Source organism: Flammeovirga sp. AWQ4_249 (genome assembly GCF_056161045.1).
In genome coordinates, this window is the sequence record NZ_JBSWYJ010000011.1 from 115,344 (window position 1) to 158,553 (window position 43,210).

The window sequence follows — 43,210 nt, forward strand, 5'->3', positions numbered from 1 at the left end:
ATTAAAGTGAATTAATATTAATCAGAATAAATATTCATTTAAAAGACTAAAAATTATAGGTATAATACCATGATTTTTAGTCTTTTTTTGTCGGTCTAGTCTTTTTTTTACCTTGAAATGATTACTTTCGCAGCATAATCATTAAATCAAAGATTATCAAATAACTATGAAAAAGGTCGAGTCAGCACTCATTTCGGTTTTTTACAAAGACAATCTAGCGCCAATTGTAAAACTGTTACAAGAAAATGGTGTCACTATCTACTCAACAGGTGGTACACAGAGTTTTATAGAAGAACTAGGAGCCGAAGTAACGGCTGTTGAAGACTTAACTTCGTATCCTTCTATCCTTGGAGGACGTGTTAAAACTCTACATCCCAAAATCTTTGGAGGTATCCTAAACAGAGGAGACAATGAAACAGATCAAGCTCAAATTGCGGAATATGAAATCCCTAATATTGACTTGGTAATTGTCGATTTATATCCTTTTGAGGAAACTGTAGCGTCAGGTGCAGAACATCAAGCAATCGTGGAAAAGGTAGATATCGGTGGTATCTCTTTAATTCGTGCAGCTGCTAAAAACTATAAAGATACTTTAATTGTATCTTCTAGAGAGCAGTATAATGAAGTAGCAGAAATTCTTTCTGAAAAGAAGGGATCAACTGATCTAAAAGATCGTTTACGTTTTGCTGCTAAAGCATTTGACATCTCGTCTCACTATGATGCTAAAATCTTCGAATACTTCAACAGTGTTGTTGCTGAGGAAGAAGAAGAAATTCCAAGCCTTAAAGTATCAGAGCGTTCAGCTAAAACACTTCGTTATGGCGAAAACCCTCATCAAAAAGGTACTTTCTATGGTGATTTATCAGAAATGTTTGATCAGTTGAACGGTAAGGAGCTTTCTTACAACAACTTGGTTGACGTAGATGCCGCTGTTGCATTGATTGATGAGTTTCCTGCGGAAGAAGGAGCTGCATTTGCAATCTTAAAGCATACAAATGCTTGTGGTGTAGCTTTAGGAAGTGATGTAAAAGACGCTTACTTGAAAGCTTTAGAATGTGATAACGTTTCTGCTTTCGGTGGTGTATTGATCAGTAACAAAGAAATTGATTTAGCAGCAGCTGAAGAAATTCACAAATTGTTCTGTGAAGTAGTTATCGCTCCAGGTTTCTCTGAAGAGGCATTAGCACTTTTAAAAGGAAAGAAAAACAGAATCATCCTTAACAGAAAAGAAGTTACTTTAGGTAAAGTTCAATATAAGTCATTATTAAATGGTGTATTGGCTCAGGATAAAGATCTTCAAACTGAAACTTGGGAAGATTTAAAAACGGTTACTGAAAAGTCACCTACAGATGCTCAAACTGCAGCTTTATTGTTTGCAAATAAAATCTGTAAGCATACAAAATCAAATGCTATCGTTTTAGCAAAGAATGGTCAATTGTTTGCGAGTGGTGTAGGACAAACTTCAAGAGTAGATGCATTAAATCAAGCCATCCTTAAAGCAAAAAGCTTTGGATTTGATTTATCAGAAGCTGTAATGGCATCAGATGCATTCTTCCCATTCCCTGATTGTGTGGAAATCGCACAAAAAGAAGGAATTGAAGCAGTAATCCAGCCAGGTGGATCTATTAAAGATCAAGATTCAGTAGATTTCTGTAATCAAAATGGTGTGGCAATGGTGATGACAGGAGTTCGTCATTTCAAACACTAGAATATAAATTAAGCTTTGCTTATTAAGAAACCGATACCTTAGGTGGTGTCGGTTTTTTTTATTCCCGATTTTAAATTTGTATTATTACATCAATAAACTTCAATTTACATTTGCAATAATTTATCAAAAACTAATAAAATGGAAAATACTCAATCTATTCAAGATAAACGTTCTATATCAATGATTAGAGCAAAGAGAATATTAGTGATTTCACAATTGATTTATCTTATTATTCTCCCAGCAAATTATTTTCACTTTTTTGAAGGAGAAAACTTTATTACTATCAATGCTTGCGTTTTTGGGTTAGTAACGGGAGCTTTATTTATCATTACATTCTATAATATTGATCAGAATATAATGTCAATTTTTAAAAGTAAAGTATTGAATTTATTATTCTACACTCTTCTTTTAGGATCTTTTATTTACAGCTTTAATATTATTTTAAACTAATGGCTTGGGAAGAAAAAAATAATCAACTTCAAAAAACTTTTACCTTTAAAGACTTCTCTGAAGCTTTCGCTTTTATGACTAGAGTTGCCTTTCTTGCCGAACAGCAAGAGCATCATCCTAATTGGTCAAATGTTTGGAATACAGTAGAAATACACCTTACAACACATGATGCAGGAAATACTGTAACAGAAAAAGATAGGAAATTAGCAGCTGCAATTGATCAATTATTGGACTAACGAATATTGAATAGTCCTTCAATCTGAGCAGTGTCCATTAAAACGATTGTTTTCTTGCCATCAGGCGTGTAATTCGGTGATGTACAAGAGAACAATTGTTCTATCATAGATTTCATTTCTTGTAATTCAAGAACTTGACCTGCCTTTATACATGCTCTCTTTGCTAAAGCACGTGCAATATTCTCATTAGCTGTAAGACGTAATTCTTGATTATGCTTTACTTGCTCTAATAACTCTTCAAGAATTTCTTGTTCGTCACCGCCTTGAATGATAGCGGGGATACCTTTGATTAGGATTGTATTATCCTCTTCCATTGTAAAACTGAAACCTAAAGCTGTAATCTCAGGTGAAAATTCAGTAAACAATGCAAAGTCAGCAGGACTTAATTGTACTTTTTTAGAGAAAAGTAATTGTTGAGATACCCCAGAAGAATTGTCAATTTGAAGTAAGAATTTCTCATAAAGAATTCTTTCATGAGCAGCTTCTTGATTCATCAACATCACGCCAGATTTTACCTGATACATGATAAACTTCTGATGTAACTGTGTTGGGATAACACTGTCAGAAGGAAATCCTTCATTATCTGAAAGTTCTTCTTCAGAATGTTGAATATCATTTGCTCTACTACTGTAAGTAATAGGTTCATCTGGAGTTTCAGGAGTAGAAAAATTGTTCGAAGAAATCTGTTCTTCTTCTTGATTCCAAGGGGTGAAATCAGGCATATCATTTGAGCCTTTATCACTCCATGAATTTAAACGAGAAGAAACTTTGACAAAATCTTCACCATTATTTTCTTGATCAAAAGGAACATTTAATACAAAATCATCTAATGGAGTAGAGGTACTTACATTATCATTAAATGAGTTTGAGTTTACTTCAGATGGAGAAGGAAGATCAGGAATATTTGAGGTAAGATCAATATCCATTGGAGATGGACTCATTGGTAATGGGGATGTCTTATCTTCGTCTTTTGCAAAATTGACATCAATTCCAAAATCAATAGAAGGAGCAACTCCATAACTTGCTAATGCTTGCTTTACAGCTGCACTAACAATGGCATAAGTTGTTCTTTCATCAGCAAATTTCACCTCAGTTTTTGTAGGATGTACATTGACATCCACATTTGCAGGATCTAATTCAATGAAAAGAAGGTAAAAAGGAAAATGATTTTCAGGAAGAATATTTTCATAAGCAGTCATAATAGCATGATTTAATGCAGAATGCTTAATGTATCTTCCATTTACAAAGAAAAATTGTTCACCACGTGTTTTCTTTGCATTCTCTGGTTTTCCGATATATCCTTTTACTTTGATAACACCTAAATCCTCTTGACAAGGATATAATTGTTCTTGATAAGATTTACCAAACATAGAAACAATACGTTTTGCAATGTTTCCTGCTCTTAAGTTGTAAATTTCTTTATCATCAGAAATCATCGTCATTGAAATTTCAGGATGAGCAAGTGCTACACGTTGAAATTCATCAATGATATGTTTTAATTCAACAGGATTTGATTTTAAAAACTTTCGTCTTGCTGGAACATTAAAGAATAAGTTTTTGACAGAAAAAGCAGTTCCTTGTGGCGTATTAATTGGTTCTTGATTTTTCACTTCAGAACCTTCAATTTCCAATAGAACACCTAATTCATCTTCTTCTCTACTTGTTTTTACACTGACTTGAGCAACAGCAGCAATAGAAGCAAGAGCTTCACCTCTAAAACCGAAAGTATTGATATTAAATAAATCGTCAGAAGTATTAATTTTAGACGTAGCGTGACGCTCGAAACTCATGCGAACATCTGTTTCAGACATTCCACATCCATTATCGATTACTTGGATTAATGTTTTCCCAGCATCTTTTACTTTTAATACGATGGAGTCACTGCCAGCATCGATGGCATTTTCTACCAATTCCTTCACTACAGAAGCAGGTCTTTGCACTACTTCTCCAGCTGCAATTTGATTGGCTAATGACTCAGGTAATAATCGTATAACGTCTTGCATATTCTAGTTTTGACGAGTTATCTAAGAATAGTAATATCTCAAATTAATGTTGAAAAAATTCAATAAAAAAGAATCTTACCACAAATACAAAAATAACCTCTTTTAGGTTTAAAAAAAATGCTTCTTGACCCATATATTAAGGAAAAGAAGCATCTTTTAGAAAAGTTATGACAAAAATCTATTTCATCAATTTTTTATATTTCAATCTCTTCGGAGTTGTATTACCTACTTCCTCACGTCTTTTCGCTTCATATTCAGAGAAGTTACCTTCAAAGTAACGAACTTTTGAGTCTCCTTCGAAAACTAATAGGTGAGTAGCTAATCTATCCAAGAACCAACGGTCGTGAGAAATAATTACTGCACATCCTGCAAAATTTTCTAATGCTTCCTCTAAAGAACGCATTGTATTTACATCCAAATCGTTGGTAGGCTCATCAAGTAAAAGTAAGTTAGAACCCTCTTTAAGCGTCATAGCCAACTGTACTCTGTTTCTCATACCTCCAGAAAGATCACCAACTTTTTTTGATTGATCATTTCCGGCAAAATTAAACTTACTTACATAAGAACGAGAGTTGACTTGTTTACCGCCAATCTCCATAAGTTCATTTCCTCCAGAAATTGTTTCCCAAACTGTTTTATTAGGGTCCATCAGTGTATGTTCTTGATCGATATAACCAATTTCAACAGTTTCACCAACATCAAAAGTACCACTAAGTGGCTTTAACTGACCTGTAATTAACTTAAATAAAGTAGTTTTACCAGCACCGTTGGGTCCAACAATACCTACAATACCACCTTGAGGTAAAGTGAAGTTTAGGTCTTCATATAATACTTTATCATCGAAAGCCATAGAAACACCTTTCGCTTCTATTACTTTACTACCTAATCGAGCTCCTGCAGGAATATAGATTTCTAATTGTTGTTCTTTTTCAGCCGCTTCCTCATTTAATAAGTTTTCATAAGAAGATAAACGGGCTTTTTGTTTCGCATGTCTACCTTTTGGCGTCATACGAATCCAATCTAATTCTCGCTCTAAAGTCTTTTGACGTTTAGTTTCTTTCTTTTCTTCTTGCGCTAAACGTTTCTGTTTTTGATCCAACCATGAAGAATAGTTTCCTTTCCATGGAATACCTTCACCACGATCAAGTTCAAGAATCCAACCAGCTACATTATCAAGGAAGTAACGGTCGTGAGTTACTGCAATGACAGTTCCTTTGTATTGTTGTAAATGTTGCTCTAACCAGAATACTGATTCAGCATCCAAGTGGTTGGTAGGTTCATCCAAAAGAAGCACATCAGGAGATTGAAGTAGCAATCTACATAATGCAACTCTACGTTTTTCACCACCCGATAAGACACCTATTTTTTGGTCTTCAGGAGGACAACGTAGAGCATCCATTGCTCTTTCTAATTTACTATCCAACTCCCATGCATCAATATTATCTAATTTCTCTTGAACTTCACCTTGACGTTCGATCAATTTATTCATTGCATCTGGATCTTCTAAGATCTCAGGTTCTGCAAATTTTAAATTGATTTCTTCGAATTCTTGTAATAAGTCAACAGTCTCTTGAACTCCTTCTTGGACAATTTCTTTGACTGTTTTTTCAGGATCTAATTCTGGTTCTTGTTCTAGATAACCGATACTGTATCCTTGTGAAAAAACAACCTCTCCACGATACTCTTTATCTACTCCTGCTATGATTCTCAAAAGAGATGATTTACCTGATCCATTTAGACCTAAAACACCAATCTTTGCACCATAGAAAAAGGACAAATAAATATTTTTAAGAACTTGTTTATTAGGAGGGTAAACCTTTGATACCCCTGCCATTGAGAAAATGACAGTTTCATTATTGTTGCTCATATTTTTTCGTTTATTGAACTAAAAATCCTTTTTTTCCGTAAATGTAGAAGAATACTGTAATTAATCACTAATAAAAGTGAGTATATCATGGTAAAATTTGCAAATGAAAAAGGAAGGTAGCAAATTGCATGTTATATTATAAGACGTATGATAATTGTGACCAATTTAATTAGTATGGCACAATTCTTATAAATAAATTATATATCTCATTAGGAAAATATAGTTTGACTAAAAAGAAATTTAAAATAGATATACAAAAAATACATTTTAATTTAAAAATTATCATAATTCGGTTTGTAAGAGACTATCATAAACTATTGATCATTTCAATTTAATAAGTTGATCAAAAACATTTTAATACTAGGTTTATGACTATGTATTAATTGATATTATCTTCACCAATTTATATTATTAATATTTTAATCAACAGCTTTTATTATCATTAAAAGACCAAACAGGCGAAAATAGCGATGTCAGATTCCCAAATTATCGAGCACAAGAACATTACAGAGTACGGCTATGTAAAAGATGGTAAAGTATACCTAAGAGGATACTACCACTTTAATGACAGAGAAATCGGAGTTGTTAGAGAAAGTGAAGAAGAAAGTTTACAATACTTTGTAGACCGTTTCACTATGGTTACTAACAAAGTTTTAGCTGTAAAAGAAGCAGTACACACTGCTGAAAACAAAGGATCTTTCTTAATGAAATTGATCCACATGCGTACTTACTTAGCATCATTCAATGGATTAGGTGACTTTACTGAGTTATACGAAATCATTAATGTACTTGAGGATGAAATCAACGAGTATATTGCAGTAAACAGAACGAAAAACCTAGAAATTAAAACTGCTTTACTAAAAGAAGCAGAAGAATGGAAAGGAAGTACTGATTGGAAAGAGGCTTCTCTTCGTTTCAAAGAAATCAAAATGAACTGGATCAAGACAGGTTCTGCCGTTAAGGAAGAAGAAGAAGAATTGTCTGAAAAGTTCAATGCATATATGGATGAGTTCTACCAAGCTAGAACTGATTTTTATGAAAAACAAAATGCACTTCACGAAGAAAGCATTGATCAATATGAAGCATTATTGATCAAAGTTAGAAGAATCAACCGTATGGGTGGTGGTGAAGATCATGCTCAAGAAGTTAAAGATTTGCAAAATCAATGGAGAGAAGTTCCAGTGGTTCCTAAAAAGAAAATGGGATTCTTGTTTCAAGACTTCAAACGTGAAACTGCAAAATTCTTTGGTTCTATAAATGGTGGAGGTTACCAACAAGGTGGCGGATATCAACAACGCGGCGGCGGATATCAACAACGCGGCGGCGGATACCAACAACGCGGCGGCGGATACCAACAACGCGGTGGCGGAGGTTACCAACAACGCGGTGGTGGCGGAGGTTACCAACAACGCGGCGGTGGCGGAGGTTACCAACAACGCGGCGGTTACCAACAACGTGGTGGTGGCGGAGGCTACCAACAACGTGATAATGGCGGTTACCAACAACGCGGCGGTTACCAACAACGTGATAATGGCGGCTACCAACAGCGTGGTGGTGGCGGAGGCTACCAACAACGTGATAATGGCGGTTACCAACAACGCGGCGGTTACCAACAACGTGATAATGGCGGTTACCAACAACGCGGCGGTTACCAACAACGTGATAATAGCGGTTACCAACAACGCGGCGGTTACCAACAACGTGATAATGGCGGTTACCAACAAAGAGAGAACTACGGTGGTGGCGGAGACAGACCAGCATATAGCACAAGAGATATGGGTGGAATGTCAAACAAAGCACCATTAGAGTCTAAAAAAGATTTACTAGATACTGCAGAAAAGTACCTAAGTGATGGAGCACCATTCAACATTGCTAACATCAAGCAATTACAAAATGGTTGGAAATCTCTTGGTAAAGAGCCATCTCAAGAAGATAAAGAGATGAACTTACGTTTCCGTATTGTTTGTAATGAAATCTTTGAAAGTCACTTCTTAGAGCGTACAGCTAAGAACGAGGAGCCAGACTTATATAGCTTATCTGATTTTGAACAATTAAAAATCAAATTAGATATCTTAAGAGAGTCTATCCGTAAAGACGAGCAAGAATTATTTGAATTCAATGCTAAATATTCTTCAATTCTATCTTCAGCAAATGCTGAGCAAAACACAGAAAATTATGCTTTATACCAAGAGCGTAATAACTATGTGAATAAATTGAAGACTAAACAACGTATCCTGAAGAAATTAGAAGATAAGTTGTTAGCTATGTAATTCAAATTGGAAATATTTGAATCTAAAAGTACCTCAAGTGAAAATTTGAGGTACTTTTTTTTGTATTAATTATTCCCTCTATTTTGATGTATCACAATAGTTAAAACTTTCTGCTAACTTGCACGAAACTTCATAAAACTTCGATCTTGACTTTAATTTTAAATGAAAAAACTACATACTACTTTATTAATAAACACACTAGTTTTATTTTTTGGAGGACAAATATTTGCTCAAAGTATTAATGATCTTTCATTTGGGTCAAATACAACTTTTGACATAATCACATGGAATATTGAAAGATTTCCCAAACGAGGTTCTTCGTCAGTAGATTCTGTCGAAAAATTAATAAAAATATTAGATGCCGATTTGATTGGTTTACAAGAAGTAGGTGACTCTACAGTTTGTAGACAAATGATTGATAGAATTGCTGGTTATGAACTTTTTATGGATAATGATTGGTTTGGTGGGCTAGCTTATGTCTATAAAACAAGTACTGTTGAGGTACAATCAATCTATAAAATTTATGATACATCTCCATATTGGAAAATATTCCCTAGGTCTCCTTTAGTAATCGAATTTATTTATGGTGGTGATAAAATGATTGCCATCAATAATCATTATAAATGCTGTGGAGATGGTGTATTAGTAATAGGAGATACATCAGATGAAGAGTTTAGACGATATGAAGCAAATGAGTTATTAAAAGAATATATTGATGAAAACTTTCCCTCAGAAAAGGTAATAGTATTAGGGGATTTAAACGATATTTTAACGGATAGAAATCCTAATAATGTATTTGAAATGTTTATCAACGACTCTGATAATTATCTCTTTGTTGATCAAAATATTGCAGAAGGAAACTCAGAAGATTGGTCTTATCCTAATTGGCCATCTCATTTAGATCATATTTTGATAACAAACGAATTATTTGAGGCATATGGACGTTTGGAATCAAAAGTAAGTACCATTAGAATTGATGACTTTATATCAGGAGGATTTAGAAATTACGATTATCATATCTCTGATCATAGACCAGTTGGGTTAAATATTGAATTGAACCCAGAAATACCTACTAGCTTATTTAAGAAGGACTTTCCAAACTTTAAAATTGTACCTAATCCATCAGAAAGTTCAACAAAAATTAATCTAACGGATTTCCAAGGAGAGGTAATTATAAGTATTAGTGACCTTAATGGAAGAGTAGTTGACACAAAAAAATATCAAGGAAATCAAGTTCTGAATTTAAACTATAATGGTCCAGCTGGAATTTATTTGGTTAATGTTGAAAGTAGTAAAGGTAAATCGACGCTTAAATGGATTAAACAATAAATACTTTGTAGCTATTCTTAATATAAGTTTATGATAGATTAGTTTAGGCACTTTTTCCTATTTCTTTTAGTTATGATATAAAATACCTTTATAAATAGTAATGGTCTTACACCAATTACGATTTATTTTAGAAAACCTGTTTAATTTGTAGTATAACCTAATGGGCTATAATGTGGCATGATATTTTTATTATATCTAAATACGTTATAGAAATAATCCATATTATCATTATGCAAAAGAAATTAATCATATATATATTATCCGCTTTTTTGTTCTTAGTACAACATAATACTCAAGCACAAATGGCAGATACTTTATCTAATCCACACTCCATGATGAACATTCAAAATTATGAAGTGATGTGGAAAAAGTCTCTTTGGTTTAGAGTAAACTTACAGACTAAGGTAAATTATGGTTTCTTCTCTAAGAATAAAGAATTAACTAAGATTATCATTGATGCTGTTAAGAATGATAGAATCGTTCCTTACAGAAGTGATACTTTAGATACACGATTATCGAAAGAAGAATTCTTATCAAGACTGATAATTCCTCAAACTACAGGAAACGGTGATACTTTAGATGATGATGACGCAGCATGGGGAGATATTGATGGTACATCTTTTAAAGATGATAGCGGACAAAAACCTGGTGAAGAATATACAGCTGATCGTCTTTGGGTAATCGAAATGAAAGTAGATAGAATTTTCGATAAAAGAAGATCGAAAATGTATAATGATATTGTAGCAATCAACCTGATTATTCCTGCTTCAGAGAATCCTAAAGGTATAGATATTGAATTGGGTTCATTTTCTTATAGAGAATTAAATGAACTTGTATTCCATATGAGAGGTGATGATGGAAAACTTATAGAAGATCCTAACGCTATTTGGTATAATGCAGCTAATACTGCTCAAAATAGAAATTTAGGAGACGCATTTGCTCTTGAACTATATGATGGTAGATTGATCAAGTTTGAGAACCCTCAGGATAATTCTATTATCATGATGTATGGAAATAATAAACGTTCGTTATATCAATCACAAGAAGCTGTGTATAAATTAATGGAATACGAAGCTTTATTGTGGGAATATTAAAAACATTATTGTAATATATATTAAAGTCATATCATCGATATGACTTTTTTTGTACATTTATTTTTAGGTGAAGTTAGACTCTATTTTTTTACTATTACTTAATATATTTTGTTTACGTTATGCAAAAACTACAAACTTACTTAAGTGTCATGCTATTGCTAATTTTAGCTTTTTCTTGTTCCACTGATAAAGATGAAGTAGCTAAAATTATTTATAAAAACTTCGAGGGAGAAATTGCTCAACAGCAAAATCTATCCATCACATTTAGCGAAAACATTAAGGAAGAAAAAATCAATGATTGGTTCAATGGAACCTATTTTACTATCACACCTGAAGTGAAAGGTAAATACAAGTGGACTGCAAAAAATACATTAGTGTTTTCTCCAGAAACTGCATTTCAACCAAATACTTCCTATACTTTAAAATTATCACCTAAAGCTTTTGGAGAAGAAGGTCTGAAGTTAGGAGATGTAAAAATGAGTTATGATTTTCATACTCCTTATCTTACTATCTTAAAGTCTAACATATCATGGGCTTTAGGAAAAAATAAAAATGCTGAACCACACCTAACATTAAATTTTAATTACCCTGTAGATGGACAACAGCTTTTAGAGAAGTTATCTTTGAAAGAAGGTAAAACATCCATTGAGAAAGATTTAATTTCTAAAGGAAAGAACAAACAAATTATATTTTCATTAAAGAATAAAGCTCAAAATAAAGAAGTTGTAGTTGATGGTAAAATCGCAGATGGATTATCGATTGAAAATTCAGCTAAAAATGGAGGTAAACTACAATTTCAAGTTTCAATTCCTAAAAAAGAAAAATTCTCTATTTCTTCTGTTAATGCACATATTGGACCGACAGAAAATACCATTAAAATTATAGCAAATCAAGGTATCTACAATGACAGATTAAAAAATAAGATAAAAGTATCACCAAAAGTTTCGTTTGAGATTGAAAAAGTTGAAAGTGGTATTCAATTGATTGGTAATTTTAAATCAGGTTATACTTATACAGTCACTATAGCTTCTGATATTGAAGGTGTTTTTAGAACTAAACTAGGGAAAAAATATAGTAAAAAAGTAGTTTTTGGAAAAGTAGAACCAAGTATCTCTTTCAGAGATAAAAAATCAATTTATATGTCTAATAAAAGTGACAAAAAGATTGATTTGAATATTGTAAATGTACCTAAAGTTGATATTAAAGTATATAAAATCTATAAGAATAACCTCTATCAGTTTTTTGATGATAATAATAACTATCAAGAAAGTAGTTATTACTATGGAGGTCCGCAATATTATAAGTTGGGTAGTGAGGTATTTTCTCAAAAAAATGTATCAGTGGATGAATTACCTGATAATGATCAATATAAATCTTTCTCTTTAGATTTTCTGGATGAAGATAGATTTAAAGGAGTATATGTAGTTGAAATAAGAAGTGCCAAACAGAGATATATTGCGGCAAGAAAACTAATCAGTATTTCTGATATAGGTTTATTAGTGAAAGAAGGAAAAAACAATGTCTTGGTCTATGCCAATTCAATTGCTGATGCAAGTCCACTTTCTGGTGTAAAAGTCACTTTAGTCAGTAGAAATAACCAAGAAATAGTTTCTGTTGAAACCAATGAAAAAGGGATAGCAGAATTTAATGATATTGAGGAGTCTACTGCAAATTATCAGATCAATATGATCTATGCTGAAAGAAACAACGACTTTAATTATTTAAATTATTATCAAAGTAGAATCAGTACTGGACGATTTGAAGTTGGTGGTTTATTTATCAATAGTGCAGGATTACTTACTTATATCTATGGAGATAGAAATCTATATAGACCAGGTGAAACAATTTATTATAAAACAATAATAAGAGATAAGAATTGGAACCCAGTTAAGCATCAACCTATCAAAGTAAAGGTTTATTTACCTGATGGAAATATTCTGAAAACAGAAAGAGGGACACTAAATGAGGAAGGAACTTTTGAATCTAGTGTTAAACTTTTAGATGCGAGTGCTACAGGTTATTATTCTATTGAAGTCAGTACAGCAAATGATGTCATTCTATCTTCTCAGAAAATCAATGTAGAAGATTTTATGCCAGATAGGATAAAAGTGACTACAGATGTAAAAATAGACAAGGGGCCTGAAGTGACCAATATTCTTTTAGAAGGAGATGCAATGAATTTATTTGGTACTCCTGCTTCTCAACGAAATTATGAAGTAGCCATTGAATTAGGTCGCAAATCAATTTTCCCAAAAGGATTAGAAGATTATAATTTTTATTTAAAAGGAAATATTTCTCTATCCTACGATGAAGGTTTAAGAGAAGGTGTAACAGATAGCGAAGGAAAATTCAATACTGATTTTACAATCTCTGATTACTTTAAAAATTCAGGCTTATTGGAAGGTAAAATATTTACTACAGTATTTGATGAGTCAGGAAGACCTGTTCGAAGATTAAATAAAGTAAATATCCCAACACAAAATTATTTCCTAGGAGTAAATGACGAAGATTGGTTTATTAAAACGAGAAAAGAAGTAAAACTACCGATCATTGCTGTAGATGAGAATGATAAAATTTATAATTCTGCAAAAGCACATATTGAGTTAGTACGTTATGAGTGGCAATCTGTAATGGAAAGCACTTATAATGGTAGATACAGATACGTTTCTAGGAAAAAAGAGATAGCCTTAGAAAGTGAAGTTATTAATGTAAAAGGAAAATCAACTTACTTTAGTTTCCTTCCTGATGCATCTGGAGAATATGAAGTAAGAGTAAGAGTACCAGGAGCAGATACTTATGTTTCAAAAAGGTATTATGCATATGGATGGGGTGTAACTTCAAATAGTGCTTTTGAAGTTGATAAAGAAGGTAAGGTGACTATCGAAGCAGAAAAAGATAAGTATCAAGTCGGAGATGAAGCAAAGATTTTATTCAAAACACCTTTCAAAGGAAAATTATTTGTGACGGTAGAACAAGATAATATCTTAAAGCATTATGAATTAGAAACGGATCACCAATCTGCATCTCTTGATTTACCGATTACAGAAGAATTTTTACCAAACGTATTCATTACTGCTACATTAATAAAAGGAGCAAAAGAAAATGAATTGCCTCTTACGGTAGCACATGGATTTAAATCTTTAAAGGTTGATTCTCCAAAAAGGAAGATTGACATTAAAATTAATGCTCCAGAAAAAAGCCGATCGAACAGATCTCAGGAAATTGAGATTGAAACAGAAGAAGAAGATGTAGAGGTAACGATAGCTGTAGTAGATGAAGGTATTCTACAAATTAAAAACTTTAAGACTCCTAATCCTTATAATTACTTCTACCAAAAAAGAGCATTAAGAGTGAAAACTTATGATGTATATCCTTTGGTAATGCAATTTAAACAGCAAGCGAATAGCTTCGGTTCTGATATGGCCAATTTGGGATCAAGAGCAAATCCAATGGTCAACAATAGAGTAAATTTAGTTGCTTTCTGGAGTGGGACAATCAAAACTGATGATGATGGAAAAGCAAGATTTAAAATTGATATTCCAGAGTTTTCGGGTGAATTGAGAATCATGACTGTTGCGAATAAAGGCAATGCATTTGGTACTGCAGAGAAAAGAATGAAAGTAAAAGATCCTTTGATTTTGAGTACAGCTTTACCTCGTTTCTTGAGCCCTTCAGATGTTGATCAAGCAAGTATCATGATGACCAATACTACTGATAATTCTATGTCAGTAAAAACTAAAGTTGAAGTTAAAGGTGCATTATCTATCGAAAATAGTTCTTTAGGTGAGGTAACAATTCCAGCAAATACAGAAAAGAGAGTTCCTTTTAAATTGACTGCAAATAATGAAATTGGAGAAGGTAAAGTGATAGTTGTAGCCAATGCTAATGGGGAAGATTTTATTTCAACAACTAATCTAAATGTTCGTCCTTCTACATCTTTACTAAAATCTACTGTATCTGGAGTAGTTAAAGCAGGGCAAGAAAAAGAAGTAGACCTTAAGAGAGATTATATTACAACTTCAGTTGAAGGTAAATTGTGGTTGAGTAAGTCACCAATGATGCAATTTGCTAAAGATTTAAATTACTTAGTGAGGTATCCTTATGGTTGTGTAGAACAAACAACTTCAGCAGTTTTCCCTCAATTATATTTAGCTGATCTTTCTTCTAAATTGACAAAAGATATTGGTAATGGGAATATTGATTACAATATAAATGAAGCGATAAGAAAGCTACAAAGCATGCAATTATATGGAGGTGGATTGTCCTATTGGCAAGGTGGTTCATATGTAAGTTTCTGGGGATCTGCATATGCGGCTCATTTCTTATTAGAAGCAAAGAAAAAAGGATATGAAGTAAATCAAGGAGTATTAAAGAAATTACTTTCTTACTTATCTGTTGAAGTAAAAAAGAAAAAGAAAGTAACATATACCTACTATAGAGATGGAAATAGAGTTTATGAAAGCGTAGCTAGTAAAACAATATTTTATGCTCTTTATATTTTAGCAGAAGCCGGACAAGCTGATGTTGCTACCATGAATTATTATAAGCAGAATAAGAACCTTATTCCTAGAAATTCAGAATACATCTTAGCTGCAACTTATTTAAGAGTAGGAGACCAAAAAACATATCGTCTACTATTACCTAATAACTTAAATAAAGATAAGGCAGAAAGAGAATTGGCCGGTAGTTTCTCTTCATATATCAGAGATCAGGCTCTAGTATTAAATGTATTGTTGAATACAGATCCTAAGAATGCTCAAATTGGTACTATTTCTAGACATCTTACTGAAAGTATGAAATCAGAATCATGGATGTCTACTCAAGAAAGAGCTTTCAGTATTTTAGCTTTAGGTAAATTGGCAAACAAAGCTAACAATCAAGATATGAAGGCTGATATAGTTGTAGAAGGACAAAAAATTGCTTCGTTTGATAATGCTGATTTAACGCTAACAGATAAAGTACTTGGAAAAGAAGTAGAAATTAAAACTTCTGGAAATGGTGAACTTTATTATTTCGGAGAACTTGAAGGAATTAATGCTTCAGGAGAATTTATAGAAGAAGACAAAAATCTAAAAGTAAGAAGAACCTATTATGATAGAAAAGGGAATATAATTACTTCTGATAACTTTAAGCAGAATGAATTAATAGTTGTTGGAGTATCTTTAAGTTCGACTTCTAAAACGATAGAAAATGTTGTAGTTACAGATATGCTACCTGCTGGATTTGAAGTTGAAAACCCAAGGTTAGGAGCGGTTCCAGGTTTGGATTGGACAAAAAATAAATCTTCTTATCCACAGCATATTGATTTTAGAGATGACAGAGTCAATTTCTTTGTGACGGCAACTGTTGCTCAAAAGAACTATTATTATGTTGTCAGAGCAGTAAGTAAAGGAACATTTAATGTAGGACCAATTAGTGCAGACGCCATGTATAATGGAGAATATCGATCTTATCATGGAGCAAAGAAAATAGTAGTGGAGTAGTTATTATCGAGAAAAATTAAGTTAATTGTCAAAGATTGATTTAATTTATTCAAGATTGACAAAACATTAAGACTATTGCATAAAGGTTTAAAACATATAATAGAGAAGAGTAGAGTATTTCTTATAAGTACTCTACTTTTCCTTTTTATACAGCAATTAAATGCACAAACTCCTAGTTTTAGAGTCTCTTATACTATTATTGATCAATCAATATCTTTTCCTCAAACTACATTTAATACTCTCGAAGAATGTAAAACAGCTTCTGAACTTCAACTGCAACAATGGCGAAATGAAGGCTATTTTTTAGCTTCTATAGATTCAGCTTTTTTGAATCAAAACAACTACACTAACCAAGTTTTTTTAGGACCTAAATCAGAAGAGATCATTCTTAATACTTCACATATCAATAATAATATTCTAAAAGGAAGGTATTGGAGAGGAAATAGTAATGAAAAATCAGTTGCTTTAAAAGACCTACCAAAAGCGAAAGAACAACTTCTAGACTATTATCAAAATCAAGGTTATCCTTTTACAGAAGTAAAAATTGATTCAATATCTTTTGATGGAAAAAATCTCCATGGACAAATAAAAGTTCAATTAGGAGAGGAAGTAATTTTAGATACTTTAATTGTAAAAAGAGAGAAACCAATTGGAGTTCATAAAAAATTCTTTGAAGCTTATTTGGGACTAAAAAAAGGTGAAATTTTTAGACAAAGAAATGTGGATAGAGCAGCTATTCTTCTTGAGGAAACGCCCTATTTAAAATTGAAAAAGCAACCTGATGTTGTTTTTGAATATGGTAAGGCAATGGTTGAAATACCCTTAGAGAAAAGGAGAGCAAGTAGAGCGGATGGTATGATAGGATTTGCACCTAATGGTCAACAAGAAGGAGAATTGTTATTGACAGGACAAGTAATGCTAGACCTTTGGAACCCCTTTGGAACAGGTAAACGATTTTATATTGATTGGAAAAAACCAGATAATGACTCTCAATGGTTTAATGCGAGTTACTACCATCCAAGGTTTTTAAAAACTTCTTTTGATATTGGTTATGATATTAACCTTCAGCAACAAGATACAACCTTTTTAAAAGTTGAAAATGGAGTAAATATTAGAAGGAGAGTTTCAACAAGAGCAAATTTAGCATTTGGTGTAACTTGGAATACAAGTAGAATTTTAAGAGAACTTACAGAAACTGATATTGATACACTCAATGATACTAAATCTACGACCTATTCAATGTCTTATGATTGGCAAAATTTAGATGATCCCTTGGCACCAAGGAGGGGTTTAAGGTATTCTTTTCTGATAATGGGTGGACAAAGAACAATTATTTATAACCCTTCTCTACCTCAAGAAGTGTATGATGGAATTCCTGAAAAATCAATCCTTTTACATTGGAACTTTGAAGCAGAATATTATTTCGGTTTATCAAAATGGCTTGAAGGTTACTTAAAATTAAATGCTGCTCAAATGTTAGGAGATCATTTATATAAGAATGAACTTTTAAGAATAGGTGGATTTCGTTCGATAAGAGGATTTAACGAAGGAGAATTGTTTGTGGACCGATATACATATTTAACGTTTGAACCGAGGATTAATATTGGTGATCAATCTTATTTATTTGCCTTTACTGATATAGGAATTTCTGGCTTTAAAGAAGAATGGGATGCTCCAATTGGTGTAGGAGCAGGGATTAATATTTCTACAAAATCAGGTGATTTCTCCATTGCTTATGCCTTAGGTAGAACCAATGAAATTCCTTTATCCACCAACTTAGCTAAAATCCATTTTGGTTTCATAGGAAAATTCTAAGAGAAAATTTAAATCTAACACATTAGAAGTCCAATTAAATAAGAGATGAAAATTAACAAATTGATGCTTATTTAAGATTGTTTAAATATTTTTTTAATAGTCATTAAGTGTATTTGTGAAATAATTAAAAATATAACTAGCTAATAATCAGTATGTAACAATATTTATCTACCTTGAAATAAATATACCTCTACTCAATTTTATCATTTTATGTGTCTATACTATTAAGCATTCTATAAATGCTAACGACACAATTGACTTAAGGTAAGCAGCGTAAATACTACTTGATAGTGTCAAATTAAATGTCAAAATCTTGCATCATGTAGTAGCTGTATATTGATTTTTTAGAATCCTACTTGTAGGGTGGTAAACACTTAACTTAATCTATCATGTTAAGAGATGAAGAATTAATTCAAGGTTGTAAAGTCGGCGATAAGCGCATTCAAAGAAAACTGTATGATCAGTATAGTGGAGTTTTAATGGCAGTGGCTTGTCGGTATTCTAGAACTGAAGAAGATGCAAGGGATATTTTACAAGAATCGTTTGTAAAAATATTCAAGAAAATCGATTCATTTAGAAATGAATCGTCCCTAAAACACTGGATGAGAAGAATAGTGGTCAACACAGCGATCAACTATCAACGTTCCAAACTATACTTATATCCAATGATGGATGTAAATGACATGTATGATCTAAAAGAAGAAGCCGTAGCTTTATCAGACTATAGTTTCCAAGAACTTTTAGCTTTATTACAGAAGTTACCTGATGGATGTCGAGTGATTTTCAACTTATATGCAATTGAAGGATATAAGCACAAGGAAATTGCTGAAATGACAGGAGTAACAGAAGGTACTTCAAAATCACAGTTTTCTAGAGCAAGAAAACTTTTAAAAGAATTGATTGAAGAGTCTCAAATAGAAAGAAGTTATTATGCAATGGAAAGAGGATAATCGAGACGATTTTGATAAGTTCTGGGAAGGAGCTTTTCAAGATGAGCATGTATCTCCACCTCCAGGATTATGGGAGGATATTGAAAGTGAGGTAGAGGAAATAAATACCAAAAAGAACCATTTTACTTTCTTCAAATCAGTTGCTGCAATCATTACAGTAAGTTTATTGACAAGTTTCCTAATGATTAATGATGGACCAAAGTCTAAAACAATAGCTTACCAAGCACCTAATCAACTTGTAAATACTGCTGCTATCGTTCCAGGTTCATTATTTGAAGCAGACGCTACGAAAGAATTAAATACAATTGCTGTAAAACAAATTCATAAAGTAAAAGATATTGCGAAATCATCTTCATCCTCTATATTTTTTGAAAAAACTAAAAAGGAGAAATTGGTTATTGATAAAATCGAAAGAGCGTCAATAAACAATGATATTGATGAGAACGAATATCAATTAAACGAATTAGGACTTGTAAAGGTGAGTAAGGCCATTTTACAAAAAGAGAAAAAAGATAAAACATTTTACTTCGGAGGCCAAGTAGGAATGGTAAGTTATAATCCTAATATCAAAAGAGAAGGCAAATTGATTTCTGAAAATACAATTTCTCCATCTTTTGGAATCAATGCAGGAGTACAGTTCGAGAAAGGAGTTTTTGTGGAATCAGGAATCAACTATTCAGAATATGATTTTAAATCTGGCATTACTGAACTTGGAAAAGTAAATCAAAAGATTGTTGCTATTCCTGTAAAAGTAGGTTATGCAATAGAAAAGAAAAAAGTAAAACTTTCTCTGTATTCTGCTTTAGTCACTAACCTAATCGTTGATCAAAAAAGTACAGATAATCTATCAGATAGTATTCTAGATAAATCAGTTTATCTATCAGGTCAATTAGGAGCAGAGTTAAGCTATAAACTTTCACCAAAGTCTTCTATCACTCTTGGTACATCTTATGGTGTTTCTCTAACCGATCAAAGTTCAGATAATCAAATCTCAGCTAAGGCAAATGCTTACACTGTTAGCATGGGATTGAAATACAATATTATCTAGAATAAACATAGGTATACAAAAAAGCCAGATTCGTTAGATTTCGAATCTGGCTTTTTTATTAATTAAGATGGATTAATCTCTATCGATACCAACAAAATTATTATCCATATCAAATAGTAAAGTAAAGTCTTCTGAGAGTTCTACTTTTTGCATACCATTTTCAATTTCCCAACCAACAATTTGTTGTCCTGGATATACATTATTGATGTAATCAAGAACATCAGAAGGAATTACATTATTAGGTAGTGGTATAGAATCATCATCAGAACCAATAGAAATGATTTCATAATTTTTATTGAACTCTAATTCAAAACCATTAGATAAAGTAACTTCATAACTGTCATCATCTTCGTCTACATCTACAACTGATGCATCAGGAAAATATTGATTGATATAGTCATCAATTTCTTGAGGTACCATAATAATACCTCCCTCTTCAACAGGTTCTCCATCGATTGATATTACATTTCCAGCCATATCAAAAACGATTTCTACATCATTAGAAAGTTCTACTTTTTGGTAACTACCGTCTTTCTCCCAACTTACAACATATTCATTGGGATAATCTGTAGAAACATAAATATTAATAGGATTAGGTATTACACTTTCAGGAAGTGCCTCATTACTTTCTGAATCAATTGCTTCAATCTGATTAAAATTATTAAAATCTAAAACAATATGATTTGAAAGTTCTACTTCCCATTCCATATCATTATTATCAAAATCAGCATCTACGATAGTTTCATTAGGAAAATAGTCTTGAATATATGCCATGATTTCATCAGGAAGTTGATCCTCAGCAACAGGAGTATATTCATCTTCTTGATCTCTTTCATGACAACTGAAAGTGATGAATGAAAGGAATATAAGTGAAAGTAAAGTAAAATATCTATTTTTCATTATATGAATCGTTTAGTGAGAAAGAAGAAGAGATAATTAGTCGCGGTCTACACGAACAAATTCATTATTATTATCGAAGATTAGCGTTACATCATTAGATAATTCAACTTCTTGATTTGAACCATCTTTTTCCCAACTTACAATTTTAGCATTAGGGTAATGTGAATCAATATAATCTTCTATTGGATCTGGAATTACATTTTCTGGAAGAGCTTTATTGTCATCAGATTCAATTGAAGTGATATCACCTTTATAATTGAACTCTAATTCAAGACCATTTGATAAAGTAACATCAGTTCCGTCATTATCAATTTCTACTTCACTAATATCTTCATTAGGAAAATATTGCTCGATATAATCAGAAACTTCATTAGATAAATCATTAGGGTTAACAGAATCATCTGAAGAGCAGCTTACTAAAAAGTAAGAGATGATTGCTAATGGAATAACAAATAGTTTATTTTTAATCATTTTTTGTGGATTTTAAATCGAATATTTTAAAAGTAAACGAATCATAGATATATGATGTTGATCTACTTTTTGATTATTAACAATATGAACAAGAGTAGTTTATATTATGATTGATAGAAGAATAATCTATCATTATCATCTTTATCGTCATGATCATTTTTATCATCATCATGATCGTCATCATCATCATCGTGGTCGTTATCATGTTCTTGCTTATTATCATCATGTTTAGGATCATAATCTGTATTATCACATGCCATATTAATAATGGAAAGAAACATGAATAGGATCATTGAGAATTTAATTTTTTTCATTTTTGAATCGTTTTAAGTTTGGTATTTATCAGTTTTCAACGAATCAGTAACAAAATAGTTACTATGTTACTTTTTTATTTAATAATTTTAACAAAAAGAAGGTTACTAAATCTAGTAACCTTCTTTTTGAGTTATATCGTTAATCTGTTCGAAGAATTTTAATGGTCTATTGCCTCTCTAGCAAAGTCCATAATATTTTGAATAGTCTTTCGACTAGGTTTTTCATTAATACGGTTTAGTGCTGCTTTTACTTTAACACCGTGATTCAAAAACTCCTCACAACTACTATCACTGAAAATATCAGTTTTATCTTCATCGTTTAAAGTAATGTAAGATGTATCTCTATAAAGCATGCTTAATACTTTATTAGAACACTCTCTGTTTAGATGTTTTTTGTCTAATTGCATTATTGGAATTTTCGCTTTGTTGCTCCATCATTTTACGAAGGTTGATGAGGGCATAACGCATTCTACCTAATGCAGTATTAATACTTACACCTGTAGAATCAGCGATTTCTTGAAAACTCATTTGCATGTAGTGACGCATTACAAGAACTTCTCTTTGCGAATCAGGCAAACGGTCTACAAGATTTCTAACGTTCTTTTGTGTTTCAACTAAGATTTTTTGATCCTCAATTGAGTTTTCAGAGAAATCTAAAGTATCAAAAACACTACTTCCATCTTCCATGACGATAGTAGGGTAACGCTTTTGCTTACGGAAATAATCAATTGCCATATTATGAGCAATTCTTGAAATCCATGGCATAAACTTACCTTCCTCATTATATTTCCCAGCACGAATCATTTTTATTGCCTTAATGAATGTATCTTGCAACAAGTCTTCAGCTACATACTCATCTTTTACAATTAATAAGATGCTAGTAAATAGCTTGTTCTTATACTTGTTAAGTAGTTGTTCAAAGGCTACCTCGCTTCCGTTTAGGTATTGAGATATTAATTCTTGATCTGAGAGCGTATAATTTTTCATCCTTCGTGCTTTTAAAACGTTAACTCAAAGTACTTTATTGCTGAATGATTGATAATTATTGAAAAAAGTATAAATATCACCATCAATTCTTCGGGAGTACTTCTTTAAAAAATTCCGTATCATAAATGTTTGAAAATATTAAGAATATTCAAATTCCTTCATCTAAGGATAAGACGCGTTCATCGAAAAGATGACCTATTTCGTCTAAACAGGCCTTTTTTTGACTTAAAAATGAGTCCAAAAAGAGGATTTGAACTCCTAAATTTTAAAAATTAAGATTAAGTGATTATTTATTCATTAACCACTGATTATTAGAATAATACAATAAAAATGAGTGATTCTGCAGAAGATATAAAATTTATGAGGTTGGCTTTGGAAGAAGCAAAAAATGCTTTTGATGAAGGAGAGATTCCAGTTGGAGCACTAATAGTAGCCAATGGAAAGGTCATAGGTAAAGGATATAATCAAACTGAAAAACTAAATGACCCCACTGCTCATGCTGAAATGTTAGCGATTACTGCAGCAACCAATCATATTGGTTCAAGACATTTAAGTAATTGTACATTATATGTAACACTTGAGCCTTGTGCAATGTGTGCAGGTGCAATATTTTGGGCACAAGTTGGGAGAATAGTTTACGGAGCATCAGATGAAAAAAGAGGATTTAAAGCATATTCTGAAAAATTAGCTCATCCAAGAGCGAAATACACAACAGGTATATTAGAAGAAGAATGTCATGAGATAATAATGAAGTTCTTTAAACAATTAAGAAATAAATAATGGATAAAGAATTAATAGTAAAAGTTGAGCAACTTCTCAAGGAAGAGGATTTTACAAATATCCCAGATTTATTAGCACCTTATATAAAGGAAGAAAATAAAGCAAAAGAGCTTCTAGGTTTATGCTATTTGGGCCAATGGAAAAATGAAGAAGCTGAAGAGGTTTTTGAGAAATTAATGACTAATGTCCCAACAAATGCAGATTACCATTATTATTATGGAGCTAGTTTGGGCCAACAAGCGAAAGGAGCTAATATGTTTAAGTTGATGCAAATCGCTCCCAAATCAAAAGCTGCATTTGAAAAGGCAATAGAATTAAATCCTCAACACATTCCAGCTCATTGGGGACTTTTAAGGTATTATGGAAATGCTCCTGCAATGTTTGGTGGTTACCCTAAAGGCAAAGAGTTAGCAGACTCACTAGCAACCTTTAATGAAAAAGAAGCACAAGATGCTATCAACTTTTTAAAAGATAAATTCGGAGAACAGTAATGAAAATTATATTTGGATACCTTGTGTATATACCAAATTAAGGTTTGTTTCAAATTAAAATTACATAATTTATAATTTGTTAAAGAAGTAGTTGTGGAATATAATTTCCTCAACTATTTTTTTGTTAGATACGTTAATACATTTAAACTCTTAGTTGTAAGGATCAACTAATTTGTTTTCTTATTAACTTGGAGGATATAAACTTAAAGCAAAATGGAACTATTAAACGAAGCCGCTAAACTGGTAAATTTACCTTATACATTCCTTGTTATTTTATGCCTTTTGTATTGGATCAATGTAATGATAGGTGTTTTATCTCCAGATACTTTGGATTTTCAATTGGATGGAGATATTGACCTTGATGCAGATGTTGATACTGATGTCGATGGTTTAAATTCTGACAGTGGAGTTTTCACAAACGTAGCCGGATTCCTTTATTTAGGAAAAGTACCTTTTATGTTAGTCTTTTCATTTTTATCACTTTTAATGTGGGTATTTTCAGTTCTTGGAAATCACTACATAGGGAATGAATCTGGATGGATAGCATTTGGAGCTGCATTACCAATTTTGATTGTATCAGTATTTCTAACAAGATTTTGTGTTTACCCCTTTACTTTCATTTTTAAAAATATGAATGAAGAAGTAGATCGAGATGTAGTAGGAAAGGTTTCTACTATTTTGATTCCAGCTTCAAAAGATAAAAAAGGACAAGCATCTGTTTACATTGGAAACGCTGAACAAAAGATTTATATCAAAACATTAGAAGAACATAATATCCTTTCAAAAGGGGAAGAAGCCGTAGTGGTAGATTTTGATGCTACAGAAAATTGCTACTTCGTTGAACCTGTTTAAGAAATGATATTTGAATCTTTTGATTTTATTAATATGAATTAGAATAGAGTACTTAAAGCAATCTCTAACGATTAACTATTCAGTATATATAATTTTATCACTTTAATTTTTAACTAATCATGACATCACAATTAGTAATAGCAATCGCATCTTTCTTTGGTGTAATTCTATTAGGTATTATCGGGTATTTTGTAAGCTTTTACAAAAAAGTACCTCAAGGAAAAGCATTGGTAAGAACTGGTATTCGAGGACTTAAAGTAATTACAGAAGGGGGTACAGTTATTCCGGTTTTGCATAGAGCAGAAATGATGGATATCTCATTAAAGAGTATTGAAATTAGTAGAGAAGGAAAGCAGGGTTTGATTTGTAGAGATAACCTTAGAGCTGATATTAGAGTAGTATTTTTTATTCGTGTAAATAATAATACAAACGATATTGGAACTGTAGCACAAACAGTAGGATGTGAAAGAGCATCCGACACTGAACTCCTTACCTCATTATTTGAAGCAAAATTCTCAGAAGCATTAAAAACTATTGGTAAACGTTTCGATTTTATTGAATTATATAATTCTAGAGAAAAAGTAAAACAAGAAGTAATCGACATCATTGGTACTGATCTGAATGGATATGTTTTGGATGATTGTGCAATTGACTATTTGGAGCAAACAAATGTTGAAAACTTAGATCCAGATAACATTTTAGATGCTGAAGGTATCAAGAAGATTATTGATCTAACAGCGAAACAAAAAATTCAAGCAAACTTGATCAAAAATGAAGAAGAGAAAAAGATCAAGAAGCAAGATGTAGAGAAAGAAGAAGCTGTTCTTGTTTTAGAGAAACAAAGAGTAGAAGCGGAAGAGCGTCAAAGAAGAGAAATCAATACATTAAAAGCGAAAGAAGAAGCAACCACTGAATCAATTGTTCAGGAAGAACGCTTAAAAACAGAGAAGATCAAGTTACAAGTAGATGAAGAACTTGAAATTCAAGAGAAAAACAAAGAGCGTGAAATTTTAGTAGCTCAAAAGAATATTGAGAAAACAGAAGCTTTAGAAAACGAGCGAATTGAAAAAGAAAGACAATTAGCGGAAACAGATAAGCAGAAAGTTGTTGAGTTAGCACAGATTGCAAAAGAGAAAACGTTGGAAGAACAAAAACGTGATATTCAAGATGTAATCAAAGAGAGAGTAGCGGTAGAGAAATCAGTAGTTGAAGAGCAAGAGAGAATTAAGGATACAGAAGCATTTGCAGAAGCACAACGTCAGAAGAAAGTGGCAATCACTTTAGCAGAACAAAAAGCAGAAGAAAACTTAATGATGGAGTTAAAAGCTGCTGAGGCACAAAAAGAAGCTGCAAAACTAAATGCTGAACAACAAAAAATTGAAGCTGCAGCTGATTTTGAAACTTCAAACCAAAAAGCGGCTGCTATTAAAACATTAGCAGACGCGAAAGTAAAAGAACAAGCAACTTCTGGTTTTGCTGAAGCTCAAGTGAACGAGGCAAAAGCCATTGCAAGAGAGAAAGAAGCTACTGCAGAAGCACAATACATCGCAGCAACTTCTGAAGCACAAGCATTAGCCAACAAACAATTGGGTGAAGCAGAGGCTGAAATCTTAAGACAAAAAATGATTGCTGAAGCAGAAGGAATGGAGAAGAAGTCGAAAGCAATCGAATTAGAAGGTTTAGCGGAAGCGAAAGTATTACAAGAAAAAGCATTAGTAGAAGCACAACGTATCGAGGCAGAAGCAAAAGCAACTGCACATATGGATGAGGCAATTAAAGAATTGGAGAGATTCAAATTACAATTGAACCAAGAGAAAGAATTAGCCTTAGCGAAATTCCAAATGCAACAGGAATTGACGAAAGCACAAGCTCAAGTAATGGCCGAAGCAGTGAAGAGCAGTGATATCAAGATCATCGGTGGTGAAAGTCAAGTGTACGACAAAATCATCAAATCTATCAGCATGGGTGAATCTGTGGAGTCATTCTTCCAAACAAGTAGCGTAGCCACTGAAGTAAAAGACAACTTACTTGATTCCTCTGATGGAAATAATATCATTGGAAAAGTAAGAGGTTACATTGATCAATTGGGTGTAACAACAGAAGATGTTAAAAACTTAAGTGTTGCAGGCTTATTGAACAAAATGAAAATGATGTCTGACGATGATCTTCAAAAAACATGGTTAGACAGTGCATTGGCAACAGCTGAAAAAACAGGTATTGCAACAGCTGCAGCATCAATGTTTATCAAATAATATTGTCGGAGAAATTAAGGTTGAAGTAAAATGCTTCAACCTTACCCTCTAATTTTAAGTCACATCAACTTTTAGTTAGATCTTAAAGCTACCTCTTTGATATTGACCTTGAAGATAAAAGCGTTAAGAATTTATTGAAATGAGCCGTAACAAATGATTTACTGTTTGAGCGAAAGCGAGTTTAAATCATTTAGGCGATTGAAATTAAATTTAGCTTTTAGATTCTCAGTCTTGAATTTTTTGCTTCGTTTTTGTTTCAAGACAAAAATGAAGAAGAAAGTACCTTGAAAGTAGCTTATTAAAATATCACGCTAACGAAAAATTGAGTAACAAACCACACTTATGTTAGAAAACGGAACTTACGAACTTCTCCAACAACGACTACAAAACAGTGGTAAGGAACTTCACAAATCCTTAGACCAACTCAATACATTAAGAAAAGAAATCTTCGGTTCCATAGAAATTGGACTCATTGCCTCAGAGCGATTAATGACAGAAAATAACTGTATCGCCAGAGACATGATACCAATAGGAAAAACCTTCCTTTTCGGTTATAATGTACAATTGGGACTAAGACAAGAGATGGCATTATCAGATGTATTCAGTGTATATTCATACGATAATGAATCTCATGGATTTAAAAATGAATCCTTATCCCTAATAGAAGATAAACAGTTTATCAAAGATTTTAGCGAACTGTATCAATACCAAAAAGATACAAAGTTTGCTCAATTCTTTAAAGCTGGAAACAACTTGTACATGCTCTTTCAATTGAGCGATCGAGTTGGAGATATCAAAGCATTCAAATGGGAAATCTCAGGAAGTGCTTTAAAATATGTTGATGCTAGAAGTGATCATGAAGTAGTATTTCCTCCACAACATGATTTCAAATGGCAAAAAACATCAAGAAATGATTTTAGAGAAGGTGAACATCCACACGTTTCTATCCTTGATAGGGTATTTGTAGAAACGGTAGGAGGTGACCTTACCATTAAAATTGAAGACAACACCTTAGATGGTGAAGGAATATATGCTGAGGAAGTAGAAGAAAAAGAACAAAGATTGGAAGATGGAGAATTCCATTATGCTGATCTTGGAAATATTATTCTTTTAAAAATTCTTCCTTACAGAGAAAAAGAATGGAGATACTTTGTCTACAATGATAAATTAAAAACAGCACTTAGAGTCAATACGATTTCTAATGCTTGTATTTTCTTACCAGAAGAACAAGGTATCGTTTTCTCAAATGGATATTACCTTCAAAATGGAGAGTATAAGCTTTTTGAACAAGAAGAACACGATTGGGTTTTCAAGAAAAAAATAGTAGCTCCTAATGGTGAAGATTATCTATTTGTATTCTATCAAAGAGATACAGGAGAGTATATTTTACTTTCTTATAATGTCATTGAACAATCAGTTCAGCCACCTTTAAAATGTAATGGCTATTCTTTATTCCCGAATGGAGAATTAGTCTACTTTAAAGCAGATGAAGAACCAAGGAAAGTTCATAACCTACAAATTTTACAGTCTCCTTTTGTTGATGCAGATTTAGTAGAAACCACTACTGAAAATGATCATTACTTAGTAAATCTAGGGAATAAGGAAGTGGTAAAAGCCATGGCACAATTGAATGGTATCAATGTGTTATGTCAAAAGTCAGATAATTACATGGGACTTTACTCAGATATTTTGCAAGAAGCATCTGTAGTAATTGATATGTATCCATGGCTTGGACGAGAAGATGTAGGTAACCTTTTAGTTCCAGTTGAAGAAATCAAAGGAACGGCAACAGCGGCGATTGAAGAATACGAAAAAGTAAGTCGTCAACGTAAAAATGCTGTAGAAGAACAAAAAGCCTTTGATGAAGAATGTTTAGCAATTACTCGTCAAATTGATAGAGGAATTTATAAAGACATTAGAGACTATGTAAAAGGTCTTGCTTCACTGAGAGCATTAAGAGGAAAGGCGGTTAGCTTAAAAGAAGTTCGTTACATTGAAATTCCTCCAATTGAGGAAAAAGAAGAAAAGCTTAAAGAACATTCTTTAAAACTAGGTGAAAGGTGTATTCAATTCCTTTTAGGAGAAGATGCATTGACTGCTTTTACAACAAAGATTGAAGAACTTCGAAATCAATTACCCACTTGGAAAAAAACAATTGATGTAGAAGAAGCAATAGAAGAACTGACAGCTTTAGGGAAAGAATTAGAATTATTAATTGAAACGGTTTCTAACCTTAAGATTAAGGATGCTACTCAAACAGCAGAGATCATCAATAATATTTCTCAGTTATTTTCTTCCCTCAATAACGTTCAGGCACAAGCAAGAGAAAAGAAAAATCAACTAGGAAAACAAGAAGCTGATGCTGAGTTTACAGCTCAATATCGTTTATTGGAACAATCTGTTTCCAGTTTCTTAGATATCTCGACAGCTCCAGAAGAATGTGATGAATACCTCAGTAAACTATCGGCTCAGATAGAAGAACTAGAAGGGAAGTTTGCAGACTTTGATGATTTTGCTGAACAGCTTGAAAAGAAAAGAGAGGAGGTTGCTACAGTTTTTGAAACAAAGAAAATTCAATTAGAAGAAGTTCGTAATAAAAGAGTTTTACGTTTACGTAACTCAGCAGATCGAATGATTCAATCCATCTTAGCGAAAGCTAAAAAGATGGAAAAAGAGGATCAATTGATTGCTTACTTCTCAACGGATCTTTTAATTGAAAAATTAAGAGAGACAGCAAAAAGTCTAATTGATTTAGGAGAAACTTCAAAAGGAGAAGAGGTTCTTGGTGCATTAAAGAAAGCACAGAAAGAAGCCATTCGCCAATTAAGAGACCGTAATGAATTAAATGTTGACGGTCCAGGTTTTATCCGTTTCGGAAAGCATTCTTTTGCAGTAGCTCAACAAGAATTAGGAGCTACAATCATTGAAAGAAAAGGAAATTTATTTTATCATCTTACTGGAACAGACTTCTTTGAAGAGGTAAAAGATGAAAGTCTTTTAAGTACGAAAGAGGTTTGGACAATGTCTCTACCTTCTGAATCATCTGCAGTATATAGAGGAGAGTATTTAGCCTATCAATTTTTAGCAAATAAAAATGCGTCTAATATAGTCGATCAAAGTGAAGAAGAATTGTTGAAGGATATCCAACAACATATGGGAGCTTCACTAAATGATGGTTATTTAAAAGGAGTTCATGACCTTGATGCTTTAAAAGTAATTAGAGTGTATGCATCAATGAATACTTCTCTAAAAACTTTATGCTATGATTCTGTAACTAGAGCATTAGCTCAGATTGTTTGGCTAAAAGAAATTCCAAAGAAAGAAAAGGAAATCATTCAAGAATGGGCCAGTGGATTCTCACTTTTCTCTTCTCTTTTTGAAGAAAAAGCAGATCCATCTTCAATTTTAAAATACATCACTCCACATGTTGAAGTCATGTTGAAAAAGTTGAATCTAGAATTAGAAACAGCAGTTGAAGAAATTGGCTATTGTCTAATGGATCTTTTGACTTACGGTTATTTTGAAATCAGCGAAAAGGCAAACTTCTTGGCAGAGGAATTCAAAAGATTACTTCTTGCTCAAAATGTAAAAGAGGCTTTTGATCAACATATCAGTAAACTTTCAGGTCAATGGGAAAAGCTATTGACGTTTATGGAAATCGGTTGGTCTACCTTATTTAAATCGGCTTCTTTTAAGGAAAATGAATCAGAATATTCATCATACACTTTAGAGGCAAGTTTACTTTTACTAGAAACATTCAAAGCTGATAGAGCATTATCAAAAGTTGAAACAGAACAACAGATAGAAGGTTTATTAGGAGATCATAGTTTAATCAATGAAGGAAAATATCAATTTAACTTCTATGATTTTATGGCAAGAATGAAAAAGCACCTTTATAATAGCTTACCATTATTTGAACAATATACTGCTCAGAAAAGGGAAGTTTTAGATGCTTTCAAGAAAGAAGTAAAACTTTCTTCATTCGAACCAAAAGTACTTTCTTCTTTTGTAAGAAATAGATTGATTAATGATGTCTATCTTCCGTTAATTGGAGAAAACTTATCAAAACAGATTGGAGCAGCAGGAGTTAAAAAGAGAACAGACCTTATGGGATTACTCTTATTGATTTCTCCTCCAGGTTATGGTAAGACTACTTTAATGGAATATGTTGCGAATCGTTTGGGATTAATTTTCATGAAGATTAATGGACCATCGATAGGGCATCAAGTATTGTCATTAGACCCTGAAGAAGCACCAAATGCAACAGCAAGGGAAGAATTGGAAAAGTTAGGTTTAGCCTTAGAGATGGGAAATAACATCATGCTTTATCTAGACGATATCCAACATTGTAACCCTGAGTTTTTACAGAAGTTTATCTCACTTTGTGATGGACAAAGAAAAATAGAAGGAGTATACAAAGGTAATACAAAAACCTATGATCTAAGAGGGAAAAGGTTCTGTGTGATTATGGCAGGGAACCCGTATACTGAATCAGGTGATAAATTCCAGATTCCAGATATGTTAGCCAATAGAGCTGATACTTATAATTTGGGTGAGGTAATCGGAAGTACGCAAACGGCTTTCGAATTAAGTTATATCGAGAATTGTCTTACTTCAAATCAATTTATCTCTCAATGGACTAATTACCCGAAGAAAGATTTATACACATTGATTAGTGCTATTAAGAATGATAATCTTCAGAATTTAGAATTGGAGATCAATATTTCAACTGATGAAAAAGAAGAAAGCATTAAAATCTTCAGACAGTTGTTATATGTTCAAAGTGTTATTCTGAAGGTGAACCAAGCTTATGTTGCATCAGCGGCACAAGATGATGATTACAGAGTTGAACCTCCTTTTAAACTACAGGGGTCCTATCGTAATATGAATAAACTAGCTGAAAAGCTTTCTCCATTAATGAATGAGAAAGAGTTACAGGAACTAGTGGTTTCACATTATGAAAATGAATCTCAAACGTTGACAAGTGCAGCAGAAGAGAACCTTTTAAAGTTTAAAGAACTAATTGAAATCTTGACAGTAGGAGAATTAGATAGATGGAATGAAATCAAACAAACTTTCAGACAAAAGAACAACTTGAAAGTATTGGGAGATCAAAGTGCTGAAAAGACTTTAGATCATTTATCTGATATCTCAACAGCCATAAAGGATTTGAAAAAAGAGATTATTTACATTGTGAAGTAATTTCAAACCTAAAAAGAGCGGTACTTGTTTGTATCGCTCTTTTTTTTCTATTTCCTTAGCGTTTCAGTGCAAAGCAATATTACACGAACGATTTTTTTAGATAAATGAATTATTTACTTCTGAATATATATTTACCAATAAAACAGTTTATCGCTGGTTTTATTTTTGACTTTATTCAAAAAGAATTTAAAGCAAATGGTAATGTTTATACAATACCAAAAGAATTAACAACTCGCTTTTTTAGAGGTGCATTTACTTTGGGTTGGTATGAGAAACAAGAAAGGATGTTTATTCCTCAATATTTAGATAAAAATGCCACTGTTTTAGAACTTGGAGGTTGTATTGGTGTTGTTTCTTGTGTAATCAATAATGTATTATATGATAAGAAAAAGCATGTTACTGTAGAAGCAAATCCTTTTTTAATCAAACACCTTGAACATAATAAAGAAAAGAATAATTGTCAGTTTTCTATAGAGAATAAGATCCTAACTAAAGCTGAGAAGTTAACTTTTAATATTCAAGATTCGATTGTCGAAGGAAGTGCAAATGTAGAAAGTTCAAGAAAAGTGGAAGTTGATGGGATTACACCCGAAGCTTTAGAAGAAAAATATAAACTAAAATTTGATACATTGATAATGGATATTGAAGGAGGTGAATTAAATATTCTAAGAGATTTCCAACCTTTTTTAAGTCAACTTAAAAGTATCTTCTTCGAAATTCATCCTTTCAATAATATATTAACGGAGGAAGAGGCTCAAGAGTGTGAGCAAATTTTATCGACTTTAGGTTTTCAAAAGAAATTAGATGATGAGTTCTTTCAGATATGGGAAAAGTAATTTAGATCAACATAATAAAAAAACGCATGCTTTTAGTTGAAAGCATGCGTTTTTTATTTAACTACTATTCTAATTATTGAACAAGAACATTTGTTGTAATAGAAATCTTAGTAGTTGTCTTTGCATTAGAGTAAACGGTTATAGGTTTATTTTGAACACCTCTTTTTCCTCTACTATTGAATTTAACTAAAATCTCACCTTCATCACCTGGTTGGATAGGTTCTTTAGGCCAATTAGGGGCAGTACATCCACAAGTTGTAGTCACATTAGTAATTACTAAAGGCGTATCACCTGTGTTTGTAAATTTAAAAGTATGCTCTACTACATCTCCTTGGTGGATATCACCAAACTCATATGTTTTTTCAGCAAATGTAATAACTGGACCAGTTGTATCTTGAGCATTAGCTACAAGACCAATCAACCCTAGAATCAAAGCAAATACAAATTTTTTCATGGTTGAAGTAATTGTTTAAAAAAATGTTCAGGAGACAATATATAAAAAATATCATGATGTTGCTGTTTATATAATTACTATTCTTATTAAAAAACAACTCCCTTATTATTAAATTTTAGATGAATAGATAATTAATTTATGATTTTTATAACACATTATTCTTTGTACTTACCATTTGAAAGTTTTACATTTTGTTGAAATTTATAGTAAATTGTCAAATACTCACGTCCAATAGATTAATAATTAACTACAAAAACAGACATTACAGACATGAAAAATCCGCATAATAAATATGACATGGGTGTCATCGGTAACTGTGCGTTTATGGCCTATATCGATACAAAAGCAAGTGTTAGATGGTTGTGTTGGCCAAGATTCGACAGCAGTTTTATTTTTGGTGACTTACTAGATGACGAAAAAGGAGGTGAGTTTTCAGTTAAGCCTTTAGCAAAAATTAAAAAGACAAAGCAATATTATGTGACTAATACGAATATATTAGTGACAGAAATATACACTGAAGATGGAGATTATAAGGTAACTGATTTTGCTCCTCGATTTGAGCAAGATGATCGTTATTATAAGCCATTAATGATGGTTCGTAAAATTGAGCCAATGCAAGGTACACCTTCAGTAAAAGTAATTTGTGACCCTAGAGGTAACTATGGAGAAATGACTCCACAAAAATCTCAAGGAAGTAATCATATTCGCTTTGAAGGTTTTGATCAACAAATGAGGTTAACAACCAATATTCCTTTATCCTATGTTATGGAAGGAAACTCATTTGTATTAAGTGGTGCTGTATATACAGTACTAACTTATGGAGCTCCATTAGAGGCTGCAATCGAAAATACAGTTGAAAACTTCTATACTAGAACTAAGAGATATTGGAGAAATTGGGTGAAATCTACAAGTATTAGCTTCTTCCATCAAGAAAAACTTATACGTTCTTCATTAATCTTAAAAATACATCAATACGAGGATACAGGTGCTATTATTGCCTCAGGTACAACATCACTTCCAGAGTATCACAAGAGTACACGTAACTGGGATTATCGTTATTGTTGGATGCGTGATACCTATTACACATTAAATGCTTTCAATAACATTGGTCACTTTGAAGAAGTAGAAGCCTATTTCAAATATATTGAGAATGTAACGAAACAAGAGGAAGATAGATATCAACCGCTTTATACCATTACAGCTCAAAAGAAAATTACTGAAATTGAAATGCCTTTAAAAGGGTATTTAGGTGAAAACCGACCAGTAAGGATAGGTAATGATGCATACACTCATATTCAAAATGATGTGTATGGTCAAGTACTCACATCTCTTCTTCCATTATATGCTGATAAGCGTTTTACGAATAAGTACAGAATGCATACAAAGAAATTAGTAGAGCATACTTTACAAAAGATAGCAGATACAATGGAAGAGAAAGATGCTGGATTATGGGAATTCAGAGATCGCCCTGGTCACTATTGTTATACTTTCTTATTCCACTGGGCGGGTGCTTCAGCTGCTTATAAAATGGCTCAATATTTTGAGGACGTGAAAATGGCAGACAAAGCATTAAAAATCAAAGAACGTGCAGCAGAAATGATTGAAAGATGCTATGATGAAGAAACGGGTGTTTATATGCAAGCTGCAGGAGCTAAAGATATGGATGCTTCTTGCTTACAACTTATCACAATGAACTATCTGGATCCAAATTCTGAAAGAGCAAAGCGTCACTTAGCTGGAATGGAAAAAGAATTAATGGCGAAAGATGGACTTTTCTATCGTTACAGACATGTTGATGATTTTGGAGCACCAGAAACTACATTTTTAATATGTGCTTACTGGTATATCGAAGCATTAGCTTGTGTAGGTAGATTAAATGATGCGATTGATTATTTCGAAAAAGTAAGTAGTTATGAAAATCATGTTGGTCTGTTATCAGAAGATGTTGATTCATCAGATGGTAGTCAATGGGGCAACTTCCCTCAAACCTATAGTCATGTAGGTTTGATGAATGCTGCATATAGAATATCTAAGAAATTAGACTTACCTAACTTCTTATAGGAGTAAGTTTTGTTTATAGAATGAAAAGGGTAGTTGTCGAAAGATGACTGCCCTTTTTTTACTTTCCTAGAAATATATATTTAATCAATATAAAGAAAGTAAGAAGTGCTAAACCAAAGTATTTTAAGAATGTCATCATAGTGTTTTACTGTTATATAAGTGTCATTTATTTCTTCATCTACTAAAAAGACAATCATAAATTAAAAGCAGTCAATCATTTCTTTAAAGCTTCATATACATTCACATTATAATTCAATTATATGTTCCCTAAAACTAAACATCATAGACATAATGTCGTACTAAAATAGTGTTTTTCAAGGGTTTAATGACTTTTTGTCGTGCTTGATGAATACTTTTGAGTTGATTTCGGAAAATTTGACCGATTAGTCATTTTTGAACGGTTATTGATTTATTAAATATCGAAAACGCTCAAAGGTTTCTCAAAAACTTAATTTAAATAAACAATTAGAATATGAATTTTGAAAAATATACAATCCGATCGCAAGAGGCTTTGCAAAAGGCACAGACGATTGCTAAAGGATTACAACAACAAGTAATAGAAACAGGTCATATATTAAAAGCGATCATTGAACAAGAAGACAACATGATCACTTTTTTGACCAACAAGATCAAAGCAGATAAGGCTAACTTAAATAATAGAGTAGATGCTATAGTAGAAAGTTACCCAAAGTCTTCAGGAGATAATCCTTATTTATCAAACGATGCAGCAAAAGCTTTACAAGCAGCAGAACGTTTCATGACTGAAATGGAAGATGAGTTTGTAGCAGTTGAACATATATTATTAGGTTTATTAGATGGTGGTGATAAAGTAGGTCAGTTGTTAAGCCAAGCAGGTTTTACAAAAGACTATTTAAAGAAAGCTATAATTGAACTTAGAAAAGGAAATAAAGTAACAGACCAAAATGCAGAAGGTCAGTATCAGTCATTAGAAAGATACGCGATTGACTTAACGCAAATGGCCAGAGATGGCAAATTGGACCCTGTTATAGGTCGTGATGAAGAAATTCGCCGTGTACTTCAAATACTTTCTAGAAGAACAAAGAATAACCCAATGTTGATTGGTGAGCCAGGTGTTGGTAAAACAGCAATCGCAGAAGGTTTAGCACAAAGAATTGTAGCAGGTGATATTCCTGAAAACTTAGAAGATATTAGTATTGCTTCTTTGGATATGGGAGCATTGGTTGCTGGTGCAAAATACAAAGGTGAGTTTGAAGAAAGATTAAAGGCAGTTATCAAAGAAGTACAAAGTGCTGATGGAAAAATCATCTTATTCATAGATGAAATCCATACTTTGATTGGTGCTGGAGCAGGTGGTGATAGTGCAATGGATGCTGCTAACTTATTAAAGCCAGCATTGGCAAGAGGTGAGCTAAGATCTATTGGTGCTACAACTTTAAAAGAATATCAAAAATATATTGAAAAGGATAAAGCATTAGAGAGACGTTTCCAACCTGTAAATGTAGGAGAACCTTCAGTGGATGATGCCATCTCAATTCTTAGAGGTATTAAAGAAAAATATGAAGTTCACCATGGTGTTAGAATCAAGGACGATGCAATTATCGCTTCAGTAGAACTTTCAAATAGATATATCTCGGATCGTTTCCTTCCAGATAAGGCAATTGACTTAATGGACGAAGCAGCTTCAAGAATGCGTATTCAAATGAATTCATCTCCAGAAGAGGTTGATGAAATCAGAAGAAAAGTAATGCAATTGGAAATTGAAAGAGAAGCAATCCGTAGAGAAAAAGACGTTGAGAAAGAAAATATCTTAACTGATCAAATCCGTGTTTTAACAGGTAAATTAAATGAATTGGAAGATGAGTGGAAGCGTGAAAAACAAACGTTGGACTCAATCAAACAATTGAAACGTGATATTGATAAGTATAAGATAGAAGCAGATCAAGCAGAACGCGCTGGCGACTATGGTCGAGTTGCTGAAATTCGTTACGGAAAAATAGTACAAGCTGAAAAGCAATTAGAAGTTTTACAAAAAGATGCAGAAGAGGAATCAACTTCTGGAAATGTAATGCTTCGTACTGAAGTAACAAATGAAGATATCGCTGAGGTAGTGTCAAGATGGACAGGTATTCCTGTAGCTAAAATGGTACAAGGTGAAAGAGAAAAACTTTTACATCTAGAGCAAGAACTTGGACAACGAGTGGCAGGGCAAGACGAAGCAATTACTGCTATTTCAGATGCAGTAAGAAGAAGTCGTGCTGGTTTACAAGATCCGAGAAGACCTATTGGATCATTTCTTTTCTTAGGTACTACAGGTGTGGGTAAAACTGAATTAGCGAAAGCTTTAGCAGATTACTTATTCGATGATGAAAAAGCGATGGTTCGTATTGATATGTCAGAATATCAAGAGAAACATGCTGTAAGCCGTCTGATCGGAGCGCCTCCGGGCTACGTGGGTTATGATGAAGGTGGACAACTTACTGAAGAAGTAAGAAGAAGACCTTATTCAGTAATCTTATTAGATGAAATTGAAAAGGCTCATCCAGATGTATTCAATATCTTATTACAAGTATTGGATGATGGACGCCTAACTGATAATAAAGGTCGTGTTGCTGACTTTAAGAATACAATTGTTATCATGACTTCCAATATGGGAGCACATTTTATGATGGATAAAATTGGAGATCTTGAAAAAGCAGGATCAACTGTTGAGAAAGAAGAGATTCTTGACCAATGTAAAGATCAAGCACTAGATCTATTGAAAAATACGGTACGTCCTGAATTCTTAAATAGAATCGACGAAATATTAATGTTCCAACCTCTTACAAGAGAGAACATGAGAAAGATTGCGGCGATACAATTTAAGGATATCCAAAATCGTATCCGTACAAATGGCATCGAGATTGAAATTACTCCTGAAGCACTGAATAAAATTTCAGATCTAGGTTATGAACCAGAATTTGGAGCAAGACCATTGAAAAGAGTAATGCAAAGATACATCTTGAATGATTTATCAAAATCTATCCTAAAAGGAGATGTCCATAAAGATTCAATAGTACTAATTGATGTGGAAAATGATCAACTAGTATTTAAGAATAAATAAGATGTTGTAGAGTGAGTTAAAAGCGGGGTTTCGAAAGAAACTTCGCTTTTTTTATTTCAAAACAATTGAACTTGATTGCTTAACATCATCAATGACTGCTTTTTTAGCATTTGTAGCACTTCTCAAATCCGAATAAATACCTTCAATACAATTCACATTGATTTGTATTACATTTTTAGGGTACTTTTTTGAAATTTCTTTTTCAAACTGAGCTAGAATTTTAAACTTCTCCTGTGAGAAATTGTTCATATCTACTTTGATGATTGAAGATACAATCTCAGTGTCACCTTCTAGACAGTCTTTCTTTACCGTCTTAAGAAAAATGAAGCGAGTGTTTGAAGAATTTGGCCCTTCTTCTAGCTTTTCTGCCTTTGAAGTAGGTTCATTGTTGTCGACGATAGCATAAGATGTATTTGTTGAAAAAGTGAAATACATAATAGCTAGTAATGTTAATAGTCGCATGAAAAAATGATCAGTAGTATTTATAGTATTAATTGCGTTAAGGGGGATACCTTATCACAATTATAATGAAATTATTTTGATTATGAAATTTATTATATAAAAAATGTATTAAGTACTATTCATGTGTTTATATTTTGATTTATGTAAACTAATATAATTATTAAAATTGTCTAATACATGAAAAACAGAATAAAATTTGGTTATCCAGTAAGTGTAAATTGTATAATTATAATTTATACTATCATTATAGAAATAGTATGTAATATATTCTGAGAAAAGAAATAAAACCAATTGATTTTCAGTTCCTTTTAGGATAAAAGATTAGAATGAAAATATACTTTTTAGATAGATTTTAGGCTTTCCAATTTACTCTTGCTAATTTACTTAAGTTAATTCATCAATATTCAGTCAAAACTATGCAAAGACTACTGTTTACTTTTCAGTGGATCTGTTTATCTTTTTTATCAACATTTTCATTTAGTCAAACACTTAAATCTCCAACGGAATTTTTAGAATACCCATTAGGTTCTCAATTCACTTACCATTTTAAAGTAAATGAATATTTGAATTACCTTTCGAATGAGACTGCAAAAATTGAATACATTCCATATGGTAAAACAGAAGAAGGTAGACCTTTATTTGTTTTGGCTATTTCATCAAAAGAAAACATTATAAATCTTGAAGAAATTAGAGTTTCTAATTTAAAAAGAGCTGGTTTTATAGATGGTGAGCCTAACTATGACAAATCTATTGTATGGTTAGGGTATAATGTCCATGGTAATGAAGCATCAGGATCTGAAGTAGCTATGAAAGTAGCTTATGAATTGACAAAATCAACGTATGATGAATTATTAAAAGAGATTATAGTAATAATCGATCCTTGCCTAAACCCTGATGGTAGGGATAGGTATGTAAATAATTTTAAGGCTAAACAAGGAACCTTCATTAATAGTAATCCTTCCTCATGGGAACATGTAGAACCATGGCCATCTGGTCGATTTAATCATTACCTTTTTGACCTAAATAGAGATTGGGCTTGGTTAACACAAAAAGAAACAAGGTTAAGAAATAAGATATATAGAAAATGGTACCCACATGTTTTTGTTGATTATCATGAAATGATGCCTCAATATTCTTATTTTTTTGGTCCTTCGGCTGATCCTATTCATAATGAAGTAACCAGTTGGCAAAGGAAATATCATAAAATAGCCTCAGAGAAGTATAGTAAATATTTTGAAGATCAAGATTGGGAATATTTCTCTGAAAAGGTTTTTGATTTATTGTACCCAAGTTACGGTGATAGTTGGACGTGTTTTAATGGAGCTGTTGGATTCACATTTGAACAAGGAGGACATGGTGTAGCTGGACTTTCTTATAAAAGTAAAAAAAGTGAAGAAGAAATTACGCTAGAAGGAAGAATAAAAAAGCATTATGAAACATCGATGCTTACATTAATTTTAGCAGTAGAGTATAAAGAGAATCTTCTTTCTGAATTTGAGGCATTTTTTAATTCAAATAAGAACAGTGTAAAGAATTACATTATCAAAAGCAATGTAAACAATGCCTATAATATAGAATATGTAACAAATCTTCTAAAAGAACATGGTATTGAATGTCAAAAAATACTAGAAAATAAAGAAGTTGAAGGGTATAGTTATATACATCAAGAAATAAGAACTCGAAAAGTACAAAAAGGAGATATTCTATTATCTACAAATCAAAAACAAGGAAAAGCATTAAAAGTACTATTTGAACCTAAAGCAATTTTTACAGATTCAACTACATATGATTTAACAGCATGGTCATTACCTTATGCTTTTGGATTAGATGTAATAGAAACAGAAGTTACTTTTGAAAATACTGAAGAATTTACAGTCAAAAAAAGTAAGCCATACATTGATGAAGATGAATTAACCGATTCTACTTTTTTTATTTTAGAATGGGAGTCCTTAAAGGATATAAAATATGTAGCTGAACTTTTAAATAAAGGTATTAAAGTAGGTTATTTAGGAAATGATATTATTTATGAAGAATCTATTATAAAGAAAGGAACTTTATTATTACCATATTTTGGTTTAAGTATGTCTAAGACATTTACTGCTTTTAAAGAGACTACTGAAATATATAATATAAACTATAGATTAATTCATTTTGATAATTCAGGTATAGACCAGAATATTAAAATCATGGATAAACCTTTGATAACAATTGTAGGAGGAGAAGGAGTAAACCCAGTTAGATTTGGAAGCCTATGGCATTATTTTGATAAAGTTCTTCATTACCCTGTAGATATTGAATACAAGAGCAAGTTGACATCTTTTGATCTGTTAAAGTCAAATACATTGATATTATGTGATGGAGAATATGGTGAAAAGTATTCTAAAATGATAGAATTATTTATGGATCGAGGAGGAAAGGTAATCTTATTAGAAGATGCCATAAAAGTTTCATTTGACATTCATGAACTTGAAATGTCTAAGAAACTCAATAAAATCTATAAAGAAGATAATTTGAGAGATAAAGATAAAATTGAAAATAAAGCCTTAGGGTGTATAATTGAAACAGAACTACCCGCTGATGAATTAATAACAAAAGGTTTATCTACTAATTATTATCTTATCAAAGAAAATGCTCATCATTTACCATTACTAAATCATGGTTACAATATAGGAGTAGTAAATAAGAGTGAACCTGTATCAGGCTATATGGGTTATAACCTTCAAAAGATCATCAAAGGAACAAGTTTAATATCTGCAGAAAAATTTAGAAAAGGTGAGGTATATTATTTTGTAGATGATCCCTTAATCCGTGGTTTTTGGGGTAATGGCATGCATTTATTGGCTAATGCAATCTTTTTTGATTTAAATAAAAAGTAATAATATTCTGTTTATAAGTCACTTATAATATTGTTAGGATTCATTGATATTCTTTTCTTAGTTCATTTATTGCATTTAAAAAACCTTCTATTACCTTTGCACTCCCTTCAGTAAACGGCTAAGGAAAAAACATGATGTGTGTAGAGGCGTAAAGCATACGCCAAAAGATTAAGAATCAGATATCTAAATGAGTTTCTAAATAAAACAAAATAGATATTGCAGATTAAATTTTCTTTCTTACCTTTGCACTCACCTTTAACGGAAGCCACTTTTAAAACATCCTTGGATGTGATAAAAACAGAGTGTTGTGAGAATGAAAATTGACTCAAAAAAAAACTTCAAAATTTTTTCAAAAAAGATTTGGAAGTTAAAAAGAAAAATTCTTACCTTTGCACTCGCTTCTGAAAAACGAGGCAGCTTTAAACAACGGTTTAAAGTAAATAAAAATCTGAATAACAGATCATTGAACTTCGGTTCAAACGTTCTTTTGATGTAATGAAAAAGTAATTATAAGATCAGCGAAAGCGGATCCCAATTACAGTTAATTCTTTTAACTAGATAATAAGTTCGTAGAGACAGGTATAAAACATTGATCGGTAGCGGCGTATTACATACGCCTTACAAAGATCTAAAGATTCTTACAATGGAGAGTTTGATCCTGGCTCAGGATGAACGCTAGCGGCAGGCCTAATACATGCAAGTCGAGGGGTAACATGATGTGCTTGCATATTGATGACGACCGGCGCACGGGTGCGTAACGCGTATACAACTTACCTTTATCTGGAGGATAGCCCGGAGAAATTCGGATTAATACTCCATAGTATTATAAGACAGCATTGTTTAATAATTAAAGATTTATCGGATAAAGATAGGTATGCGTCCCATTAGCTAGTTGGTGCAGGTAACGGCTCACCAAGGCGACGATGGGTAGGGGTTC

Annotated in this window: 29 protein-coding genes and 1 rRNA gene (1 of these 30 running past the window's edge); 21 read left to right on the forward strand and 9 right to left on the reverse strand. The window is 32.3% G+C overall.

The window, feature by feature from the left end:
- From coaE to ACXAHM_RS10960, 4 genes are all read left to right on the forward strand, one after another.
- Nucleotides 1-5, forward strand: the 3' end of a protein-coding gene (gene coaE / locus ACXAHM_RS10945; protein WP_474960482.1) for a dephospho-CoA kinase. It extends 589 nt beyond the left edge of the window; 5 of the gene's 594 nt are visible here — the last part of the coding sequence; its start codon lies beyond the left edge, outside the window; its stop codon occupies nt 3-5.
- A 155-nt stretch (nt 6-160) separates the two neighbouring features.
- Nucleotides 161-1,708: a bifunctional phosphoribosylaminoimidazolecarboxamide formyltransferase/IMP cyclohydrolase gene (purH, locus tag ACXAHM_RS10950; RefSeq protein WP_474960511.1), complete on the forward strand. Its 1,548-nt coding sequence runs from the start codon at nt 161-163 to the stop codon at nt 1,706-1,708.
- A 138-nt stretch (nt 1,709-1,846) separates the two neighbouring features.
- Nucleotides 1,847-2,158 (forward strand): hypothetical protein, encoded by a 312-nt coding sequence (locus ACXAHM_RS10955; protein WP_474960483.1) that lies wholly within the window; start codon nt 1,847-1,849, stop codon nt 2,156-2,158.
- Nucleotides 2,158-2,394 carry a 4a-hydroxytetrahydrobiopterin dehydratase gene (locus ACXAHM_RS10960; RefSeq protein ID WP_474960484.1) on the forward strand — a complete coding sequence of 79 codons (237 nt, stop codon included), beginning with the start codon at nt 2,158-2,160 and terminating at the stop codon, nt 2,392-2,394. Before ACXAHM_RS10955 ends, ACXAHM_RS10960 begins: the two co-directional genes overlap by 1 nt.
- Here the strand turns inward: ACXAHM_RS10960 and mutL are convergent.
- Nucleotides 2,391-4,397 carry a DNA mismatch repair endonuclease MutL gene (gene mutL / locus ACXAHM_RS10965; RefSeq protein WP_474960485.1) on the reverse strand — a complete coding sequence of 669 codons (2,007 nt, stop codon included), beginning with the start codon at nt 4,395-4,397 and terminating at the stop codon, nt 2,391-2,393. The genes ACXAHM_RS10960 and mutL overlap by 4 nt on opposite strands.
- Nucleotides 4,398-4,575: 178 nt before the next feature.
- On the reverse strand, nt 4,576-6,264 hold the full coding sequence (gene ettA, locus ACXAHM_RS10970; protein WP_474960486.1) for an energy-dependent translational throttle protein EttA: 1,689 nt from the start codon (nt 6,262-6,264) through the stop codon (nt 4,576-4,578).
- Between the two features lie 470 nt (nt 6,265-6,734).
- Between ettA and ACXAHM_RS10975 the strand changes: the two genes are divergently transcribed.
- The 7 genes from ACXAHM_RS10975 to ACXAHM_RS11005 all read left to right on the forward strand — a co-directional run bounded on the left by ACXAHM_RS10975 (nt 6,735) and on the right by ACXAHM_RS11005 (nt 20,253).
- Nucleotides 6,735-8,534 carry a DUF349 domain-containing protein gene (locus tag ACXAHM_RS10975; RefSeq protein ID WP_474960487.1) on the forward strand — a complete coding sequence of 600 codons (1,800 nt, stop codon included), beginning with the start codon at nt 6,735-6,737 and terminating at the stop codon, nt 8,532-8,534.
- A 162-nt stretch (nt 8,535-8,696) separates the two neighbouring features.
- On the forward strand, nt 8,697-9,863 hold the full coding sequence (locus tag ACXAHM_RS10980) for an endonuclease/exonuclease/phosphatase family protein (RefSeq protein WP_474960488.1): 1,167 nt from the start codon (nt 8,697-8,699) through the stop codon (nt 9,861-9,863).
- A gap of 230 nt (nt 9,864-10,093) precedes the next feature.
- On the forward strand, nt 10,094-10,957 hold the full coding sequence (porN, locus tag ACXAHM_RS10985; protein WP_474960489.1) for a type IX secretion system ring subunit PorN/GldN: 864 nt from the start codon (nt 10,094-10,096) through the stop codon (nt 10,955-10,957).
- Nucleotides 10,958-11,106: 149 nt separating this feature from the next.
- On the forward strand, nt 11,107-16,440 hold the full coding sequence (locus ACXAHM_RS10990; RefSeq protein WP_474960490.1) for an alpha-2-macroglobulin family protein: 5,334 nt from the start codon (nt 11,107-11,109) through the stop codon (nt 16,438-16,440).
- 75 nt (nt 16,441-16,515) lie between these two features.
- On the forward strand, nt 16,516-18,255 hold the full coding sequence (locus ACXAHM_RS10995) for a BamA/TamA family outer membrane protein (RefSeq protein WP_474960491.1): 1,740 nt from the start codon (nt 16,516-16,518) through the stop codon (nt 18,253-18,255).
- 389 nt (nt 18,256-18,644) lie between these two features.
- Nucleotides 18,645-19,205, forward strand: coding sequence for an RNA polymerase sigma factor (locus tag ACXAHM_RS11000; protein ID WP_474960492.1), 561 nt, complete (start codon nt 18,645-18,647; stop codon nt 19,203-19,205).
- Nucleotides 19,186-20,253 (forward strand): outer membrane beta-barrel protein, encoded by a 1,068-nt coding sequence (locus ACXAHM_RS11005; RefSeq protein ID WP_474960493.1) that lies wholly within the window; start codon nt 19,186-19,188, stop codon nt 20,251-20,253. The genes ACXAHM_RS11000 and ACXAHM_RS11005 overlap by 20 nt, the downstream gene beginning before the upstream one ends.
- A 72-nt stretch (nt 20,254-20,325) precedes the next feature.
- On the opposite strand, the gene ACXAHM_RS11010 is transcribed toward ACXAHM_RS11005, so the two are convergent.
- From ACXAHM_RS11010 to ACXAHM_RS11030, 5 genes are all read right to left on the reverse strand, one after another.
- Nucleotides 20,326-21,153 carry a PepSY-like domain-containing protein gene (locus tag ACXAHM_RS11010; RefSeq protein WP_474960494.1) on the reverse strand — a complete coding sequence of 276 codons (828 nt, stop codon included), beginning with the start codon at nt 21,151-21,153 and terminating at the stop codon, nt 20,326-20,328.
- Between the two features lie 36 nt (nt 21,154-21,189).
- The gene (locus tag ACXAHM_RS11015; protein ID WP_474960495.1) at nt 21,190-21,624 is read right to left on the reverse strand and encodes a PepSY-like domain-containing protein; all 435 of its coding nucleotides are present in this window, start codon (nt 21,622-21,624) and stop codon (nt 21,190-21,192) included.
- Nucleotides 21,625-21,728: 104 nt separating this feature from the next.
- Nucleotides 21,729-21,938 (reverse strand): hypothetical protein, encoded by a 210-nt coding sequence (locus ACXAHM_RS11020; protein ID WP_474960496.1) that lies wholly within the window; start codon nt 21,936-21,938, stop codon nt 21,729-21,731.
- Nucleotides 21,939-22,096: 158 nt separating this feature from the next.
- Nucleotides 22,097-22,291: a hypothetical protein gene (locus tag ACXAHM_RS11025; RefSeq protein ID WP_474960497.1), complete on the reverse strand. Its 195-nt coding sequence runs from the start codon at nt 22,289-22,291 to the stop codon at nt 22,097-22,099.
- A 13-nt stretch (nt 22,292-22,304) separates the two neighbouring features.
- The gene (locus tag ACXAHM_RS11030; RefSeq protein ID WP_474960498.1) at nt 22,305-22,925 is read right to left on the reverse strand and encodes an RNA polymerase sigma factor; all 621 of its coding nucleotides are present in this window, start codon (nt 22,923-22,925) and stop codon (nt 22,305-22,307) included.
- A 330-nt stretch (nt 22,926-23,255) separates the two neighbouring features.
- Between ACXAHM_RS11030 and ACXAHM_RS11035 the strand changes: the two genes are divergently transcribed.
- The 6 genes from ACXAHM_RS11035 (at nt 23,256) to ACXAHM_RS11060 (ending at nt 33,338) form a co-directional block, all read left to right on the forward strand.
- Complete coding sequence (locus tag ACXAHM_RS11035) at nt 23,256-23,705, forward strand: nucleoside deaminase (RefSeq protein WP_474960499.1); 450 nt, start codon at nt 23,256-23,258, stop codon at nt 23,703-23,705.
- The gene (locus ACXAHM_RS11040; protein WP_474960500.1) at nt 23,705-24,196 is read left to right on the forward strand and encodes a tetratricopeptide repeat protein; all 492 of its coding nucleotides are present in this window, start codon (nt 23,705-23,707) and stop codon (nt 24,194-24,196) included. Before ACXAHM_RS11035 ends, ACXAHM_RS11040 begins: the two co-directional genes overlap by 1 nt.
- 213 nt (nt 24,197-24,409) lie before the next feature.
- On the forward strand, nt 24,410-25,048 hold the full coding sequence (locus tag ACXAHM_RS11045; protein WP_474960501.1) for a hypothetical protein: 639 nt from the start codon (nt 24,410-24,412) through the stop codon (nt 25,046-25,048).
- 119 nt (nt 25,049-25,167) lie between these two features.
- The gene (locus ACXAHM_RS11050; RefSeq protein WP_474960502.1) at nt 25,168-27,300 is read left to right on the forward strand and encodes a flotillin family protein; all 2,133 of its coding nucleotides are present in this window, start codon (nt 25,168-25,170) and stop codon (nt 27,298-27,300) included.
- 342 nt (nt 27,301-27,642) lie between these two features.
- Nucleotides 27,643-32,502, forward strand: coding sequence for a DNA repair ATPase (locus ACXAHM_RS11055; RefSeq protein WP_474960503.1), 4,860 nt, complete (start codon nt 27,643-27,645; stop codon nt 32,500-32,502).
- Nucleotides 32,503-32,606: 104 nt separating this feature from the next.
- A complete protein-coding gene (locus tag ACXAHM_RS11060; RefSeq protein WP_474960504.1) occupies nt 32,607-33,338 on the forward strand; it encodes an FkbM family methyltransferase in 732 nt (243 codons plus the stop codon).
- Between the two features lie 73 nt (nt 33,339-33,411).
- Here the strand turns inward: ACXAHM_RS11060 and ACXAHM_RS11065 are convergent, their stop codons facing one another.
- Nucleotides 33,412-33,792 (reverse strand): DUF1573 domain-containing protein, encoded by a 381-nt coding sequence (locus ACXAHM_RS11065; protein ID WP_474960505.1) that lies wholly within the window; start codon nt 33,790-33,792, stop codon nt 33,412-33,414.
- 270 nt (nt 33,793-34,062) lie between these two features.
- Here ACXAHM_RS11065 and ACXAHM_RS11070 point away from each other — a divergent pair, with 270 nt between their 5' ends.
- A complete protein-coding gene (locus ACXAHM_RS11070) occupies nt 34,063-35,853 on the forward strand; it encodes a glycoside hydrolase family 15 protein (RefSeq protein ID WP_474960506.1) in 1,791 nt (596 codons plus the stop codon).
- Nucleotides 35,854-36,325: 472 nt separating this feature from the next.
- Complete coding sequence (clpB, locus tag ACXAHM_RS11075; RefSeq protein ID WP_474960507.1) at nt 36,326-38,935, forward strand: ATP-dependent chaperone ClpB; 2,610 nt, start codon at nt 36,326-36,328, stop codon at nt 38,933-38,935.
- A gap of 51 nt (nt 38,936-38,986) precedes the next feature.
- Here the strand turns inward: clpB and ACXAHM_RS11080 are convergent, their stop codons facing one another.
- Nucleotides 38,987-39,397 carry a hypothetical protein gene (locus tag ACXAHM_RS11080; RefSeq protein ID WP_474960508.1) on the reverse strand — a complete coding sequence of 137 codons (411 nt, stop codon included), beginning with the start codon at nt 39,395-39,397 and terminating at the stop codon, nt 38,987-38,989.
- Between the two features lie 416 nt (nt 39,398-39,813).
- On the opposite strand from ACXAHM_RS11080, the gene ACXAHM_RS11085 reads away from it, so the two are divergent.
- A complete protein-coding gene (locus ACXAHM_RS11085; protein ID WP_474960509.1) occupies nt 39,814-42,273 on the forward strand; it encodes a M14 family zinc carboxypeptidase in 2,460 nt (819 codons plus the stop codon).
- A 640-nt stretch (nt 42,274-42,913) separates the two neighbouring features.
- Nucleotides 42,914-43,210, forward strand: a 16S ribosomal RNA gene (locus ACXAHM_RS11090); the annotation flags it as partial.

What these genes read in the sequence shown, in the direction of transcription:
- ACXAHM_RS10975 (WP_474960487.1), top strand. Translation starts at nt 6,735, where the DNA reads ATGTCAGATTCCCAAATTATCGAGCACAAGAACATTACAGAGTACGGC.
- ACXAHM_RS11010 (WP_474960494.1), bottom strand. Translation starts at nt 21,153, where the DNA reads ATGAAAAATAGATATTTTACTTTACTTTCACTTATATTCCTTTCATTC.
- ACXAHM_RS11045 (WP_474960501.1), top strand. Translation starts at nt 24,410, where the DNA reads ATGGAACTATTAAACGAAGCCGCTAAACTGGTAAATTTACCTTATACA.
- ACXAHM_RS11050 (WP_474960502.1), top strand. Translation starts at nt 25,168, where the DNA reads ATGACATCACAATTAGTAATAGCAATCGCATCTTTCTTTGGTGTAATT.
- ACXAHM_RS10990 (WP_474960490.1), top strand. Translation starts at nt 11,107, where the DNA reads ATGCTATTGCTAATTTTAGCTTTTTCTTGTTCCACTGATAAAGATGAA.
- ettA (WP_474960486.1), bottom strand. Translation starts at nt 6,264, where the DNA reads ATGAGCAACAATAATGAAACTGTCATTTTCTCAATGGCAGGGGTATCA.
- ACXAHM_RS10980 (WP_474960488.1), top strand. Translation starts at nt 8,697, where the DNA reads ATGAAAAAACTACATACTACTTTATTAATAAACACACTAGTTTTATTT.
- ACXAHM_RS11005 (WP_474960493.1), top strand. Translation starts at nt 19,186, where the DNA reads ATGCAATGGAAAGAGGATAATCGAGACGATTTTGATAAGTTCTGGGAA.
- ACXAHM_RS11055 (WP_474960503.1), top strand. Translation starts at nt 27,643, where the DNA reads ATGTTAGAAAACGGAACTTACGAACTTCTCCAACAACGACTACAAAAC.
- ACXAHM_RS11085 (WP_474960509.1), top strand. Translation starts at nt 39,814, where the DNA reads ATGCAAAGACTACTGTTTACTTTTCAGTGGATCTGTTTATCTTTTTTA.
- mutL (WP_474960485.1), bottom strand. Translation starts at nt 4,397, where the DNA reads ATGCAAGACGTTATACGATTATTACCTGAGTCATTAGCCAATCAAATT.
- ACXAHM_RS10960 (WP_474960484.1), top strand. Translation starts at nt 2,158, where the DNA reads ATGGCTTGGGAAGAAAAAAATAATCAACTTCAAAAAACTTTTACCTTT.
- ACXAHM_RS11025 (WP_474960497.1), bottom strand. Translation starts at nt 22,291, where the DNA reads ATGCTTTATAGAGATACATCTTACATTACTTTAAACGATGAAGATAAA.
- ACXAHM_RS11080 (WP_474960508.1), bottom strand. Translation starts at nt 39,397, where the DNA reads ATGCGACTATTAACATTACTAGCTATTATGTATTTCACTTTTTCAACA.
- porN (WP_474960489.1), top strand. Translation starts at nt 10,094, where the DNA reads ATGCAAAAGAAATTAATCATATATATATTATCCGCTTTTTTGTTCTTA.
- ACXAHM_RS11020 (WP_474960496.1), bottom strand. Translation starts at nt 21,938, where the DNA reads ATGAAAAAAATTAAATTCTCAATGATCCTATTCATGTTTCTTTCCATT.
- ACXAHM_RS11060 (WP_474960504.1), top strand. Translation starts at nt 32,607, where the DNA reads ATGAATTATTTACTTCTGAATATATATTTACCAATAAAACAGTTTATC.
- ACXAHM_RS11035 (WP_474960499.1), top strand. Translation starts at nt 23,256, where the DNA reads ATGAGTGATTCTGCAGAAGATATAAAATTTATGAGGTTGGCTTTGGAA.
- ACXAHM_RS11000 (WP_474960492.1), top strand. Translation starts at nt 18,645, where the DNA reads ATGTTAAGAGATGAAGAATTAATTCAAGGTTGTAAAGTCGGCGATAAG.
- ACXAHM_RS10955 (WP_474960483.1), top strand. Translation starts at nt 1,847, where the DNA reads ATGGAAAATACTCAATCTATTCAAGATAAACGTTCTATATCAATGATT.
- ACXAHM_RS11070 (WP_474960506.1), top strand. Translation starts at nt 34,063, where the DNA reads ATGAAAAATCCGCATAATAAATATGACATGGGTGTCATCGGTAACTGT.
- ACXAHM_RS11065 (WP_474960505.1), bottom strand. Translation starts at nt 33,792, where the DNA reads ATGAAAAAATTTGTATTTGCTTTGATTCTAGGGTTGATTGGTCTTGTA.
- clpB (WP_474960507.1), top strand. Translation starts at nt 36,326, where the DNA reads ATGAATTTTGAAAAATATACAATCCGATCGCAAGAGGCTTTGCAAAAG.
- ACXAHM_RS11015 (WP_474960495.1), bottom strand. Translation starts at nt 21,624, where the DNA reads ATGATTAAAAATAAACTATTTGTTATTCCATTAGCAATCATCTCTTAC.
- ACXAHM_RS11030 (WP_474960498.1), bottom strand. Translation starts at nt 22,925, where the DNA reads ATGAAAAATTATACGCTCTCAGATCAAGAATTAATATCTCAATACCTA.
- ACXAHM_RS11040 (WP_474960500.1), top strand. Translation starts at nt 23,705, where the DNA reads ATGGATAAAGAATTAATAGTAAAAGTTGAGCAACTTCTCAAGGAAGAG.